We start from the raw sequence: 54,796 nt of genomic DNA on the forward strand, positions 1-54,796 counted from the left end.
GCAGTCACCACCTTCATTATTTTCTTAACCGAATTTACCAGTAACACCGCTTCTGCTGCGTTATTAGTACCTATATTTGCTGCAATTGCAGACCAAATGGGTATTCCGAAAGAAATTTTAGTGGTGATTATTGGTATTGGTGCATCGTGTGCCTTTATGTTACCTGTTGCAACACCGCCAAATGCGATTGTATTTGGTACAGGTCAAATCAAGCAAAGTGAAATGATGAGTGTGGGCATGGTCTTGAACATCATGTGTATATTTATTATTTCGTTATTTGTGTATTGGTTCTTTAGTTAAGTATCAATCAATAAAAATGGGGCATAAAATGCCCCATTTTTTATTCACTTTAGATCAGCTTAAACCGCCAAATCAGCTAAATTACCTTTCTGCTCTAACCATACTTTACGGTCAGCAGAACGTTTTTTTGCCAACAGCTTATCCAGCAAACCAGCAGTGAAATGACTGTCGTCTAAATCCAACTGCACCAAACGGCGTGTATTGGGGTCCATTGTGGTTTCACGCAACTGACTGGCATTCATCTCACCCAAACCTTTAAATCGGGTAATTTGCGGATTTTTGGTCTTGGCTTTTTTCAGGGTGTTTTCCAGCTCATCGTCATCTAACGCATAATGCACATCTTTACCGTCATCAATACGGAATAATGGCGGCATGGCCACATATAAGTGCCCATCTTCCACCAGACTTGGAAAATGCTTCACAAACAGAGCACATAACAAGGTCGCAATATGTAAACCGTCCGAGTCAGCATCGGCCAAAATACAAATTTTGCCATAACGCAATTCAGACAAGTCATCACTACCTGGATCAACCCCAATGGCAATTGCAATATCATGTACTTCCTGCGAGCCTAAAACCTCATCGGAAGAGACTTCCCACGTATTTAAAATTTTCCCACGAATCGGCATGATCGCCTGAAAGTTTTTATCGCGTGCTTGCTTGGCAGAACCACCTGCAGAGTCACCCTCTACAATAAATAGTTCCGATTCTTCACGGGTTTGCCCCACACAATCTGCCAGTTTACCGGGCAAGGCTGGGCCTGAAACGATTTTTTTACGTTCTACTTTTTTAGCCGCTTTTAAACGACGACCTGCTTTAGAAATTGCCATTTCTGCAAGTTGCATGGCAATGTCAGAGTTTTGGTTAAGCCACAAGGCAAAAGCATCTTTGGCAATATTTTGCATAATGCTGGCTGCTTCACGGCTAGATAAACGCTCTTTGGTTTGCCCTGAAAACTGCGGTTCTTGAAACTTTAACGATAAAATATAGTTGACCCCGTCCCAGACATCTTCTGCAGACAGTTTCAAATTACGCGGCAATAAATTACGTAACTCACAAAATTCACGTAAAGCATCGGTCACGCCAGAACGCAAACCATTCACATGCGTACCGCCTTGTGCAGTCGGAATCAGGTTAACGTAGCTTTCCTGAATTTGCTCACCGCCTTCTACATTCCAACAAATGGCAAATTCGGCACTGGCACGCTCTGCCTCACCTGTGGCCACAAAAGCAGGTGCAGGCACAATTTCACGATCTTCCAGCTCATCCATCAAATAGTCGACTAGACCATTTTCAAATTGCCAGACAATTTTTTCATCGTTAATTTCATCAAGGTAATGAATTTCTAAACCTGCCGCCAATACTGCTTTAGCTTTTAAATTGTGTTTTAAAGCTTTTAAGGCAAATTTAGGCGAATCAAAATATTTGGCTTCAGGCCAAAAATGCACCAACGTACCCGAAGCACGTTTTGGTGCTTTGCCTTCCAATACTTCTAAAGGCGCAGCAGCTTCACCCTGATCAAATGCCATTTTATACAGGTTACCCTGACGCTGTACGGTCACTTCTACACGGCTAGATAAGGCATTGACCACGGAAATACCAACGCCGTGCAAACCACCTGAGAACTGATAGTTATCGGTACTGAATTTACCGCCTGCATGCAATTTGGTCAGAATAATTTCAATCCCGCTTTGTCCGTATTCAGGGTGAATATCGACAGGCATGCCACGGCCATTGTCTTCTACTGACAATGAGCCATCTTTATAGACTTTTACCGTAATTTTATTGGCATGTCCCGCAAGCGCTTCGTCTACCGCATTATCAATGACTTCTTGCGCCAAATGGTTTGGACGTGTGGTGTCGGTATACATGCCCGGACGACGACGTACTGGATCTAAACCAGATAAAACTTCAAGAGATTGAGCGGTATATTGAGACACGTTGTACTGTTTCCTTAAGCTAGGGAATCCGATAAAAATTGCAGTAACATCGGAATTTTGTCTGCAAAATCATCCATGGCATGGTTGCCGTGCGCTTCGGTCATCATCATGGCCGAAGGCGAAGCAGCACTATAATAACGCTGCGCTTCACGATAATCCAAAACTTCATCGCCTTGTTGCAATAACACCAATATTTTGTCTGCATCTTGTGCAACTGGCAACGCAATGTCTGCTAAGTCATCCAATTGCTGTGCAGTTAAATGCCAGTTTGGGTGTACGGTGTAAGGCAATACATCGCCAAACAAGTCTTGAAACAACTGCCATGGTCGCATAGCAGGATTGATCACAACAGCAGGCACATGATGCTGTGCGACCAATTGTGTCGCATAAAAACCACCCAAGCTGCTGCCCACCAATGCCACATTGGGTAAGCTTTGAATCAATGCCGCCAGTTGTGCCAAAACCTCTAAAGGCGGTGCATTTAAATCGGGCAAATGCATCTGAATATCTGGGCGATGCTGCTGCACATAGGCATACAATAACTGCCCTTTCATGGACAAAGGGCTACTTTGAAAACCATGTAAATAAATCAAATTCATTGTTGCTATGCCCTTATTTTTTCTCTCGATCTCGTGAAATTTAGCCACTTTTTATGTGTTTTTAATTTATTTTTCATGGAAAAATGCAATTGTTAGACAAAAAGACGCGTGCATCTTGGCAGTCATCGGTATTTTAAAAGCAGATCGAAATAAACACGATAAAATGAAAGCGTACAAGTTTATACCGCGAACTCAAGTAAAAATAAAGCGTTCGGTATATGGGAACACAAGGGGCAACACAGTATGCCAAGTTTAACACCACTGCATGAAACCTATTGTAGATGGGACCGTACACCTCCAAGTCAGGCCGATATTTTAGAAGGCTTGGCACAATTGGTCAGCACACGTCTGAATGCTGTCATGACCGATGTCATTCAAACCATCCAGCGTGAAGTCCTGCTTAGCGTGTTTGGCATGAGCGAACAACGCTCCAAAAAATTCCAAAAAACAGCCACATTTCAAAAGCTGTATAAATTTGCCTTTAATAGTTTGCAACAATACGGCTACCACTTTGTTGCACCAGGCTTACGCCATATTAATGCACAATTCCCCAATTTACATGACAAAGCTCTAACCCCCAGCCTGCACTTTTTAGTAGGTGTACTCAATGGGGTGTTGGGAGATTATTTACTCGAGCAGCAAAATCCGCTCGCGTTGCCTATGGTGCTATACGATCACTATGGTGCAGTTCAACAAGGCGATTTGTCTGGGCGTATTGTGATTTTTGCGCATGGTTTGTGTCGTAACCATTTAGATTGGACATCACATCAAATGGGTGGTTTTGGTGAAAAACTACTGGCGCAACGTGATCACAACACCATGCTGTATCTGAACTACAATACAGGACGCAGAATTTCAGCCAATGGGCGTAGTCTCGCCAATACACTGGAAGACTTAATTCAGCGTCATCCTCAAATTACCAGTATTGATTTAATTGGCCACAGCATGGGCGGCTTGGTGTCACGCAGTGCGCTGTTTTACGGCAAACAAAATATGCATGGCTGGATTCATTTGGTGGAAAATTTGGTATGTCTAGGCTCACCGCACCATGGGGCGGTACTGGAACGTTTTGGATTCCATTTGCAAGACAAATTAGGCCGTTTCCCGATTGTGAAAATTGTCGGACATTTGGTCAATATCCGCAGTAACGGCATTTTAGATTTACGGCATGGCAGTGTGCGTGATGATGACTGGGAACATAATCAGGCTCGGATTGGACAGGTCGATGACAACCGTAAACCTGCGCCCTTACCGACCCATATCAACACCTACTTTGTTGCAGGCAGTATTGAGCGTGAGAAAAAACAAAAGCTGAACCGCAAAGTGATTGGCGATTATCTGGTTAGCGTGAAAAGTGCTTTGGGTGAACATCCCAACCCACGTTTTGAGTTGAAATTGCCCGAATCACATAAAGCGGTGTTTTATGGTTTAAACCATTTTCAGTTGCCTTATCACCCAAGTGTGGCCGAGCAATTGGTGAAGTGGTTTTATCCACCACAAGAAGATGTACCAGAACAGCAAATCCATGAATTTATTGGTGATTGGTCAAGTTTAGAAGGCATTGCCCTGACTTAAAAATTTAAGACTACCCAACTAAAAAATAAAAAAGCGCCATCTCAGTTTTGTAGATGGCGCTTTTTTAAATCCAATACCAGATAGACTGAACTTATTTTTTCTTAATTTTGCCAAATGAAGCAGGCGCAACAAAAGGATAGTTACGCAGTAATTGCCATAAACTGACCAAGGCCAACACACTAAAAAACAGCAATGACCATACTGGTAAAGACTGCCCCAAGAACGTCCAGTCAATTACCGCACATTCACCTGAACCCGACAGCACTTGCTGCAACACAGACTTCATTGGCAAAGCCTCAACCAAGTAATCTAGTCCTGGCCCGCAGCTTGGAACTTGATCGGGTGGCAGGTTTTGCAACCATACATGCCGTGCTGCCACACCCACTGACCATAAAATGCCAATACTGCCCAACAAGGCATATATGCGTTTGACTACATTGGAGCGTGGGTTATGCACAAAAGCTATCAACGACATTACGCCCAAGGCAATTAAACCGACACGTTGAAACACACACAATGGACACGGTGCCAAACCTTGCACCTGCTCCAAATACAATGCAAATGCCATCCCCACGACACTGGCTAAAAATAAAAAACCACTTAGCAGACGATAACTAATTTGCATGCTCGAGCCTCGGAATGATTAGCGATATTTTGCTAAATAGTCTGTAAAACTCAGACTATGTTCTTGTTCAAATTGTTGTTGTTGCTGAATTGATTGTAGCGCAGCAGCATCAAAATAAGCCTGTGTTTCTGGGCTAAGTTGATGCTGCTCATATACATGCGCATGTTGCTGTGCCATATAACTGCCAAAGCCCCACGTTCCGCCATGACGAATAGTATCTGTAATCATATGCGCAGACAGCGTTTCATCCACCTCATGTAAACGCACCATCATGTGTGTTAAGGCATTCGAGTACAATTGGGTGTCATAACTTTGGTCAAGTAAAGCAGCCAAAGGTTGCATGGCGGTGACATAGTGCTGCCCCCACGCTTCAATTGGAGTTTTGACTTCACCTTCCTGAATTTGTGCATTTGGCGCACGACCACGATTGACCACTTCGGCCTGATTTTGCTCAATAATCGTTTGTTCTGCATCAAACAAGGCTGGGCTGTCGCTCAGTAAACAATACAGCGCCAAGACTTCCAAAAAGCCTGCCGTATGTTCATCAATACCAATTGGGCTGTATGGGTTAACATCTACCGCACGTAGTTCCACATAACCAATACCACGATTCGCCAAGGCTTGTGATGGTGTTTCACCATCCTGCGGCACTTGTTTTGGACGTACCAAACTGTAGTACTCATTTTCAATTTGCAGGACATGGTCATTAATTTGAATCGCTTCACCCGTTTCATCATCCAAACCTAAACGGCTAAATGGTAAATACGGCGTTTTCACGGCCTTTTGCAGACCATCCAAATAACCCGTTAAGTCGTTGTAATGGATACCGAGTTTTTTCTGTGCCGAGTTTTGATAACCAAAATTGCCCATACGCAATGCGGTGGCATACGGCAAATACAACGTACCTCGTAACAACGGCAACAAATGGTGTTCACGCCCTGTCATAAAACACTGACATACCGATGGACTCGCACCGAGCAGGAACATCACCAAAGGCGTTAAACGAATAAAATTACGAATTAAACCCAAATAACGATGGCTGCGATAATCCTGCAAACTGAGCGCTTTTAGCTGATCATCGGTTTCGTGTTGTTGAAGGGCTGCAAATAAATGCTCAGGGAAGGATAAATTATAATGCACCCCTGAAATGGTCTGCATACGACGGCCATAGCGCACACCCAAACCACGGCGATACAGGGTTTTAAAACGCCCTATATTGGAGCTGCCATATTGCGCCAGTGGAATGCCTTCATCGGTTTCATCAAGCATACACGGCATAGACAGTGGCCAAAGCTTTTCGCCTTCGCCCAAATGCTGATGCACCACACTGTGAATATCACGCAAATACGCCAAGGCCTGCGGAATACTGCTTTGCGGTGGAGTAATAAACTCCATCAACGCTTCAGAATAATCTGTTGTAATGTGTGGATGTGTCAGTGCCGAACCCAAAGCTTGAGGATGTGCTTGCTGCGACAAAAAGCCGTCACTTTGCATACGCAGACTTTCGCGTTCAATCCCGCGCAACATCCCTTGAAGCAGCGCAGCGTCTACCCAGTTCGGTAAAACATCTTGCGCATTTGGTTCGGGTTGACTCATTACACTCTCGCTTAATCCAATACACTACGAATACGACATAAACCACAAGCTGATTTTGGGTCGGTTGCAATTTTCTTAATCATGGGCATGATCTAAGATAAAACCATAACCTTTCAAGTATAACTTGATTTGGCAGCAGTACATGCGCTTGGGCTGTTTTTTCTAACAAAATGATGATTTTGGGGCAGGCTGACATTTTATAAAGTGGTCAACGTCAATAAATTTTAATTTGGCAATTTTTTATCACAAAGTTGCACTATAAGACACGTTAAATTTGTGATTTTATAATCAAATGAGCAGAGGTAAATAATAAAGCGTATGAATTATCAAGATTTTTTAGATTTTTGGTTTTCTCCAGCTGCAGAAGCAAATTGGTTTGTGAAAACTGCAGAATTCGACGCCTTACTTGCAGAAAAATTTGCAGAAGTGCATCGCCAAGCTGCGCAGGGAGAATTATGGACATGGCGTGAAACACCCGCAGGGCGTTTGGCTGAAATTATCATTTTAGATCAACTATCACGTAATTTGTACCGTAATGACCCACGTGCCTTCGCTCAAGATGGTATGGCCTTGGTCTTGGCGCAGGAAATGATTCATTTAAAACTGGATCAGGACTTAAAGCCAATTGAGCGCCGCTTTTTATATATGCCATTTATGCACAGTGAATCAAAACGCATTCACGAAGTAGCCTTAGGGCTTTTTGAAAGTTTGGATGATCCCACCGTTTTGGGCTATGAACTTAAACACAAAGTGATTATTGACCGTTTTGGACATTATCCGCACCGAAATCAGGTGTTGGGACGTCCATCTAGCGCAGAAGAGCTTGAGTTTTTAACCCAACCCAATAGTAGTTTTTAATTGACTCGGTTGTGATAACGGGTTGAATTGCGCAGGAGAGCTTTCTTATGAAATATTCCCTACTCGGTCTTGCCCTTGCAGGCAGTTTGCTATTTACAGGTTGTGCCACTACACCCTCTAAACCCTTAAGTTTTGAGCAATTGGGACGCTACAGCGCAACGCCACTCAATGCACAGACCTATCGAATTAGTTTTCTGGCGGGTCATAACATGAGTTTTGGTGTAGCTGAAGAAATCACTTTGGTTAAAGCGGCGCAAACCACACTGCAACACGGTTTCCGTTTCTTTAAAGTTTTAGATGACCCAAGTAACCGCAGCCAGAAACCGCCTAGACAAGCGGTGGTCTACCCTGCACCGAGTTATTATCCATACAATTATTCACCGTATGGCTATTATCACCGCCGTGCACCGTTCTGGCCTGACCCGTTTTATGACATGCCACAGGTGGTCAATTTAGATCCAACGCAGGTGTCTTATACCATTCAGTGTTTTAAAGATCAGAAATCTGCTCCTGAAGATGCCTTTGATGCCACATTGATTTTACAGTCTTTAGGCGCTAAATATGGGTTAAGTCCAACAGGACAACCGCTGATTGCGCCTGCTGCCCCTGCGGCACAGTAAGACCGTAATTTGCATCAACCATTGTTATTTGGTCACTCTCGCTTTAAAAGGATGTGTGCATGAATCCAGCACCTGCCAATAGCCCAACTCAGCACTCGGCAAACGTATCTCCAAGTTTGCAACGCAGTAAACGCTTTGCCACCATTGCCTTAGTGATTGCGGTACTGACCTGGCTGGCATTAATGCTGACCGCAAAATTACTGCCTGAATATACCTGGTTGATTCATATTCTGATGCTATCTGCCGAGGCAGGTGTAGTGGGTGGTCTGGCAGACTGGTATGCAATTACTGTGCTGTTTCGCAATCCTTTTGGCAAAATGCCAATTCCCAAGTTTTTACGTGATCACACCGAAATTATTCCGCGCAACAAAGACCGTATTGCCGAGTCGATGGGACGTTTTGTACAGGAAAACTTTTTGTCGCCACAAGTGGTAGAAAAAAGCCTACACAGTACAGACTTGTCTTTAGCCGTGGGTAAATGGTTGGCCAATCCACAAAATAATGCGCAAGTCACGCAAGTCATTCAGCAAACTGTACCGAAAATTTTTGAGTTCGTGGGACAAGAGCAAATTGGGCGCTTTATTCAAAGTAACAGTGTGCAATGGATTCGCAACACTCAGGTAAACCATTTGGCCAGTGAAATGCTGCGTGCCGTTTTAGAAAATGATTTCCACCAAGATGTGCTGCAACGTGGTTTAGACCTAGCCCATGACTGGATGCTAAAACATCCTGAAAAAAGCCGTGAATTGACCCGTCAGTTGTTTAAAGAACTGGGGGTCTGGAAACTGGCCAAAGGTGCCAGCTGGATTGGCATTGATGTACAGCAACGCACCATAGATTCATTGTTGCAACGAGTCGAATCTATGCTGGCAGACCCAGATCATCCTTGGCGCCAAAAAATTGAAGATGCTGGACAACAACTGATGCTGCAACTGGCAGACAACAACAGCAGTGCAAGCCAACGCCTAAATGACACTAAAAATACCTTGTTAGACAGTCCACCCGTCTTGAACTTTATTAGTGGTGCAGTGGTGATTCTCTGCAATGCGATTAAGGAAGATTTGCAAAAGCCTGACTCGGGGATTGCCCAAAACCTGCGTGTCGCAATTCAGCAAGTCGGGGAAAATATCATTGCCAACACGGCGGTGCGTCAGTTATTGAATGAAAAAATGGGCGCTATTGCGGTCAACTTGTCAGATCAATACAGCGAAAAAGTGATTCGTTTTATTAGTGAGCGTATTCATGAATGGGACTCACGCGAAATGATTGGCAAAATTGAAAATGAAGTCGGTGGCGATTTACACATGATTCGGGTCAATGGTGTCATCGTCGGTGCATTTATTGGTTTGGGTTTAGGGATTATTCGGGCGTTGGTCGAGTTGATTTGAGATTTAAATATTTAGGATACTTATTTATAAACTTCAGCTTCATTTAAGGTAGCTATCGATCATTTGAGTTACGGTTTCGGAATAATTTTAACTTCTATACTTGGATCCTCCAAGTTAGACATTATTTCTTTATAAATTTCATAATTTTCAACATCATGGCATACAAACAATACTTTAGAAATAGAGGGACTATATGCTAATGCAGGAAGTATAGTCCCTATGGCTATTTCAGCCGCCTTTCGCTTTGGAAGTTTATAGACCCCTGTCCCTAAATTGGGAAAAGATACTATTTTTGCCTGTACTTCGTTTGCTTTATTGAGTGCATTCCAATATGCATCACATAAAAGCTGTGCTTCATGATGATTACCATCAAGCCAACGTGGTGCAATCGCATGAATAATGTATTTTGCAGGCAAATCTCCAGCCGTTGTGAGTTCAACACTTCCTACAGGACGTATTCCTTTTTCTTTATTTAATTGTATACAAGCCTCTTTCATCAAAGGACCAGCCTTTTTGTGGATGATATAATCCAATCCACCACCACCAAGTAATGACTTATTTGCAGAGTTGACAATAATATCTACTGAAATTGTAGTAATGTCAGCTAAGATTAACTGAACAAGTTTCATATCATTATTCTCCAACATCACAACTCGCCCCAAAAAAGTTATAGCAAAAATATATTGGCTTCAGGGATGACTCAACTAGATAAAAAAGAACAAAATGCATGCTTCATTGTTATAAAAAATCTTTTCCCTAATTGCTCACAAGCTAATGATGTCCTCCCTCAAAAATTAGTTTGTGACAATATTTTTCGGCTTACAACACGATCATGCCACACCGAATATCCATTTGCATTCAACCCTGAAAACGCTACGATGTAAAGCAAACTGCTGCCACCATCAGAACCTTTCTATGCTCAATATTCACGCAAAACTCCCTGCTCAAGGTCTCAGTATTTTTAGCCGTATGTCGGCTTTGGCTCAACAACTCAATGCCTTAAATTTATCGCAGGGTTTTCCAGATTTTCCTGCACCTGCAGCACTACTAGACGCATTAAGCCAAGCCACACACGCAGGTTTCAATCAATATCCTTCAGGTGATGGCTACTTGCCACTGCGTGAACAACTGGCACAGCAATTTTTAAAGCGTGATCAATTACAGCTTGACCCCATCAGTGAAATTACCATCACCCCAGGGGCAACCCTTGCCATTTTTAGCATTATGCAAACCGTGCTGCAAGCAGGCGATGAAGTCATTATTTTTGACCCGAGTTATGACAGCTATGCCCCATGTGCAAAGCTGCTGGGTGCAAAAGCTGTGCACATTCCATTGCAAGCCCCGCATTTTCAAGTGGACTGGAATAGGGTTAAAGATTCGATTCATGCCAAAACCCGCATGATCATCATCAACACACCACACAACCCCACAGGCACGGTATGGTCAGAACAAGAGTGGCAACAATTAATTCACCTGATTCAGGCACATAACATTGTGGTACTGTCCGATGAAGTCTATGAACATTTGGTCTTTGATGATCAGCAACACCATTCTGCACTGTCTTTTCCTGAGCTCAGAGCGCGTAGTTTCGTTGTCGGTTCTTTTGGTAAAACCTTTCATGTCACAGGTTGGAAAACAGGCTACTGTGCAGCTGCACCTGCTTTAATGCAGCTCTTCCGCCAAGCCTATCAGTTTGTGAATTTCTGTGGGGTGATGCCTGTACAAGTGGCATTGGCCAACTATATGCAGCAGCATCCTGAACATATTGCAGAGCTGGCAGGCTTTTATCAGGCCAAACGTGATTTATTTAATCATGGTATTGCTCAGTCACGTTTTCAGTTGAGTCCTGCACAGGGCACGTATTTTCAAAATTTGGATTACAGCAATATCCGTCCTGATTTAAATGCCGTAGACATGTGCCATTTCCTTGCCGAGCAACATGGCATTGTCGGTATTCCTGTGTCTGCGTTTTATCAAAGCCCGCCTGATGACTTACGTTTAATTCGTTTCTGCTTTGCCAAAAAAACCGAGACGCTGTTACGTGCAGCGGAAATTTTATCGGCAGTTTAAGTCAGGAATTGCATCGCTGAGTTACTGAAAAGCTAAGGCTTTTTAGGGGCGAATCATGCTAGGGTGAATAAAACAACCGCAGTTCAAACGCAGGATTTGGCATGGCAAGACCTCAGGCATTGGTCGATCACCCTCAGCTTTGGAAAACCTTTTTGGTGTTTCTATTGCCGTTGATTGCCACCAATATTTTGCAAAATCTCTCAGGCACCATTAATACTGTGTTTGTGGGACAAATGCTCGGGGTCGATGCGATTGCTGCAGTGTCGGTATTTTTTCCGATTATTTTTTGCCTGATGGCCTTTGTGATTGGACTCTCGGCAGGGTCTACCGTGCTGGTCGGACAAGCATGGGGTGCACAAAATGTCGAAAAAGTACGCTGTATTGTGGGTTCAACTTTATTTATGACCCTAATTGGGGGCAGTGTCATTGCCTGCTTGGGCGTAATTTTTGCCAAGCAAATTCTACTATTACTGGGTACTGACCCGAAAGTGATGCATCTTTCAGTACCTTATGTGCAATGGATGCTGGCAGGCAGTCCGCTGCTGTTTGTTTATATTATTTATACTTCTATTTTACGTGGTGTGGGCGACAGTCTAACGCCATTGATTGCATTGAGTTTGACCAGTCTCATGGGCGTCGTGATTACACCTGTACTGATTGCAGGCTATTTTGGCTTTCCACGTTTGGGCATTATTGCACCGGCCATTGCCACCATTTTAGGTTATCTGGCTGTTTTAATTTTCTTGGTGATTTATTTAAATAAAAAAGATCATCCACTCAAACTAGATTGGCACTTGTTTCGCCAAATTCGGCATCAACCCCATTTAAGCAAAGTCATTTTACGCTTAGGCATTCCGACAGGCTTACAAATGGTCACCACGTCTATGGCAGGTTTGGTGATTGTGGGGTTGGTTAATCGGCATGGCGCAGAAGCCACAGCAGCCTATGGTGCGGTCAATCAGGTGTTGAATTATATTCAGTTCCCTGCACTGTCTATTGCCATTGCCGCTTCTATTTTTGCTGCACAAGCGATTGGTGCAGGTAAAGCCGAACTACTGGCCAAAGTGACCCGCACCGCCTTAGGAATGAATCTGGTGATTACCGGTATTTTAGTCAGTTTAGGCTATTTGTTTTCTAAATATCTGATGGCGCTGTTTATTACCGACCCTGCGGTGGTGGTGCTAGGTCAACAACTGTTATTTATTGTGTTGTGGGCCATTGTATTCTTTGGTGCCAGTGCAATTTTTGCCTCAATTATGCGTGCCAGTGGCACAGTCACTGTACCCATGATCATCAATATTTTAGCCATTGTGCTGATTGAAGTGCCATGTGCCTATTTGTTTAGTCAACGCTGGGGCTTGGAAGGTATTTGGTATGCCTATGCCTTGGCATTTGTGAGCCTGTGCATCGGTCAAGGCGCGTATTATCAATTCGTCTGGAAGAAAAAGACCATCCAGGTTTTAGTCTAAATGGTCTTGTTTAGTCTAGATTAGATTAACTACGTTTTTTACCCAGCTTGGTTGCCCATGCTGTGACTTTTTGATAACCCGTTGGAACAATACGCTGAATCAAGTCTAAGCTTTTCGCATCATTACCAATCAATAAACGGCGTTTATCTTTTTGTACCGCTTCTAAAATTTGACGTGCTGCTTCTTCAGGTGGACAACGCAATAATTTATTAAATGCACGTGCCGATTTTTCAGGATTCATACCCAACGTGCGCATGCTGTCATTCATTTTTGCGTTATTGGCAATATTGGTACGAATCCCACCTGGATGTACACTCAATGCACTCACACCGCAGTTTTCCAAGTCCAATTCCTGACGCAAAGACTCTGTAAAACCACGCACCGCAAATTTGGTTGCGTTATAGGCCGACTGAGTCGGTTGTGCGGTTAAACCAAACAAACTTGAAATATTAATAATATGGCCATCGCCCGTTTGTTTAATTAAAGGCAAAAACTCTTTGGTGCCATACACCACGCCCCAAAAGTTAATGCCAACAATCCACTCCAGTTCTTCGTAAGTTGCGCCCTCTACAGTAGAACCCAAAGCCACGCCTGCATTATTAAAAATCATATTCACCGAGCCGTGATCTTGTACAGTTTCTGCCGCCCAAGCACGCATTTGCTCCAGCTGAGACACATCTACCTTTTTAATGGTCACACGCACATTGCTGTTTTTTAACAAGTCTACCGTTTGGGCCAAACCTTGTTCATTCACATCACTAAGCGATAAATGACAGCCTTGCTGTGCCAAAAGCACTGCCAGTTGCTGTCCAATCCCCGAGCCTGCACCTGTAATTGCGGCAACTTTATTTTTAAAATTTTTCATGTGGTTTCCTTGAGTGTGTTGCCTGCACAGTTCAGACCTGCTTGTTTTTCTGTAGGGCTGTGCAGTTATATCGCTTTCAATATAATTTTGACAATAACTATTGTCAATATAAGTCAAAACGAATATCGCAAACAAATATGAAAACATAGGTTTAACAGATAATTATTGCTAATATAAAACCCATTAACGAATTTATTTGGCTCAGGTGAAGATGACAGAACAACTGCCCATCCACGCAGACACACAACAACAGCCCCAAAAACAACAAAAAGAACGTCAGTTTAAAGGTCTGTCTTTAACTGAACGCAAACAGGCACGTCGGGAAAAACTGATTGAAGCGGGTATTCAGGCCTATGGTACGCATGGTTTTTTTGCCGTGACTGTCAAAGATATTTGTACCGAAGCCAAACTGACCGAGCGTTACTTTTACGAATCCTTTAAAAAAAGCGAAGAACTATTTCAGACTATTTTTTTAAAACTGATTGATGAATTGCAGCAAAATGTCATGCAAGCCATTATGCAGGCATCCACCGACCCGAAAAAAATGATTGATGCAGGCCTGACCGCCTTGCTGACCACCCTAAAAAACAACCCACAAATGGCACGTATTATTTATATAGATGCCATGTTGGTACAGGAACTGCATAATCAGGCCACTATTCACGAAACCATGTCACGTTTTGACCGTATGATTCAGGCCTTTGTGATGTTGATGATGCCGCATTTAGACCGCCCTAACCGTGAAATTTCCTTGGTTGCCACAGGCTTAAATGGCTATGTCACCCAAATTGCGATTCGCTGGGTCATGAGTGATTTTAAACAATCGATGGAAGATGTTTTGTCGTCTTGCCGCATTGTATTTTTATCACTGCTTCAAACCTTTTCAGACAAAGAGCAAGTGCTTGATAAAGATTCCAGCAATCTGTCATAAAACTGAAAAATATTCATAATATTTTTTAATTTCATTATTTTACTTTGACTGAATATCTGCAGATATTTCATCAAATCGACACTAGTTTGTCACAAATTATTGCAAAAATAGCCTGTTTACCCCTTTCTGCAATGATACTGTCATAATTAATCTTTGTAATAAGCCTGTCATAAATAAAACGGTCCACCGTTAACATCTATAGGATATTGCGTTGTGAAAGATGACTACATTTTAATCGTCGATGACGAACTCCCAATTCGGGAAATGATCCATACCTCTTTAGATATGGCAGGCTTTCAGTGCTTACAGGCAGAAGATGCAAAACAAGCGCATCAAATGATTGTCGATCAACGTCCAGCGCTTATCTTGCTTGATTGGATGATGCCAGGCGGTGTCAGCGGTGTAGACTTGTGCCGTCGCCTAAAACGTGACGATAACCTTGCAGAAATTCCAGTGATTATGCTGACTGCACGTGGCGAAGAAGACCACAAGGTTCAAGGGCTAGATGCAGGCGCAGATGACTACATGACCAAGCCTTTCTCGACCCGTGAACTGGTGTCGCGTATTAAAGCGGTATTACGTCGTGCCAATGCCCTAAGCGGTGAAAAAACCATTGATGCCAACGGTTTAATTCTAGACCCAGTTAGCCAGCGGGTGAGTTTTGGTGACAATATTTTAGAAATGGGGCCAACTGAATATCGCTTACTTGCGTTCTTTATGACCCATCCTGAACGTGCCTATACCCGTGCACAATTGCTTGACCAAGTCTGGGGCGGCAATGTATATATTGAAGACCGAACTATTGATGTGCATATTCGTCGTTTACGTAAAGTCTTGGAACCGTATGGTGTAGACCGTTTTGTGCAAACGGTACGTGGTACAGGTTATCGCTTCTCGACGCGTGCGGATGTTGCTTTAGGCTAAAATTATTTTATGTACGAACCTTACCCAGTCCCTGAACTCGCCCGTGACCTCAAACAAGTTCGTTACAGCAGTTTATGGACTTTTGCCAAACAAGACTTTCGTTTACTGGCCTTTTTTCTCATTATTGCAAGTTTGATTGGATTTGGGATTGGGTATTTTTGGATTTGTATTAGCATCGCCTTTTTGCTGTTTTTTCTTCAGCAAATGCGCTCTTTATACTTAGTCAACGACTGGATTTCTAATCGTCCCTATGATGTGCCGCCCAATCTGCACGGCATTTGGGGGGCATTGTTATTCAATGTTTATCGCTCACAACGTCAGGAACGTATTGTTCAGGCCGAAATGGTCGGGCTGATTGACCGCGCACAGTCATCTCTAGTGGCATTAGATGAAGCTGTCATGCTGATTGATGAAAATCACCAAATTGAATGGTGGAACCCTGCCGCAGAAAAACTTTTAGGTATTCAGCCCTTAGACCGTGGACGCAATATTCTGACTATTTTGCGCCAACCGAATTTTATTGAATATTTTAACCATATTGACCAAGCACCCGATGGCTTAAAGATGAAATCGACCGTATGCGAAGGGCAATACGTACAGGTTAAAATGACCCAATTTGGTGGAGATAGCCGTTTGTTATTTGCCTACGACATGACCCGTATGCATAACCTTGAGCAAATGCGTAAAGACTTTGTCGATAACATTTCACACGAATTGCGCACCCCGCTGACCGTACTCAGTGGCTATATTGAAACCTTTACCGATCAAGAAGAGATTAACCCACGCTGGAAACGTGCTTTCGAGCAAATGCAGTCACAAACCCGCCGCATGAATGCGTTGGTGAATGACCTGCTTTTATTATCTCGCTTGGAAAATGAAAAAACCATCGCCAAAAATCAAATCATTGAAATGCCAAGTTTAATGAATCAATTATTTGATGATGCGCATGCCTATAATGTCGATTATGGTCATACCCTCAACTTAAATATTGACAGTCATTATGATTTAATCGGTTCAGATGTAGAACTGGCCAGTGCCTTTAGTAACCTGATTACTAATGCCATTAAATACACCCCGAAAGGCGGTACCGTTACCATTGGCTGGCATGATGATGGCAATCAAGGCTATTTTACTGTGGAAGATACAGGCATCGGGATTGATCCTAAACATTTACCACGTCTGACCGAGCGCTTTTACCGTGTAGACAGCGCACGCAGCCGACAAACTGGCGGCACAGGTTTAGGCTTAGCAATTGTGAAGCACGTTTTAATGCAGCACAACGCACACTTAGAAGTAGAATCTAAAGAAAATCAAGGCTCTACCTTTAAAGTCGTATTCCCGAAAGAACGTTTATACCATGTGACTTAAGTTCGAGTTTAAAGACAAAATGCTCATTAGAAGCAAAAAAACGCCAAATCAATTTGGCGTTTTTTTATTTCTCAATACATAAAATTATACTGCGGTAACGGTATGCCCCAAGGCTTTACCCATTTCCACCACCGAATTGGCTTGAAATTCAGCATCCCACTGCATTTTATTTTCTTCAAATAAAACAATTGCTGTTGAACCCAAATAAAAACGTCCCAATTCTGCACCCTTTTCAAGGAACAATTGGTGTTGATTCAGTTCTAAACGCCCCGATGGTTTCACCTTACCTGTAGCTACGGTTTCAATACCCGCTACAATCATCGCACCGACTAAAACCACTGCCATACGGCCAAGTTCGGTATCAAACAAACACACCATACGCTCATTGCGGGCAAATAAACCTGGAATATTTTCTGCTGTGGTTTGGTTCACCGAAAATAGTTCACCTGGCACATAAAGAGTTTCAGTCAGTGTACCTGCAAAAGGCATGTGCACACGGTGATAATCTCTCGGAGATAAATATACGGTGGCAAACTGACCATTTTTAAATGGTTCTGCCAGTTGCGGGTCGGCAATTAAATTTTCAACAGTAAATTGCTGACCTTTGGCCTGAAAAATAGCGCCATCTTCAATTTTACCCAATTGCGAAATTGCACCATCTGCAGGCGATACAATGCTGCTCGGATTGCTGTCAATTTCACGTACGCCCTGCTTTAAAGAACGGGTAAAAAAATCATTAAAAGATTTATATTTCAAGGCATTGCTTTGCTCTGCCAATGACATATCAATGCCATACTGGGCTTTAAATGCCGTAATAACCGCATTTTTCAGTACAGGATGCTCGCTAGCTGCAAGTTTACCTACAACACGTGATAATTGATGTTGTGGCACAACGCGCTGTGCCTGAATGAAAATTTGTTTTTTTAAACGTGATGTGAGGCTCAAGACGGCAACTCTCCAGTAATAACAGGACTGTCAGGGCGGTTGCCCCATTCACTCCACGCACCATCGTAGGCCTGAATTTGCCAACCCAGTAATCTTCCTAAAATATAGGCCAGACCTGAACGGTGATGTGACTGACAATACACCACTACAGGTTCATTGAGATTGAATCCGAGTTGTTCCAGACGCTGTCGTGTGCGTTCTAAGGGGTGCAATTTTAAATGATTTTCACGATTAAGGGCAGTACTCCATTCAAAATGCAATGCCCCAGGTATGTGACCACCGCGTCGTGCAGCCAAACGCAGCCCTGTATATTCGTCTACAGTACGGCAATCCCACAGTTGTACCGACTGGTTTTGGCACTTTTCTAATAGCTCATCATATTGAATACGATACTGATTTTGCGCTACAACAGGAGCAAGTGTACTGACAGGTTTCAATGATTCAACTTCAGAGGTGGTCGGAAAACCTGCGGCCAACCAAGCATGAATACCGCCATTGAGCAAACTGGTATTTTCAAAGCCTAAACAGTGCAAGTTCCAGATCAGACGCCCTGCCCATGCACCGCCTTCATCATCATAAGCCACCACATGATGCTCAGGCGAGATATTCAAATACTGAATCAGCTCCTGCAAGGCTTCAGGTTCTGGCAATAGACCTGAAGTATCTTCATCCTGACGTAACAACATGCTCGGTTTGACCTGTAAGGCATGCGGCAGATGCAATTGCTCATACACTGAATTGCGGCTTAAATCGACAATGCGTAATTTATCATGTCCTAAAACAGGGACTAAATCTTCTGCTTCAATCAGCAGTCCAAAATCGAATGGTGAAGCGTTCATTTTTATGCTGTTCAGTCTGGTTGGCAATCCACTTTAACTTAGTATAGGTCATTTTTGGGCGCATGCTGTTTTTTTCATAACTTTCTCAGAATTTTAACAATCACATGCTTTAATCTAGAAAAAAAACCGAAGATTTTCTTCGGTCTTTTTTCAGTTTTTATAGGTTTGTTGGTCTTTAAACTGGTGCTTGAATATCAAAAACTTGGCGCAAATATGCCAAGAAGGTGTCATTATCGGTCATGGTTTTACCAGGACTATCTGACAATTTCGCCACCGACTGACCATTACACTCGACCAGTTTCAACACAATATTCAGTGCCGTTTGCCCCATATCATTAGTCAAATTGGTACCAATCCCAAAACTGACCTGAAAACGGTCTTTAAAGTACTGATGCAAGGCCCATGCTTTTTCAACATTCAATCCATCACTAAAGGTCAGCATTTTAGTTTTGCTGTCAATTTTCAGCTTTTTATAATGTGCATAGGCTTTATCGCCCCACGCATACGGGTCACCACTATCATGTCGCAAACCATCAAATAACTTGGCAAAATACAGGTCAAAATCACGCAGGAAAGCATCCATTCCCACAACATCGGTCAGGGCAATACCTAAATCACCCCGATATTCCTGCACCCAAGTTTCCAACGCAGCTTTTTGGAAATCGCGCAGACGCACATCCAATGCCTGAAAAGCCTGTAAAAATTCATGTGCCATGGTACCAATAGGCGTAATACCTAATTCTTTGGCCAACAGTACATTACTGGTGCCACGGAATACATCAGGTACGGCTTGATGAAAAGCTGCTACCACATGCTTTTGCCATGCAAAGCTATAACGACGGCGAGTACCAAAATCTGACACTAAAAATGGCGGGTCTTCAGGTTGTTGCTGCTGTTGATAGTCCTGAATCAGGGCAATTTTTTGCTGTAAACGTCGCTCGCCTTCTGCCCAGACCTCATCTGTGCGAATTCGCTGGAAATACAGTTCATTCACAATGGCCAGCACAAAAATTTCAAACATCATGGCTTGTACCATTGGACCTTCCACCCGAATGTCCAAGCGGCCCTGTGCATCAATACTGGCCTGAATAAAACGGCGTTTGAGCTGGAAAAGTTCTAAATAATCGACAAAATCACTTTTAATAAAGCGTAAATTGCGCAAATACTGCAATTCATCTTCTTTAAATTTCAGCTGACACAGGTGATCTAACTGTTCATTTAGTTCATCTAAAATATCGGTCAGTGGATAGGCAGTATCTTCAAGATTACGGCAGCGAAACTGATAAACACTGTGCGTTTGCGGAAACTTATGCAGTACCACCTGTAACATGGTGAATTTATACAAATCTGTATCAAGCAAAGATTGAATAATTGGGGTCATAGTGCTCATCATTTCGCGATCCTTCTTGCATTAAAGCATAATTTTTTCAGCAAAAAAGGGCTTTTATCGACAATCTTGTTACAACTTTGCTGCACCGTACGGCTCCATTCCTGTTTCATTTTCGGTGGGTTTATCGCTTAGTTACTTGGAGTAAGCTGATCTTTAATCACGCCAGCGGGCATGAATTTGTTAGAATCTCGCCATCTCTTCACTTAGATTAATACTGAGTATGCGTGCATTATTACAACGGGTTCTTGAAGCTAAAGTCGTGGTCGATGGCAAAATCACTGGCGAGATTCAACAGGGTATTTTGGTGTTCTTAGGTTTAGGCAAAGACGATAATTTTGAAAAAGGCAAAAAGCTGATTGATAAAATTTTAAAATATCGTTTTTTTGATGACGAACAAGGCAAAATGGGCTGGAATGTCAGTCAGGCCAATGGCGGTGTGTTATTGGTTTCACAATTTACCCTGATGGCACAGACCCAAAAAGGTTTACGTCCTGATTTTGGCCCCGCCATGCCCCCACAAGCCGCTCAAGAGCTCTACGAACAATTGGTGGACTATGCCAAAAGCCAGTTTGATCAAGTAGAAACGGGTATTTTTGCTGCCGATATGAAAGTACATCTGGTAAATGATGGGCCTGTGACTTTCTGTTTAGAAGTAGAATAAAGTGCATTAAAAAACCTCTGTCAAAACTGATCAGAGGTTTTTTCACATCATGGCAACTTATTTGCCTGTTTTTTGTTTAATAAACTGACGTGCTAATTTAATTTTTTCTTTTACAGGTTTTGGCAATTTAGGCGGAATTAATTTCGCTGCTTGGTTAAACCACACTAACAAGCTAAAATCACCTTCCATTTTAATGCTGCCATTTTGCATACCAGTCATAAACGCAGTTGGGTCACCTTTCATCAAGGTTTTCACCCCTTGCTCGCTGTCTGCAAATTGCAAAACAAAATCCGCTTTTTCTGCATCGCCAGCAACCGTATCAATATGACCATTGTTGACAATAATTTGACGCGCCATGCCCAAATCTGTACCAATTTGAATACGGAACTGACGCTCATGCACCAACTCAATAAATTTTGGACTGGTACGTGCCAGCTGTTTCATGCGTAATGCCAAACCTGCCACTAAAAGGTCAAGTGGATCGGTACTGACATCAACTAAAGGAAGTTTGACCACAGGAATTGCAGAAAGTTTCATGACTGTGAAGCCTATTGTAATTGTTGGAGAGTTGATCGCATCATCCTATCACAACTCCTGCTTTTTACCGCAAGGCTTTGTATAACAATCTTAAGCTGGATGTTAAACTTTTGTCGCACACTTTATGGGTGAGTTAACCGTATTTATAAACTAAAAAGATGCAAACCTGTTGCATCTTTTTTAAATCAAGGATCTATTTTAATTAACGGCTTGAGCATTGCTGCTGATCATCTTCATACACTGGGGTATGTTCAATATAGCGGCGTTTTGCCAAAGCACGTTCTGCGCGTCGATCTTCTCGTAATAATAATAAAGTTACCAATGCCATCGCCAAGCAAATTGCAGACAGATAACTATAGGTAATTGGTAGCTCAAACACGCGTTGTACACTGTAGCGCACTACTTCTAACAAGCCCCAAAAAACCATACCTGCCAACATAAAGTTTAACCAGCGACGATAAGGCGAAAAGAAAACAGCAATCAACGCAGCTGCGACTAGGCTTAAGCCAACAATGGTCGCTAAATTCGCTGTTACCATAAAAACCTCCGTCTAAAGATGCAGCCTCATTTTTAAATTGGTCTGCGACTTCAAATACCGTTTAAATAAATAATGGATGTCGATTTAAATTCTATGCATGCATTATGCTGCGTTTTTTCGATAAAAAAAGACTTGTATTTTCATAAAGCGACACACCTTGTCGCAATATTATATTGTCATTACATTTTTTTAATTTGGTAGTTTTCGGGAAGTGAAGCAGGCTCTTTATTCGCGTGTCATTACAAAAAAACACCTTCTATTTTTGCCCTAAAAAAATTTTTTTTGATTCGATCTTGTTGTTGTTTTTATCAGCAGTTTTTCCTTACCGTTTATCGTTATCTGCTGATTATACAAACAAAAAACGCAGCATGACTGCCGCGTTTTTTTCATTGATTTGTCATATTAGGCGCGGTTCAAATCTTTGTCATGCACACCCAATAAGTACAGCACACCATCTAATCCAACACTGGAAATGGCTTGATTGGCATTCTGACGCACCAAAGGTTTGGCACGGAATGCAACCCCTAAACCTGCTATGGAAAGCATTGGCAAGTCGTTGGCACCATCCCCCACAGCAATGGCTTGCTCTAAAGAAATACCCATTTTTTCTGCCAGTTCACGCAGTAATAATGCCTTACGTGCCCCATCGACAATATGGCCTTTAACCTCACCCGTTACCACGCCATTTTCCACATCTAAAATGTTGGCATGTACTTCATCAATCCCTAGTTTTTCCTGTAGGTATTCTGCAAAATACTGGAAACCACCCGACAAAATTGCAGTGCGATAACCCAAGGATTTCAGCGTTGAAATTAAACGCTCGGCACCTTCAGTGACTGTAAGTCGCTCTGCAATTTTAGGTAACACTGCAGCATCTAAGCCTTTCAGCAATGCCACACGGGCACGGAAACTTTGCTGAAAGTCCAACTCACCCTGCATGGCACGTTCGGTAATTTCAGCTACCTGATCGCCTACGCCTGCTTCAATGGCCAACTCATCAATCACTTCCTGCTCAATCAGGGTCGAGTCCATATCAAAACAAACTAAACGGCGGTTACGACGGTAGGCATTGTCTTCTTGAACGGCAACATCCACACTCAGTTCATTCGACAAGCTTAAACACGCAGCACGCATGGCCACAGCATCGAGCATTTGCCCACTTAGACCAAACTGCACACAGGCACGTTTTGGTTCATCTACAGATGCATTGAGCTGCGGACGCCCCGACAAACGTGTCACTGTTTCAATATTAAAACCCTGACTAGACACAATATGCGTAACCGCCTGCAAATGTGAGGCATTTAGCTCGGGTGCCAGTGCCGTTACGATATAACGGGTACGGCCACCTTCGTTTACCCATTGCTCATATTCGGTTGCAGAGATTGGTTTAAAACGCACTGTTAAGCCAATATCATGTGCTAAAATCAGAATCTCCTTCATGGCTAAAGCGGTTGCGGTCTGGTCTTCTGATGCAACAACAATACCTAAAGTCAGTTGATTATGAATAACAGCTTGGCCAACATCTAAGATTTGTAAGGAATGAGCGGACAATACCTGCATTAATCGAGTAAACTGATTAGGTTGGTCAGGTCCTAAAAATGATATAAGAATGATTTCTCGCATGAATTGACTCGGGTCTGAGCTACAACTATTGTGAGAATCATAATCTAAATTGAATATAAATGCCTTGGAAGTTTTACCTTGAATGCGCCTAGACAAGGGCTATTTGCTAGCCTATTGATTGTAAGTTTTGCTTTTCACACCTTTTTATTGGTGCTTGCAACAACACACCAATTGAATGAAAACCGCGCCAATCAGGGGCAGTTAATGACCAGCCAACTGGTCACCGACAGCCTTTCTGAGCTGGAACCTGCCAATACGGTATCGCTGGCCTTGTTGGTGAATCGCTATGCCACCAATCCAAGCATTGCTTCTATTCGCATTTTAGATGCCCACAATCAGGTCTTGGCCACAGGTGGACAATCACGTACCCGTCAGGGCGAAGTTTTTGTGCGTGATGCGCTGATTAATGAAAAGAAAGTCGGCAGCATTGAAATTACGCTGATTCAACCGAGTATTGGTGAAATTTTACGAACACAGTGGCTAGCAACATTATTGTCTTTGATTATTCACGGTTTATTGTGGTTAGCGTATCGAGCGATTGCCCGTCCAAGCCGCAGTGAATATCTGGCACGTATTAACAACGAATCACGCTTAAAACATGAGTTGCAAGCTTTAACGCAGGCACTGGAACAAGAAAAACACCAAACTGCCTTGGCATTGGCACAAGCTCAACAGCAGCCTAAACCGGTATTGCCACCTAAAACCAATAAAGCCATTGAGCCTACGCAACCCGAAAATAATATTGCACTCAATATTCAGTTTTATGATCCAAAACAGTTATTAGACACCGTCAATCAAACTGTTTCTGTACCATATTTTAGTCTGTGCCAAATTTTTCTAAATAAAAGCATTGAATTGTGCGTACAACACTACAAACTAAACCGTTCAGATATTCAAACCGTGCAACCCTTCCATGAAGAAGGTGCAACCCTCAGCATTGCAGCCAATACGCCTAATGCTGTGCCATGTATGGCCATGATTGGTACCGTGTTCCAATTGTTGTCGGAAGTGCTCTATAAGCGCTACCGTGAAGAAAAACGCTTCGTGTTACAAACCCGTAGTGGTTTATCTACTTCAGTCGAAGCCATGCAGCTGTCTGCTGCACAAGCGGCAGAACGTTTGGTCAATCAACTGTCTGCCCGCGAAAATGCCGTACATTTACCCAATGAATTGTTAGACGAGTTATCTGCGCATTATGAGTTGGTAAGTATGCCAAACCCAACCAATGTATTGATGCGACATGCCTTTATGGTCAATGGCATGGACAGTGCTTCGGCTGAACTAGCACAAAGCCTCAGAACTGAAATTTTAAAAGGTAAATCTTCCAAAAGTGCTTAAATAATAAAAGCACGGAGAAGCTCACCAGAAAACAAAAACCTGAGTGGAAATATCACCACTCAGGTTTTTTTATTTTGGGATACTTGCCTGTTTATAGATTCAGTTGCTTTTGTTCCACCAAATGCATTTGTGCACTATAAGCCTCCGATTGACCAACCGCTGCTTTATTCCACTCACCATTGGCCTGAAGTTCCCAAGCATTTTGGTTGTCGTGTAAATAACTCAGCAAGCCATCTTCTACAATACGTTGTTTAATTTTCTCATCCAAAATTGGGAAGCAGGTTTCCACCCGTGAAAATAAATTGCGTCCCATCCAGTCGGCACTGGCACAGTACAATTTTTTCGCCCCGCCATGCTCAAAATAATAAACACGAGTATGTTCCAGAAAACGTCCCACAATCGAACGCACATGAATACGTTCCGACATGCCTTTGACTTGTGGAATCAAACAGCAAATTGAGCGAATAATTAAGTCAACCTGCACCCCTGCCTGCGAAGCACGGTATAAGGCCGTAATCAATTCAGGCTCTGTCAGTGCATTGACTTTAATCATAATTCGGGCAGCTTTGCCTGCTTGCGCAAAGGCAATCTCTTGCTCAATCAGTTTTAACAACTCACTATGCAAGGTAAATGGTGCGTGCAGCAAAGTTTTTAATTTTGCCGATCTGCCCATACCTGTAAGTTCCTGAAACACACGATGCACATCTTCACAAATATCTGGCTGTGTGGTCATTAAGCCATAGTCGGTGTACATGCGTGCATTGCCTGCATGATAGTTCCCCGTACCCAAATGCACATAGCGCACCAATTGGTCTTGCTCACGGCGCACAATCAAAATCATTTTGGCATGGGTTTTATAGCCCACAATACCATACACCACCACAGCACCCGCCTCTTGCAAGACGTTGGCCACCATAATGTTAGATTCTTCATCAAAACGTGCCCGCAGCTCAATCACTGCCGTAACTTCTTTACCATTACGTGCAGCTTCAGCAAGTACCTGTACAATTTCAGAGTCAGGGCCACTGCGGTACAAGGTTTGCTTAATTGCCAACACATTTGGATCTTTCGCCGCTTCTTTAAGTAAATTAATTACAGGCTGAAAAGAGTCAAAAGGATGATGCAGCAACACATCCTGCTTTTTTAGAATTTCAAAAATTGGTTTTTGCTTCCGAAATACTTTGGGAATAACGGGCACAAAAGGTGGATACTTTAATTCAGGACGGTCAAAACTACTGGTCAGACGTGATAGATTGATTGGGCCACTAATCCGATACAGTTGCTGTTCATCTAAATCAAATTCTGTCAGCAAGTAGTCAATAATGTCTTGCGGGCAGTCATCTTCAATTTCCAAACGCACTGCGCGACCAAAACGACGCGATGAAAGTTCATCTTTAAGGGCTACCGCCAAATCATCAACATCTTCTGCCAAAATCAGGTCGGCATTACGCGTCACCCGAAATGCATAGCAGCCTGTAGCCTTCATGCCTGGGAATAAATCATTGATATGCTGTTGGATAATAGCCGTCAAGAAAATGTGTTCTGTCGCACTGCCTGCAACTTCTTTAGGTAAGTTGATTAAACGAGGCAATGAACGTGGCGCAGGTACAATCGCCATTTCAATTTCTCGCCCAAAGGCATCCTTGCCCTGCAAACTAACAATAAAGTTCAGGCTTTTATTGACTAAACGTGGAAATGGATGCGAAGGGTCAAGGCTGATTGGCGTTAAAACAGGTTGTACCTGACGCGCAAAATAGTCGGCAATCCAAGCCTTATGTTTATCTAGAATGTCTTGAAACTGAATAAAATGAATCCCCAAGCTTTGTAACTGCGGCAAAATTGCAAAGTTTAAGGTGTCATATTGCTGTTTGACCGCCTGATGGACTTTATCTGACAGCTCTGCCAACACGTGTTCAGTTGGAATTGCATCTGGGGTACGGGTAATCGCATTCAAATCGAGCTGCTTCATTAGCCCAGCGACTCGAATTTCAAAAAACTCATCTAAATTACGTGAAAAAATAATTAAAAAGTTCAACCGTTCTAAAATAGGTAAATCAGGGTCTAATGCTTGCGCCAAGACCCGACGGTTAAACTCAATTAAGGAAAGTTCACGATTAAAATAAGTATCAGATGAATGGTGAAAGTGTTCCATATCTTCTCTATGCTGTTTTGGGACAGTCTGCTTATTTCGCCTCAGTGCAGGCATGGTAGGTAGAGATTATGACAATCATGTTACACCCACAACCAATTGCAGAACATTTCGTCAGTACAAGGTCAATCTAAAAAATTGATTTTGTTTGTTTTATCTTACATTCAATACATTTTTATAGCAAAACAGCACTTTTAGTGACTTCTTTTATCTTAGACCATGTATCTGACATTAATTTAAAATATCTGCACTTTGAATCCGCTGCACACCATGTGCCAGCATTTGTTGCCATGCCTGCTGCAAAGAACCATTTAGATCAATGGCTTTGGTGGCATCTTCAATCACATAAGTCTGAAAGTCTAACTGGCAAGCATCCATTGCCGTCCATGCCACACAAAAATCGGTGGCAATGCCCACAATATAAACCGTATCAATCCCACGTGCCTTTAAATACGCGGCTAATCCTGTTGTGGTTTTGCGGTCGGCTTCCATAAAGGCAGAATAACTGTCTATTTCAGGGTGGAAACCTTTGCGAATAATCAGTTGTGCTGTTGGTAAATCTAGGTCTGGGTGTAGTTCAGCATCGGACGTACCTTGCACACAATGCACAGGCCAAAGTACCTGCTCACCATAGCTGAGCTGAATCTGTTCATAAGCTTGCTTGCCCGCATGGTTTGCCGCAAAGGATACATGCGTTGCAGGATGCCAGTCTTGCGTAATCACAATATTATGAAACACGCGCCCAAGCGCATTAATGCAGGGAATGATTTGATCGGCGTCGGCAACGGCCAAATTTCCACCCGGACAAAATCCGTTTTGCACATCCACCACAATCAGGGCGCTATTGACCTGCTGCATGCTGTTTCCTTTTCAAAGCTAAACACTGCCATCAGCATAGCTGAAATTTAAACCTGAGTTGTATCACTTTGATAAAAATAAAAAGAACCCTGTTCCACACAATGTTGATAGGCGGGCAGTTGTGACAATAACTGCCGTACAAAACGCGGATAGACTTTGGCTTTACGTGCTGTGGCAGCATGGAAATAAAAATAAGGCAGTGGATGCCGAGTCAAATAATTCACCAAATGTTGTCGGGCTAAAGACATGACCTGAAAGGCATCAATCCCAGCATTGACATCTTCATAAGTGGCTTGATCTGCAAACGCCAGCCATGCGTTTTGTTTCGGGGATGTGCGTGTTGCCTGAAACTTGCGTTTAAGTTCTAAAATAAATTCGTATTCAACCAAATACAGTGAAAACTGCTGTTGGCTGACCTGAAACTCAGCAATCAATTTTTTCTGTTTCATGTCCATCACACTCTTATTTTTTTAACTGTTTTTTTACGTTCTATTATACCCTTTGTGGTGGATATCCCTCGATAAAACAGGCAGCTGTGCGACAGTACTTGTCACACTAAATCAAGCGGTTTGCTCACTCAAATTTTCAATCAAAACAAAAAATAGCCCGCATTGCGGGCTATTTTGACTTCAAGCTGTTCTCATCCTTTTAAACAGTTTGAATACGGCGTACCAATAACAACATGAAGACTGCTGAAATAATAATACAAGGAATGGCTGCTGATACGACCCCTGCCGCACCAAAGCCTGCTGCCAATAACTGACCCGCAATTGCAGGGCCAAGCATTGCCCCCACACGGCCAACAGCAGATGCAACACCCACCCCTGTACCACGTACTTCAGTTGGGTAAACAATACTACCAAAAGCATACAACACGCCCTGACAGCCAATCACGAATGCACCCACCAAGGCCGATGCCATATACATTTGGGTCAGTGAACCTGCTGCATTCAGTGCAAATAAGCCTGCCAAAATGCCACCGTACATCAATAAAATAACGTAGGCTTTTTTCCAGCGGTCGGTCAGCATACCTAAAATTACGGTACCTACAGTTGCACTCACCATAAAGTAGAACTGTGCTGTACTGCCTTCTTTACGTGAGAAACCTAACTCCATAAATAAGGATGGCAACCAGCTCAACATGATGTAAACCACCATTAAGGTAAAGAAGTAGCTCACCCAAATAAATAAGGTACGCATTAAGTTTTGTGAGTTAAATAAATCTTTAAAAGACGCTTTAGGCGCAGCGTTTTGTGCTGCCAAATGATTGCCTGCTGCTTGTGCTTTTAAAAACTCACGTGATTCTGGCAATAACCACATCATCAACGGAATCACAATAAACGGAAGCAAACCGCCCAAATAGAAAATATTTTTCCAGTTTGAACCAAAATCTGTACTGGCCACTAAAGATAAAATGGCTGCACCCACAGGCATACCACAATACATTAAACCTACAGCACGACCACGGTTTTGTGGTGAAACTGCTTCAGAAGCCAAAGTAATCAAAATTGGCATAGCAGCACCTAAGCCCGCCCCCGCCAAGAAACGTACCGCCAATAAACTTTCAAAGCTATTGACCCAAACGGTACACAAAGTAAATAAGGCAAATACCGCAGTTGACCAAATCAGTACTTTTTTACGACCAATACGGTCTGCAAAACGTCCACCAACCAATGCCCCAGGCAATAAACCTAAAATACCCGCACTAAAAAACACCCCAAGTTGTGAGCTGTCTAGTCCAAAATGTTCACGAATACCTGCAGCCGCAATACCCGCTGCCTGAATATCTAGGCCTTCAATGACTGCAATTAAAAAACAGATCGCAACGGTAATCACCGCATGCCGTTGATCTGTATGTTGTGTTGATCTATCCATTGGGTCCCTCTACTAGAATTAGATAGCCATGTGAAAGCCTGCATCTTGCGCAGTTTTAAACAGCAGCAATAGCTATCAATAAGTGTTAGACCAAAGTGATTTTTTGAAGATCAGAAGACAGTACAAATAAATTTTGCGGCAAAAAATATAGCGAAAAAAACAATAATTCAGCTGCGTTACCCTCATTTTTTTAAATAAATACCACTATTTCGCTAGAAAATTCTCACTATTTAAGAAGCCTGCATAAAGCAGAGTAGACTTAAAAGCTATTAATCTGAAAGGCAAAAACCCCATATATTCCGATTAAAATACTCAGATATAAGAGCTATAAACTCTGAATTGAGTGTTTTTTTCTATAATAATCATGGTTTCAGTGACAAATTTCAGCCTGCGGCATTAAAAATGACTCAAGTAGCATGATCTAAAGACCTGCAGAAAATAATTTCAGCTTTGCTGTGGTCGTTTTTGCTTTTTATTGTGAAAACAAATACCTGTTCAATTCATTTTTTACCGAACTTCACAAAGTTTCTGTTTGCTTTGACGAAAGCATATTGTTCTGACACACTGAATCAGTCATAATTTGGCTAAGCATTATTTAATCAAATTGATTAAATTTTGACCCAAATCAAAATACTGCAACCATCCACGTCTTCTTTTCTACACCATTGTGGATGGAAAAATAGGATCTTTTTAAAAAATGACTCAGCAAGCACAGACCATTCAAGGCTCAATTGTCGCAATTGTCACCCCAATGTTAGAAGATGGCAGCGTAGATTGGAAAGGTCTCGAGAAGCTCGTTGAGTGGCACATAGAACAAGGCACCAACAGTATTGTTGCTGTGGGCACAACTGGTGAAGCATCGACCTTAAGTATGGAAGAGCACACCAAAGTGATCGCAGAAATTATTCGCGTCGCAAATAAGCGTATTCCTGTCATTGCTGGTACTGGTGCAAACTCAACGCATGAAGCCATCGAACTGACCAAAGAAGCACAACAACTGGGCGCAGATGCGGCCCTATTGGTAACGCCTTATTATAATAAGCCAACCCAAGAAGGTTTATATCAACACTATAAAGCCATTGCAGAAGCGGTAGATTTACCGATCATTCTATATAACGTACCAGGTCGTACGGGCGTAGACATGTCTAACGAAACTGTCATTCGCTTGGCAGACATCCCTAATATTGTGGGCGTAAAAGACGCAACAGGCGATGTGCCACGTGGTCAGCAGTTATTAGCTGGCTTGAACGGCAAAAACATGGTGGTTTACTCAGGCGATGATGCGACAGCATATCAACTGATGCTACACGGTGCACAAGGCAATATTTCTGTAACTGCCAATGTTGCACCGAAAGCCATGAGCCAAGTTTGCGCGGCCGCGATTGCTGGTGATGCGGCAGGTGCAGAGCAACAGAACAGTACGATTGCAAATTTACACAATATTCTATTTTGTGAATCGAACCCAATTCCTGTGAAATGGGCACTTCATGAAATGGGATTAATTGGTACAGGTATTCGCCTGCCATTAACTCCGCTTGCAGAACAATATCGTGCACCGCTACGCGAAGCCCTTCAGGCTGCGGGTGTCATTCAATAAAAGAGCTTAGTATGATGCAATTACGTTTTGGTTTTATCGCCGCACTTTCAGTATTGAGTTTGGCTGGTTGTAGTTCTCTGGCCATTAACAATGGTTCATTGGACTATAAAGACACCACCACTTTAGCACCACTTCAATATCCTGAAGGTTCTGTGGTTCGACCTGCAACGCCATTGTATCCTGCACCAAGCGTTGACCCGCTTGCAACGGCCAATGCGCCAAAGCTTGAAAATTCACGTGGCAACCGTTTTGCAATGCCACGTCCTGAAGCTGTGCAAGCGAGTCCGACTGTTGAAGACGGTACCCAAATTGGCCGTCCTCAGCCTGTAGTTGATGGAAACCAAAATCCGTTACTCAAAATTGATGGAAATTCTGCTACAATTTGGCAATACACTCTTGCCACCCTCAGCAGTCTGAATTACAGCATTGTTGGTCAAAGTAAGAACCGTTACGAGGCAACCATTAAGGTCGATCAACAGATTTATGTCTTAAGATTGACCTCTGTCGGTTCGAGCAACAACTTAGCCGTGTTCAATGCCGATAACAGCTTTGCAGACCAAGAAAAAGCTGCAGATCTGTTGGCCCAGATTTACCAAAATTGGCCAGCCTAGCCGTACTAGGCATTTTTTTTTGAAAAAGGTTCCCTCATGTTAAAACAAACCTTGCTCTATACTGGTAAAGCGAAATCTGTTTATACCACAGACAGTGCAGACCACCTGATTTTAGTCTTTCGTGATGATGCCTCTGCGTTCAATGGCGAAAAAATCGAACAACTAGATCGTAAAGGTAAGGTGAACAACCGTTTTAACGCCTTTATCATGGAAAAATTGGCTGAAGCGGGTATCGAAACTCACTTTGAAAAGCTACTTACACCAAACGAAGTATTGGTGAAAAAATTAGACATGATTCCTGTAGAATGTGTAATTCGTAACTACGCTGCAGGTTCACTTTGCCGTCGTTTAGGTGTAGAAGAAGGCAAAGAATTAACCCCACCAACATTTGAATTGTTCTTTAAAGACGATGCGCTTGGCGATCCGATGGTCAATGAATCTCAAGCGATTGCTTTAGGTTGGGCCAATGCAGAACAATTGGCAAAAATGAAAGAACTGACTTACCAAGTCAACGATGTATTAAAAGCATTGTTTGATGCAGGTAACATGATTCTGGTCGATTTCAAACTTGAGTTTGGTGTATTCCACGACCGTATCGTATTGGGCGATGAATTCTCTCCAGACGGTTGCCGTTTATGGGACAAAGACACCAAGAAAAAGCTCGACAAAGACCGTTTCCGTCAAGGTTTAGGCGGTGTGGTTGAAGCTTATGAAGAAGTTGCTGCACGTTTAGGCATCGACTTAGACAACATCTAATCTACAGTTGTCTTGAATTCTAAAGGCCGAGCTATTTTGCTCGGCTTTTTCATTTTTACTGTGCCAACAAAGCACAAATTACAAAGCGGATTTGTTCAACATAAATGAATTTAGAAGACATGACCTGATTGCCTTTTTTAAATTAATTTGAATTTAAATTGTGTATTCTGCAATTCCGTGTATGCTTGTACCCATACTAGAAAAATATGAAGTTCGTTTTAATCGTCTAAGTCCGTAGTTTTATTTTGTAATCCTTCGTTTTGTTCAGATTTTAAGTCGCATCTTTTTCCCAGTTATTCCAAATCTTTTTAGATTGCAAAATATTAAAATTCAGCAGGATATTTCCCTATGTCGAATACTACGATGAAAGGCACTGTAAAGTGGTTCAACGAAACTAAAGGTTTTGGCTTTATTCAACCAGAATCAGGTCCAGACGTGTTTGCACACTTCAGCGAAATTGCACACTCAGGCTTCAAGACTTTACATGAAGGTCAACAAGTTGAATTCAGCGTAACTCAAGGTCAAAAAGGCCCGAACGCTGTAAACATCAAACCGCTTTAAGTCTTTGCTTACAGACACCTCTTTGATGTCTGTAAACCAATGCAAAAAAGCTCAAGTGTATGCTTGAGCTTTTTTTATGCCAATTATTTTTATCAGCTGCACTAAATAGCTTATGACTGATTTTGCTGCCAGCGACGTTGCTGTAAACGCTCGCCTTCAACCTCACGCTTATTACGTGCTGACTCATACAGTTTAGTGCCTTTCAATTCAGGTGGCATATATTCCTGCAGCACAAAATGCTCTGGGTAATTGTGTGGATACAAATAATCTACCCCGTAACCCTGTTCTTTCATCAGCTTGGTTGGTGCATTGCGTAAATGCAGTGGCACAGGCAAGTTCGCTGTTTTTTCGGCCAAATCCATCGCTTTGTTAATTGCCAAATAAGTGCTGTTACTTTTGGCACTGGTGGCCAGATACACCGCACATTGTCCTAAAATAATCCGTGCTTCAGGCATACCAATGACTTGTACCGAACGGAAGCACTCGCCTGCCAACAACAAGGCATTCGGGTTAGAATTGCCTATATCTTCTGAAGCTGCAATTAACATACGGCGCGCAATAAAAGTCGGGTCTTCACCACCTTTGAGCATGCGTGCCATCCAATACAATGCTGCATCGGGGTCACTGCCACGAATTGACTTAATAAAGGCAGACACCAAGTCATAATGCTGTTCGCCCGACTTGTCATAACGGGCAATATTTTGTTGTGCGACCTTCACCACAATGGCATTGGTGATGATGTTTTCTACATCTGGTTCAAAGGTACTTGCAACCAAGTCCAGTAAGTTTAAAGCCTTGCGTGCATCGCCTGCGGCAAACTGAATTAGAGCATCAAATTCTTCAATCTGAATATAACGGTCTTTTAAGAACTGATCTTGCTGAATGGCTTGTGTTAGCAAGGTCTGAATTGCATCGGCATCTAGCGCTTTTAAGGTATAGACCTGACAGCGAGATAACAAAGCACTGTTCACTTCAAATGAAGGGTTTTCAGTCGTCGCACCAATTAAGGTGATTTTGCCCTTTTCAACTGCATTCAATAAGGCATCTTGCTGTGACTTATTAAAGCGATGAATTTCATCAATGAAGACCACAGGTGTAAGTAAGTCACCGCCTTCGGCAATAATTTCACGCAGCTCTTTGACCCCAGTATTCAGCGCAGAAAGGCTGATAAAAGGACGATCTACCGCCTGTGCCAACAATAAAGCAATGGTGGTTTTTCCGACCCCTGGTGGTCCCCAAAATATAATTGAAGGCAAATGCCCCTGATCAATCATTTGGCGCAATGGTGCTTGCTCACCCAGTAAATGATCTTGGCCGATAATTTGCGCTAAATCACGTGGGCGCAAGCGCTCAGGCAGCGGAATATGACTTTCTGACATCTTGTTATTTCTATACTTGACTTCACTCTAGTCTACTATGATCTCAGGCTTTGGAGTATTTCTAATCGTGCTGATTTATTCTGAAACTCTAAGCGTGACCTTACATTGAAAATAAATCAACGCACCCAGCGCACCACATAATCTTCAATATCTTCTTCTGCAACATCCAATTCTGAAATACAGCGCCCTGCCGCAGATTTTTTGGCTTTAATCACACTTTGTCGCGAACCTGTATTTAAATAATGCCAAGACGGCAAATTTTTACCTTCTTTTAAACGTCGATAAGCACAACTTGGCGGCAACCAGTGAATTTTTTCCAGTTTTTCTGGGGTAAGTTGAATGCAATCGGGTACGAATTCAAAGCGATTGGCATAATCTGAACAACGCGCTGTGTTGCAATCCAGTAACTTACACGACACTTTGGTATAAGCCACTTCCTGCGTGTCTTCATCTTCTAATTTGACCAAACAGCATAAACCGCAACCATCGCACAAGGCTTCCCATTCCGCTGTAGTTAAGGCATTCAGCGGATAGTTTTTCCAAAATTCAGGTCGTAATTGATCAGACATAGCGCACAAAAAATATATAAACCGCCCCATTATAACAGCCTTCTGGGGACTTGTAGGCTTGCTTTAGTCTTTAAACGAATCAAACACTTAACTTTAATAACTGAACATTTAATACACAAAAACAAAACAGTGCACTGCGCGCACATCCCTATACTGAATTCAGAAGCTATAAAAACACATGGAGAAAAATTATGTTTCGTTGGGCTATTATCTTTGCAGTAATTGCATTAATCGCGAGTCTACTTGGTTTTGGTGGTGTTGCAGGTCTATCTAAAGACTTTGCCATTATCTTATTAGTCATTGCTGTTATTCTGGCAATTGTTGGTTTCTTATCTCGCGGGAAAGTCTAGTCAGACATTCTGCAAAACTTAAATAAAAAAGAAGGATGATTCCTTCTTTTTTTATGCCTGTTTTTAAGTAAATCCATACCCATTCCACGATTTTTTAAAATATTTTCTCACATTTATAAGCAGGTTTTACCCTGTTTTTAAAAATGCGTGCCATATTATTATGCTTTAATCATGGCATTGAAAACGATAAGGAAAGAAGGCATGGCTTTAGCAATCAAAACTCGCGAAATTGAATATACTGCTGCAGATGGAAGCAAACTGATTGGTTATTTTGCAGCACCAGAAACCAGCGAAGCTGTCGCGGGCGTGATTGTCGCACCTGAATGGTGGGGACGCAATGAATACACCGAACAACGTGCCCGAGAGCTGGCTGAACATGGTTTTGCTGCACTGGCAATAGACATGTATGGCGACAAAAAAGTCACCACCACCGCCACTCAAGCCAACGAATGGATGATGCAAACTTTTGAAGATGCAGACACAATTGTGACTCGTGCGTCTGCAGCTTTAGACGCTTTAGCTGCCCAACCTGAAGTAAATCGCGATAAACTCGCTGCAATTGGCTTCTGTTATGGTGGCAAAGTGGTCCTTGATTTGGCGCGTTCTGGTGCTCCTGTGCAAGCCGTCGTGACCTTCCACGCGAACCTAAGCCCGAAAGCCCCTGCACAACAAGGTCAGGTTCAAGCCGAGATTTTGGTATTGCATGGTGAGCTAGACAGCATGGTGACTTTAGAAGATGTAGCAAGTTTCCGTGAAGAAATGCATGCGGCACAAGTTGACCATGAAGTGATTATTTTTGAAGATGCCAAACACGGCTTCAGTAACCCTCAAGCCGATGAGCGTGCTAAAGCCAACGGTGTAGATTTAGGCTACAACGCTTCTGCAGAGCAGCAAGGTTTAGCGGCAATGTATGAAGTGCTAGATCGACATTTGGCCAATTAATCTGCTGTACATATAACGCAGCATATACTCAACGCAAGCCAAAGAAAATTTTAAAGAAGAGGATATAACAATGACTGAGCAATGCCCTTATTGCAATTATGATGATTACGATGTTTTGGCAAAAAATGAATTTGGGGTGATTTTGCCTGAACCGAATGCCCTGTCTAAAGGACATTGCGTAATTATTCCAATACGTCATGTGGGTTCTTTTTTTGAAGTCACCGACAAAGAGCGTAAAAGCCTGTTGTCTTTATTGGAACTGGCGCGCAATGAGTTGCAATTACGTCATCAGCCTGCGGGTTTTCATATTGGCTTTAATGATGGCGATGTATTCGATGCCAAATCTGAGCATTTACACATCCACATTATTCCGCGTTATGAAGGTCAGACCTTAAAACTGGATAACCGTTGGGGCATGAGCGGTCAAATCTAAGCGACTGCTTTTTTCTCTCAACAGGGTCAAGCCCAAATAAAAGAAGATGCTGCGTCATCTTCTTTTTTATGCACCTCATTCCTGCGCCAGTTTGGCTATACTAGGCCGCTACTTTACAAACTGGGTTCGCATGACTGCTTTTTCATTTTCTGATGCTCTCCTCACGTGGTTCGATCAACACGGACGCCATGACTTACCGTGGCAAGTGGCCAATGATCCTTATGCGGTGTGGGTGTCTGAAATTATGCTGCAACAAACTCAGGTCAAAACCGTATTGCAATATTTTGAGCGTTTTATACAGCGCTTCCCTACCGTACAAGACCTAGGCCGTGCCACATGGGATGAAGTTGCCCCTTATTGGGCCGGTTTAGGGTACTACGCCCGCGCCCGTAACTTGCATAAAGCAGCCGCAATTGTGGCACAGCAAGGGCATTTCCCAAGCACCTTGGAACAATGGATGGCCTTGCCTGGCATTGGTCGCTCTACAGGCGGTGCCATGATGTCACTGGGTTTACGTCAATACGGCGTAATTATGGATGGCAATGTAAAGCGCGTATTGGCACGCTTTTTTGCCATTGAAGATGATTTATCCAAACCTGTGCATGAACGTGCCATGTGGCAACTGGCAGAGCAGCTTTGCCCTGTCACACGTAACCATGACTACACCCAAGCTATTATGGACTTAGGCGCCACCATTTGTACCCCGAAAAAACCATTGTGCCTTTATTGTCCTATGCAGCAACACTGCAAAGCCCATCAACAAGGTTTAGAACAAGAGCTACCGTTTAAAAAACCGAAAAAAGCCGTACCTGTAAAATCTGCACAGGTGTTGGTGTTGCAATGTGCTGAACAATGGCTCTGGCAACAGCGTCCCAATACAGGACTGTGGGGCGGGCTATGGTGTCTACCTGTGATTGAAGATAGATTGGCTTTTGAGCAGTTGTGCCAAAGTTTAGGTCTTAAACACGTGCAGCAACGTGCACAAATTTCTCACAGTTTTACCCATTTCACCTGGCAGCTCGAAGCCATTTGTTTTCAGGTCGATGCCGATTTGCAAGAACACCTTGCGATTGAGCTAAATGCACAATGGTTAAGCCCGCAACAAGCCAGTGATTTAGGAATTCCCACTGCCATGAAAAAATTGATCTCGGCAATCAATCTATGACATAGTCAAACATTGTGAACACTCAACGCATTGCATTCACTGCTATTACAAGGATGTTCTATGTTTCGATGGATTGCCATTTTAAGCGTATCGATGCTCATGCTGCTGATAGCCGCCTGTAGTTCTGCCCCGAAAAAACCCAGTACACCCTTACCACCCGACTTGGTACGCAAACTCAATCAAATGCAATTAAAAACCCGCTTGCCCATTCCAGTGCGAGGCATTAAAGCAAATCGACTTAGTGACACTTGGGGTGCTTCACGCAGCAATGGACGCCTGCATGAAGGCATCGACATCATTGCCCCTAAAGGCAGCAAAGTGTATAGCGCCACCGAAGGTTTAATTGCAGATTTACGCGATAATCGCTTAGGTGGTAAAGTGATTTGGATACTCGGCCCCGCAGGCACTTGGCATTATTATGCACACTTAGATGGACATAAGCGTGGACTCAAAGTTGGCGATTATGTCAAAGCTGGGGCACATATTGGCTATGTGGGCAATACAGGCAATGCCCGACATACCGCAGCACATTTGCATTATGGGCTCTATTTAAATGGTAAAGGACGCGGTGCGGTCAATCCTTATCCTTATTTACGTTAATTTTGTTAGGAACATTTCATGTCTGAAGCCCTGATTAATCGACTGGTGGAATTTGCTGAATCTGGCAATCAACAAAAAATTGTATTGGCAGGACAAAGCCATCAAGGTTGGGTCATGGAAATTACCGAAGATGCCTTGCTCATCAGCACAGGCTACTCAGATAAAGTCGGTAAAGATAACTGGATTTCCTTTCAGGACTTAGAACAGGCCGAATTATATTATTGGGATAACCAAAACGACCAATGGGCGCAATTTCAGCTCTAATCTGCCCGATTATTTTATGCCTTAATTGATCAGGAGTACGCACATGACCTTACAACGCTGTGGCTGGTGCTCTGATGATCCGCTCTATATGGCCTATCACGATTTAGAATGGGGACGGCCTGTCTTTGCAGAAGCACATCTGTTTGAAATGCTTTGCCTAGAAGGCCAACAAGCAGGTTTGTCTTGGATTACCGTTCTAAAAAAACGTGAAGCTTATCGCCAGCATTTTTTTCAATACAGCATTGCTGAAATTGCAGCCCTCAGTGATGACGAGATCGCACTTAAATTACAAGATGCAGGCCTGATTCGGCACGCAGGTAAATTAACTGCCATTCGTGACAACGCAATTGCATGGCAAAAATTAAAAGATGATGAGATAGATGTTGTGAAATGGCTCTGGGATTTTGTCGCACAGCAGCCAATTTCTAATGACGTGCCAGACTATCGTCTTGCCCCTGCACAAACCACAACCAGTGTGGCCATGTCTAAAGCCTTAAAGAAAAAAGGGTTTAAATTTGTAGGGCCAACTACCTGTTATGCCTTTATGCAGGCCGTTGGTATGGTCAATGACCATGAAAATCACTGCAACTTTAAAACCCTGACAAAGGTTCAGCATACTAATCCTTAGCCGTAATCACACAGTCAGCCCATGACAAGGACAATGCAATATGAGTAATACCATTCGAGCCTATGCCGCAATGCAAGCGGGTGAACCACTACAAGCCTATGAGTTTGATGCAGGTGAACTGCAGGCACATCAGGTGGAAGTCAAAGTTGAATATTGCGGCTTATGTCATTCCGATCTCTCGGTCATTCAAAATGACTGGCATTCTTCGGTCTATCCTGTAGTGGCAGGACATGAAATTATTGGCACCATTACCCAATTGGGTGCAGAAGCCAAGGGCTTAAAAGTTGGACAACGCGTAGGTATTGGCTGGACAGCAGACAGTTGCCAATACTGCGATGCCTGTATAGCGGGTGAACAAGTACTGTGCAGCAATGGCACTACAGCCACCATTGTTGGGCATGCAGGCGGTTTTGCCGACAAAGTCCGAGCAGGCTGGCAATGGGTCATCCCCTTACCCGATGCGGTCGATCCTGTCAGTGCAGGACCGTTACTCTGCGGCGGTATTACCGTATTTGATCCGATTCTGAAACACCAAATTCAAGCAGTGCATCATGTTGCTGTGATTGGTATTGGTGGCTTAGGCCACATTGCAATCAAACTCTTAAAAGCATGGGGCTGTGAAATTACGGCCTTTAGTACTAACCCCGACAAAACTGCAGAATTGTTGGCCATGGGGGCAGATCATGTGGTGAACAGCCGTGATGCCGCTGCGCTTAAAACCCAACGTGGCAAATTTGACCTGATTTTAAGTACGGTAAATGTGAGCTTGGACTGGAATGCCTATTTAAGCACGCTGGCACCGCATGGCACTATTCACATGCTAGGTTTAGCGCTGGAACCCATGCCTATTAAGGCAGGCAGCTTGATTGGTGGTGCAAAATCAGTGACGGGGTCTTCAACAGGTTCACCCAAAGCTCTGCGTCAATTACTTCAATTTGCAGCACGCAAACAGATTGCCCCGCAAGTCGAAGTTTTTCCAATGTCACAGATCAATCAGGCCATTGAACATTTGCATCAAGGCAAGGCTCGCTATCGGGTGGTGTTAAAGGCCGACTTTGACTGATTTTAAGTTAAATCAGGATAGTCAAATATATTTATGTCTATCTTTATTTAGGTAAAACCGCTTATCTAAAAACCTAGATAACATGAAGATACTCGGAAGTGTCATCCACAACCTGAGCAAAAACAAGCACTGCTTTGTTTGCAGCGCAAGTCAACTGTGGATGAATAGTTCTAATATGGCGAATAAATAAGTGGTAATAGCACAGCATCGCAAGATGGTTTTCTTGCGATGCTTTCAACTTTTCATTTTACCGAATGAGAGTATATTTCGTAAAAGTGGGCCGAACCGAAGGTTAATCCAATTATTGGACGACAAGCCCACAGAACGCTGTCTTAATCATTTTACGATTACAATAAAAATTTTCCTGCAGCTCAAACTAAATCAGAGTTTTCTTAATTTGCTCACAGCGAATCCTGAATTGATAAGATTTATGTATAAAAAATGTTTTAGATATTCAGTCTGTTATAGAATAAACTGCGTAAGCAGCATATATTAAAACGTTGAATCGATACCTGCTTCAACGCAGGTATCAAAATAGAAAAGTCTGTAAAAAAGTCTGCTAAGATGAATGCTGCTTTTTTAACTATAAAATGAATTTGAGAAAACCTATGAGTAAAGCCTTACCCATCGCTGTTGCTGTAATTTTAGGCGGTGCTGCACTTGTTCCTGTTTATTATGCCTCTCAAAACCCTGCGGTTGCGACTTCTAAGGCGTCTGCAAATGCCTCAGCCGTTGAAAAAATCAGCTACGCTTTGGGTTATGAAGTGGCACATCAAACCCCACCAGAGCTGGACATCAACAGCTTTGTAACAGGTGTGCGTGAAGGTCATGCGCGTAAACAACCTGCTTATACTGAAGAAGAACTACAAAAAGCCTATGAACAGTTCCAGCAAGAGTTGCAACAAAAACAAGCGACTCAAGCACAAGCTGCCCAAACTGCCAGTGATTCATTCTTAACTGAAAATGGTAAAAAAGCAGGCGTACAAACCACAGCATCTGGCTTACAGTACCAAGTCGTTAAAGAAGGTACAGGCAAACAGCCAACAGCAAGCTCTGTGGTGAAAGTGCACTACACCGGTAAACTGGTCGATGGCAAAGTATTTGATAGCTCAGTACAACGTGGCGAACCAATTGAATTCCCACTGAACCAAGTGATTCCAGGTTGGACTGAAGGCTTACAACTTATGAAAGAAGGCGGCAAAGCCACGCTGTATATCCCATCACAATTGGGCTACGGTGAACAAGGCGTACCGGGTATGATTCCTGCCAACAGCACCTTAATTTTTGATGTTGAACTGATTGAAGTGAAATAACAACATCGCCCTTTCAGGAGAGCTTGGCTCTCCTGTATTGTCTTAGGACGGAAATAATGAAAAAACACCTCGCCCTTGTGTGTATTGCGCTACTCAGTAGCAGTGGTTTTGCAAAAACAGTAACCAATAAAAGCCCTGTCGCAGATCAGGTGGGTTATAGCTTTGGCTATTTAATGGGGCGAAGCAATGCTGAAACGCTAAAAGACATTGATTTAGAAGCCTTTATGACAGGCTTAAAAATGGCTACCCAAGACCAGCCTGCTAGTCTGAGCGATGAAGAAATGGCGCGGGTTTTAACCCAATTTAGAAAACAAGCCGAAGCCAAGCAACTGATTGAACTGAAAAAAGTAGCCGATGCCAATGCAAAAATTGGGCAAGCCTTTTTAAGTAATAATGCCAAAAAGGCAGGGGTAAAAGTCACTAAGTCTGGCTTGCAATATCAAGTCTTACAAGCGGGTGCAGGTAAATCACCAAAAGCCACCTCGACTGTCAAAGTCCATTATGAAGGTCGCCTAATTGATGGTACGGTATTTGACAGCTCCATTGCTCGTGATCAGGCTGCTGAATTTCAGGTGAGTCAAGTCATTCAGGGCTGGACAGAAGGTTTACAACTAATGAAAGTCGGTGCCAAATACCGCTTCTTCATTCCTGCTGCATTGGCCTACGGTCAAATTGGCTCAGGTGATGCCATTGAGCCAAACAGTACACTTATTTTTGATGTGGAACTCTTAGAGATTTTAAAATAATCACCGCTCACACTTTTGATCAAGCGCTGAGAGAAAAATACCGCAATTTAAATTGCGGTATTTTTTTACTTTGATGTTTGGGATGCATTCAACAGCGATTTCTGTATTTATGGTTTTAAATGACGTGGTCTAAAACCTGTTGCCAATAAACCAATCGCATACGCCAGTACCCCTACCACACATAGTGCAGTCACTTCAGCGACACGCATCCACTGTGATACATCACCGTTATACCAAGTTAAGGCGTACCACAACGCAGCAATCATCACCGCATTGGCAACGGAAAATTGCAGAATAAGTTTTTTCCAGTGAGCACCAAAACGGAAAATCTTGCGCTGATGCAAATAAAAATACAGCATGCCAGCATTGACCAAAGCCGAACCTGAAGATGCCAACGCCAATGCCATGTGCTCAGCTTCCCAATCAATCAGTTTAAAGAAGCCAATGAACACCACGTTTAAAATGGCATTGGCTGCTACGGCCATTAAACCAACACGTACTGGGGTTTTGGTGTCTTGCTGCGCATAAAAGCCTGGTGCAAAGACCTTAATCAGCATGAATGAAATTACCCCTGCACTCATACATTGCAAGGCCAAAGCCGTCATTTGTGTGTCTTGAAAGGTAAACTGACCACGCTCAAACAAGGCCTGAATAATCGGGGTAGACAGCATAAACAGTGCAATACTGGCAGGTACACCCACCAAAATAATTACCCGTGCCGCCCAGTCCATCATGCCACGGAATTTGTCCATATTCTGTTCTGCATGACGTGCAGACAGTGACGGTAAAATAACTGTACCAATCGCCACACCAATTAAACCTAGCGGCAACTCTGTCATACGTTCTGCACTATACAACCAAGATACCGAACCATCCTGCATAAAAGAGGCCCAAATGGTATTGAGTAACAGGTTAATTTGCGTAACCGACACCCCAAACAAAGCAGGCAGCATCAGCTTCATAATCCGATCCACACCTTCGTGTTTAAAATCAACCTTGGGTGGAATCAGCAGTTTTTTACGCCACAATTCAGGAATTTGAATTGCAAGTTGTAAAGCACCCGCAATAATCACCGCCCAGCCCAGTGCCATAATTGGCTCTGCCATGTACGGCGTGAGCCATAATGCCCCTGCAATCATTGCCAGATTCAGCAATACAGGTGCAAAGGCAGGCGTAGTAAATGAGCCGTAGCTGTTTAAAATACTGCTGGCAAATGCCGTTAACGACATAAACAACAAATAAGGAATGGTCAGGCGGAACATATCTGTCGCCAAAGCGAACTTGGCTGGGTCGCTATGGAAGCCTGGTGCGTAGATATACATTACTGCAGGTGCAGCCACCATGGCAACAAAGGTTAGCCCTGTCATTACTGTCATTAGACAGCCAAAAACCCGACTAATCAGAATTTGCACTTCGGCATGGGTACGACTGGTTTTGTATTCGGTCAGTACCGGAATAAAGGCCTGCGAAAATGCCCCTTCGGCAAACAAGCGCCTGAAAAAGTTGGGAATACGAAACGCCACCACAAAGGTATCGAAATCTTTACCTGCACCAAATACATTCAGCAACACCACGTCACGGACTAATCCAAGTACCCGTGACAGCATGGTCATTGCACTGACAATAAAGGTCGATCGCCAAAGCGCCATCGTTACCACCCAATTAAAAATTTAGTCGCTATTGTAATCAAAGCATCAACAAAGTTTTGTTATTGATTGATCAATTTTTTCTGTAATGTTTAGCTTGAGATAACTGTTCACGAAAACGCTGCCAGTCAAAAAACGGCCCAGGGTCAGTTTTACGACCAGGGGCAATATCGGAATGCCCTGCAATATGCTGCTGAATACGTGGATACGCCTGTTGCAAGGCCTGCACCACTTGTACCAAACGTGCATACTGTACCTCTTCAAAAGGTAAATCATCACTGCCTTCCAGCTCAATACCTATCGAATAATCATTACATTCAGGCTGTGCCATATAACTAGAACGCCCTGCATGCCAAGCCCGATCTGCAAAATTGACAAATTGTAGCACTTCGCCTGTTCTTAAAATCAGCAAATGTGCCGACACTTGCATGCCCTGAATAGTCTGAAAATAAGGATGCTGCGACCAATCCAGCTGATTCTGAAAAAACTGCTCGATGTAGCCCCCGCCAAATTGTGACGGCGGCAAACTAATATTGTGGATGACCAGCAATTGAATCTCTTGGTCTGTCGGACGGGCGTTGAAATTTGGAGATGGGACTTGTCTTGCCCCCTGTAATTGTCCTTCAACCACCTGAAACGACGGCTCATGCTGCATAAGGCAACCCTCAAGCAATTAGAAAAGAAAAATAGAAGTCTATTTTCAGTTTAATGCCAAGCCATGGCAATGAACATCTTAAATTACACCCGAACGTGGCTAAAAAATACATCCAGACGCAGAACAATGCTAATATAACGCGCAATTTTCATGGGCAAAACCGACACGGAAAATCTTATGAGCATCTCTCCATCTTTGCTTGAACACTCTATCCAAATCAATATTCAGCAAGCGCTGCAAGAAGATATTGGCGATGGTGATATTACCGCATTATTGACCCCTGAAGATGAGCAGGCCACTGCGACCATTATCAGCCGCGAAGATATGATTCTGGCAGGTCAGCCGTGGGTGAATGCACTGATTCAAGCTTACGATGCCAATGTTCAAGTGACTTGGTTAAAAAATGATGGAGATCGAGTTGCTGCTAACGAAGCCTTTTTAAAATTGGCAGGTTCAGCTCGCAGCCTATTAACCGTAGAGCGTCCTGCATTGAATTTTGTGCAAACCTTGTCTGCGGTTGCCACCAAAACTGCGGCTTATGTGCAACAGCTTGAAGGCTTAAACACCAAATTATTAGATACCCGTAAAACCTTACCGGGTTTGCGTATTGCACAAAAATATGCCGTGACTGTTGGTGGTGGTCAAAACCATCGTTTAGGCTTGTTTGATGCCTTTTTAATTAAAGAAAACCACATTATGGCAGCGGGTGGCATTACTCAGGCAATTGCCAAAGCACATGCCATTGCTCCGGGTAAGCCTGTAGAAGTTGAAGTGGAAACTTGGGATGAACTCAATCAAGCCCTCGATGCCAAAGCCGATATTGTGATGCTCGATAACTTTAGCCAGCAACAGATGATTGATGCTGTTCAGCATGTGGCGGGGCGTTGCAAACTGGAAGCTTCAGGCAACATCACCATTGAAAATTTACGTGAAGTGGCCAGCACAGGCGTTGATTATATTTCGATGGGTGTCTTGACCAAAGATGTGAAAGCTATTGATTTATCGATGCGTTTCAATGCTTAAACTTAGATAAGTTGAAATTCAGGAGGCAAGCTTGCCTCCTTTTTTATGCCTGAATTACTACTCAATCATCATCTTCGTTGTCGTTGTCGTTGTCGTTGTCGTTGTCGTTGTCGTTGTCGTTGTCGTTGTCGTTGTCAGAAGCTTGACCGAGTACACTACGATTGTCTTCATTTTCACGTTCCGAACGTGAATCACATGCGGTCAGTAGCAACATCATTGCAGACATTAAAATAATCAGTAATTTCATGGGCATCTTCCTGTTTTAAACATTTTTGATCATCTTAAAAGAATCCACACATCGGTATTGTATAATTTTGATTCAGCCCTCCTGACATGATTCAAGCGCATCCATAAAAAAACGCATCCGAAGATGCGTTTTGAACAGCGGTACAATCTTAGAAAACTTGGTTTACCAGCCTAAAGCCTGTTGCTGTTTTTTCACCAATTCCTGAATACCTTTTTCTGCCATTTCCAACATGGCATTGCACTGCACGCGAGTAAACGGCTTGTCTTCTGCAGTACCCTGAATTTCAATAAATTCACCTGCTTGGGTCATGACTACGTTTAAATCGGTCTGGCAGTTTGAATCTTCTTCATAGCATAAATCCAGTAATACCTCATCTTGGTACATGCCTACAGAAATTGCAGCTACCAAACCTTTTAATGGGTCATGCTTAATTTTTTTCTTTTCTAGCAATACATTCATGGCATCAATTAATGCCACTGCCGCGCCTGTAATGGCTGCAGTACGGGTACCGCCATCTGCCTGAATCACATCACAGTCAATGGTAATGGTATTTTCACCCAGTTTTTTTAAATCGACCATGGCACGTAAACTGCGACCAATCAAACGCTGAATTTCCTGTGTACGCCCGCTTTGTTTGCCACGTGCTGCTTCACGGTCACTACGGGTATGCGTTGAACGTGGCAACATGCCATATTCTGCTGTCACCCAGCCCTGCCCCTGACCTTTTAAAAAGCGGGGTACAGAGTTATCAATACTGGCCGTACACAAAACTTTGGTATGACCAAACTCAACCAAAACTGAACCTTCAGCATAGCGAGTATAGTTACGGGTAATTTTTACCTCACGTAATTGGTCTAAGGCTCGTTGGTCAATACGCATAATGGGTCCTTATTTTTGGCTCAAATCAATTGCCCGCAAGTATAACAGATGCCACAGCGAAGGTCGCTTTTCTAGGCTGTTCCCTGTGCAGTTTCGCTCACTTCTGCCACAATAACCACAACATCGCTTCATTCATCTTTTAGTATTACTCTGCAATTCAGGTTTTTGTTAGACTGCGCAGCACTGGCAGAATCAGGAAATAAAATGTCGATTCGAGAAGAACGAAAACAACAAAGTCGTCAGGCCATTATAGATGCTGTACTACAACTGAGTGCTTCTGGACGTGCCTTTAGCAGCATCAGCTTAAGAGAAATTTCACGACAGATTGGGTTCGTGCCCACCGCGTTTTATCGGCATTTTCAAGATATGGATGCTTTAGCACTCGATTTGGTCGATCAAGTTGCCCTACACATTAAAGGGATTTTGCATCAATTGGGGCAAGGCTATTTGTACCAACCCGATGCACAGACAGAAACGGCATTGACCCTGTTTTTTAAATCAGTCGATCAACGCCCACAACAATGGATTTTTTTAATTGCCGAACGCTGGGGCGGTTCTGCCGTTTTACGCCAAGCCATTGCCCGTGAAATTGATTTTTTAATTGAAGATTTAGCCAATGATTTGCAACGGGTAGAAAGTGTGCAGCATTTTCAACATGCCGAAGACTTACACGTCCTGGCCAATATTTTAATTAATTTGTCTTTAAACTGGGCAATGAACTGGATCAGTTTGGGACAGCAATTTGAAGCAGAAAAATTGCAGCAACAACAGCAACACTTCATACAACAAAGCATTACCCAAGTCCATTTGCTATTTCGTGGTATTTGCCACTGGCAGCGTCCGCAGCCTATTTAAAGTTATCTGCTAAACACTTTAGCCATAAAAAACCGCAATGATCTTTCAATCATTGCGGTTTTAGACACAAGGTGATTTCACCACAGCATCGTAGTTTTATTTCTTGGCTTTACGCTCTTGATCGACCAAGTAATTCACCACCTGAATCACTTTGCCGTTATCGCCCTGCACGATGTATTTACCATTGACAACCACGGCAGGTACACCCGTCAATTGATACTGACGCGCCAATTGCTTAGCTTGTGAAATTTTAGAAGTGATCGCAAACGAGTTAAACATGCTGTTAAATTTCGCTTCAGGCACGCCATATTTTACAAAGAATTTGGCTTGAGACTGTTGGTCAAAAATTTGCTGACCTTTGTCATGAATAGCATGGAACAATGGCAAGTGAGTTTTCTTACGTACGCCCAATGCTTCAGACACATAATAGCCACGCGCATTCATTTCCCATACAGGGTTCATGGCAGCTGGAGTACGCACAAAATTCACATCTTTAGGCAATTTGCGTAACCAAGTCTGCATATATGGCTCTAGGGTAAAGCAGTGGCCACAGCCGTACCAAAAGAACTCACGTACTTCAATTTTACCTGGGACATCCACTTTCCCTGGGTTAGCAACAACGCTGTAATCTTTACCTGCAACAAAATTTGCCGCCATTGCACTACCAGAAATAGCAAAGATGGCTGTTGCCAAACTACCTAAAAGGAATTTTTTCATTGCGTTTATAGTCCTCTAAATCATTCTGTTTAGTTTATGGCAACACTATAAATCAAATATGCCGATTTCGTTTTCCTTCTGTGAACTTTTTTACAGCTTTTATCGCTTTTTTTAGAATTAACGCTACACTAGGGTTTATACATATTTTTACCATCATCACGATTAAATTGAGGTGACACCCATGTCGCAACTGAATGTTGATCCACAAGAAATTGCCAAATTTGAAGCATTTGCAGCCATATGGTGGGATCAGCATTCCGAGTTCCGTCCCCTGCACATGATTAACCCACTGCGCCTGAACTGGATTGATGAACATGCAGGCGGTTTAGCAGGCAAAAAAGTGCTAGATGTCGGTTGCGGCGGCGGGATTTTGGCAGAAAGCATGGCACGTCGTGGTGCCAATGTACTTGGCATTGATATGGGCGAAGCACCTTTAAATGTGGCGCGTATCCATGCTGAGCAAGAAGGCGTAAATAATATTGAGTATCGCCAAATTCCTGTTGAACAACTGGCAGAACAACAAGCTGGTCAGTACGATGTCGTGACCTGTATGGAAATGTTAGAGCACGTACCCGACCCAGCCTCTATTATTCAAGCCTGCCAAAAACTGGTCAAACCAGGTGGTCATGTATTTTTCTCCACCATTAACCGCAATCCAAAATCATACTTATTTGCCATTATTGGTGCAGAATACGTGCTGCGTATGCTGGCCAAAGGTACGCACGATTATCATAAATTTATTAAACCATCTGAATTGGCACATGATATTCGCCAAGCGGGTTTAAAACTCAAAGATATGACGGGTTTACACTACAACCCACTAACTAAACGCTATTGGTTGGCACCTAATGTTGATGTGAACTACATGGTTTACACGGTCAATGAGGCAACAGAATGAAAGCCGTTTTATTCGACCTCGATGGCACCTTAATTGATACCGCTGCTGATTTTATTCGCATCATTCAAGACATGTGCCGTGACAAAGGCTGTGAGATTGTGGCAGCAGATGCCATTCGTACACAGGTGTCTGAAGGTGCACGGGCAATGGTAAAACTGGTCTATCCAGAACTTGAGGTAGATGACCCTGTATTTCTTGCGCATCGACAACGCTTTTTAGACCTGTACGGCGCAGATATTGCGGTAGAAACTGATCTGTTCGAGGGCATGTATCCACTGCTCGAAGCTTTGGAACAGCGTCAAATTCCGTGGGGTATTGTTACCAATAAACCGCGCTGGCTCAGTGAAGCTTTACTCAAGGCACTGAATTTAACTGACCGCTGTGCGGTTTTGGTCTGCCCTGAGGATGTCAGCCATACCAAGCCAGACCCAGAACCTATGTATTTGGCAGCCAAACAGATTGAAATTGCCCCAGAAGATTGTATTTATGTGGGTGACCATCCACGTGATATTGATGCAGGCCGCAATGCCAATATGTACACCATTCTGGCCGCTTACGGTTATTTACCGTTGCAACACAAAGATGACTTAACAGTGTGGCAAGCAGATTGTATAGTGGATTCAGTCGCTGAATTACATACGGTTTTAGACAAATTGGTGCTGCAAGCCGCAACATCATCAAACAGCCTGAATGCCAATGCCTGAGTTGGTTCTATTACACCTGCCAAAGCACAAATATTACCTTTAAAATATGCCCAATAAAAAATCAATATAGGAGGGATGACCATGAAATATTCAGAATATCAACCTCGCCCCGATCTGTTAAAAGATCGCATTATCCTCATTACCGGTGCGGGAGATGGTATTGGACGTGCCGCTGCCCTCAGTTATGCCCTGCATGGGGCCACCGTGGTACTGCATGGTCGTACCCTCAATAAACTTGAAGTCATTTATGATGAAATTGAAAGTTTAGGTGCACCACAACCTGCTATTTTACCCCTGCAACTGTCTAGCGCTTCGCCACGTGACTATGAGTTACTGGTCGATACCCTAGAGAAACAATTCGGACGTTTAGATGGTATTTTGCACAACGCAGGCATTTTAGGTGAACGCACCGAGTTAGCAAATTACCCTGCAGATGTCTGGGATGATGTCATGGCGGTAAATTTACGTGCACCTTTTGTCTTGACTCAGGAATTATTACCGCTCTTGGCAAAATCAGAACATGCCTCGGTGGTCTTTGCTAGTTCAGGGGTTGGCCGTGAAGCACGTGAATGCTGGGGGGCTTATTCAGTTTCTAAAATTGCGATTGAAGCGGTCAGCCAATTATTTGCCAAAGAGCAAGTTCACCCGAATATTCGCTACAACTGCATTAATCCGGGCGCAACCCGTACAGCCATGCGCGCCAAAGCCTATCCAGATGAAGATCCAAAAACCTTACCAACACCCGATGCAATCATGCCTGCCTATTTATATTTAATGGGCGATGACAGCTTACACATGAATGGTCAAAGTATTGATGCACAGGATTAATCCTGTGCGTCTGCTTCCCGCTTTTTAATAGCATGCTTGTGCAAAAAATCTTCATCTTCTAGCTTTTTAAAATTACTTGAATACGCATCACTTTTTTATATATACGCCATCTATAAACGAAAAACCTTATTTAGATAAAATATAAATATAAATTTTAATAACTTATGCTTCAGTTTTTAGCCCCAATCTATGCCTATAGTGCATATCTATAAATGAGATAACTTTACAGCTTTTGCTTATTTTACAGTGCACAGCCCAATCATGATTAATAGCGACATTCCAAATTAATTTATTTTTAGGTTGTTCAGCACATGTCATATTCTCAGCAAAAACCGCTCAATATTGTTGCCATTTCCGGGGGGCTCAATGCACCTTCTAAAACAGAAGCGCTGTTACAGACCCTGGTAGAGCGTTTGGCCAAAGCCATCCCGATTCAGGTACATTTCATTAAATTTAGTGAAATTGCGCCACTTTTAGGTGGTGCAATTTACCGCAATCAATTGCCTCAACAAGTGCAAGACCATTTAGCTGCTGTAGAAAATGCAGATGCACTGATTGTAGGAACACCTGTCTATCGGGCGTCATTTACTGGTTTATTTAAACATTTTTTTGATTTTGTTGAACAAAATGCACTGATTGATGTGCCAATATTATTGGCTGCATCTGGTGGCAGCGAGCGACATGCACTGGTTTTAGAACATCAATTGCGCCCTTTATTCAGTTTTTTCCAAGCACAAACCTTGCCTATTGGTGTCTATGCCACAGACCGAGATTTTAGCCCTGAATACACCGTACAAAGTGAATTGCTTAATGAGCGAATCAATTTGGCCATTACCCGTGCAGTTCCAGTTTTGCAATGGGAGGCAGCCAAATCACAGTACGCTATAGCCCAAACACAAGTGGCTTAATGACCACCACACATAGCACAGCTTGATCACAGCGCACCCTCACGGGATAGATATATGAAATACATATCTATCCCACGCATGACTTAGCCTTCATGTTGCCAGTGCTGCAGCAAATTCAGATCAGCTTTCTTTTTTATGCAGGTTACGTAGCATACTGTCAGTTTTCAGACCTTCATCTTGTGTAAAATAAGCACTTAAAGGCCACCGCAGTAATTGTCTGTGTCTATCTTGCATAAACAGAATTCACTCGCTACGCTTCTGCCTTTCTATCCCACTCTTACGCTGCAGAGAACAACATGACTGAATTAAATAACATCACCGTAACCCCGCTAGAAGATGGCATGGTGTCTTTACTGATTGATGGTCAGCCTATTTCTGAAAAATACGGCATGAAGTTTGAAGCCAGCATCGTGGATGATATTCAAGCGCTCGACAACAGCCAAAAAATCAAATTGTTTGATCAGTTTGTGTTTTCACATACCGATCTCAATTTTGAACATGCTTACCACTATGTCACTGGCATTGAAAAGTTGGATGATCGCTATCACGTGGTCAAAAACTTTGTCTATCGTATTAAAATTGAAGGGCAACCTGAAATTGAACACGTGATTACCAAACAAGGTGCACCAATGACAACTGAAGATGTGCGTGAATTTATTAATGCACATATTCAAAAATCACTCACCGACTATACCGACTTAAACTACGCTTACTAAAAGCCAGTGAAGCTACCAAACTCAGGGTCAAGACATTAATCGTTTTATTGGATTGAAACAATAAAATTAAACTGTTTTTCAAATTAATATAAATCCTCTATTCTAAATCCATCTTCAACAGTATTGAGGTAGATTGCGATGACGGATATGAAACGAAAAACAGCCGTGATTCAAAGTATTGAAACTTTACAACTGAGCCAACATTTGATTGTTGCCTTAGATGACAAAGAAAAAGCCGAATGTGTAGCGAGCGCAGTGCAGTCTTTACAAGGTTTGGCAGATCAGTGGAACTGATGTATCCCATAGCAGCTCGCTGCTATGGTCATGCTCGATCTAAAATAAAATACCCCAACCCCTTCCTCTCTATTTTCTGCACGCACATACATTCAAAATGCTTTTTTTGTCACATAATAGAATAGACTCTATACTGTAGCATCAGGCTTTATTTAAAAAATTCATGTGCTTTCTTCACAGTTTCTCTGCATTTAATGGCTAAAGTATGAACTGTGAAATAGAGATGAGAAATGAGGGGTTTACATGAAAAAGATTTTGACAGTTCTGGCAATGTCTTTCAGTGCTTTACTTGGCAGTAATTTAGCGACTGCTGCTCCTCAATTTGATCGGGATCATGCGGAACACCCGCGTTATCAGGCACAAAATAAACGTGAATTTCGTGCCAATATGGAAGAGCGCGTACAAGACAAGCGTCGTATGCGTGAAGAACGTGGTGTAAAACGCTTGCAGCAACATAAGTGGCAAACGGGCTATGTCATGCCGCAGCACTATCGTAGCAATGGCTATAAGGTCGATTATCAAGATCACGACCTGCCTAGACCTGAACGCAAACAACAATGGTATAAAATTAATCAGGACTATATTTTAGTCGATTTGGAAAACCATCATATCTTGCGTATTGCAGGTTCATAAACACGCCTGAATGTGTAATTGAATTTTATCGAGAAGCCCAATCTAGAGTTTGGGCTTTTTTATGGACACTCATTCCCACGAAAAAGTAAACTGATATTCCTAACTTACTTGGACGCTTTAAAAAGCATCCAAAGATTATGATTTGATTACATTTATCAGTAAGACCTATCAAAACTGTCTAAAAACTGACTTGTTTCAAAATTGGATTTTTCTTGATTTTATAATCATGATTTATTATTAAGATATTGATTATTATAAATAATATTCACTTGTGTTGCGTATCACCACCATTCTTTTAGATGGGGTTGGATCTGTGAGGTATTTGACCTTATCTACTACAGCCCCAAAAATTTTTTGTTATGCTCAATACTTAGATAAAAATAATATGTGAAATTAACAAATGATAAGTACAATTTGCCTGCATGAATTGCCAGCAGAACAATTAAAAAAAATGTCTCCAGAAAATATTGATCAAACTTTAAAGGATGAACAACCATATTTTCAGCATCACCCAAAAACAACAGATTCCCTTGCTATCAATGGATCTAAAACTAAACAGGATGGTCTCGTGAAAGCCAGTGCGACACCAAGAAAAATTGGTGGTCTATCGGTTGTACTTGTTGGCGAGAATGTGATTTATACAGAATTATTTACACCCTCAAATAATCAGCCCATACGAAATCTCAATTTACCCCATATTACTCAATATCTTAGAAAACCATAAAGCCCAAATAATATACCTGAGCTTTATGGATTCTTTACTTTCCACGGTAATCCCTTCAAAAGAATAGATAACCAAGCACATCTTGGTTTCTCATCTTGCAAAGCGGTACATCCATTCTGTTCCTTAAAATGTAGTCAAACATACTCAAGGACTAATTCGCACTCTGTTAATGTCTTGTTGCCAAGCGTGTAACTAGAGCCTGAGTCGGTCA

At 42.8% G+C, this 54,796-nt stretch carries 58 protein-coding genes and 1 pseudogene (1 of these 59 running past the window's edge); 36 read left to right on the plus strand and 23 right to left on the minus strand.

Features of this window, described 5'->3' with window-relative positions:
* Positions 1 to 300, plus strand: partial view of an SLC13 family permease gene (locus HHA43_RS02790; RefSeq protein ID WP_168417677.1) — the 3' portion only. It extends 1,116 nt beyond the left edge of the window; the window shows 300 of its 1,416 coding nt (coding positions 1,117–1,416); its start codon lies off the left edge, out of view; it ends in the stop codon at positions 298 to 300.
* A gap of 59 nt (positions 301 to 359) precedes the next feature.
* On the opposite strand, the gene parE is transcribed toward HHA43_RS02790, so the two are convergent.
* Together parE and HHA43_RS02800 are read right to left on the minus strand one after the other, a co-directional pair.
* Complete coding sequence (parE, locus tag HHA43_RS02795) at positions 360 to 2,240, minus strand: DNA topoisomerase IV subunit B (RefSeq protein ID WP_168417676.1); 1,881 nt, start codon at positions 2,238 to 2,240, stop codon at positions 360 to 362.
* 14 nt (positions 2,241 to 2,254) lie between these two features.
* A complete protein-coding gene (locus HHA43_RS02800; protein ID WP_168541673.1) occupies positions 2,255 to 2,839 on the minus strand; it encodes a YqiA/YcfP family alpha/beta fold hydrolase in 585 nt (194 codons plus the stop codon).
* A gap of 243 nt (positions 2,840 to 3,082) precedes the next feature.
* On the opposite strand from HHA43_RS02800, the gene HHA43_RS02805 reads away from it, so the two are divergent.
* Positions 3,083 to 4,414: an alpha/beta fold hydrolase gene (locus tag HHA43_RS02805; protein WP_168417674.1), complete on the plus strand. Its 1,332-nt coding sequence runs from the start codon at positions 3,083 to 3,085 to the stop codon at positions 4,412 to 4,414.
* A gap of 91 nt (positions 4,415 to 4,505) precedes the next feature.
* Here HHA43_RS02805 and HHA43_RS02810 read toward each other — a convergent pair whose 3' ends face one another.
* Positions 4,506 to 5,039, minus strand: coding sequence for a disulfide bond formation protein B (locus HHA43_RS02810; RefSeq protein ID WP_168417673.1), 534 nt, complete (start codon positions 5,037 to 5,039; stop codon positions 4,506 to 4,508).
* Positions 5,040 to 5,057: 18 nt separating this feature from the next.
* The gene (gene gshA / locus HHA43_RS02815) at positions 5,058 to 6,635 is read right to left on the minus strand and encodes a glutamate--cysteine ligase (RefSeq protein WP_168541675.1); all 1,578 of its coding nucleotides are present in this window, start codon (positions 6,633 to 6,635) and stop codon (positions 5,058 to 5,060) included.
* 318 nt (positions 6,636 to 6,953) lie between these two features.
* On the opposite strand from gshA, the gene HHA43_RS02820 reads away from it, so the two are divergent.
* Genes HHA43_RS02820 through HHA43_RS02830 form a run of 3 tightly spaced genes read left to right on the plus strand, consistent with a single transcriptional unit; the run spans position 6,954 to position 9,501 of the window.
* Positions 6,954 to 7,493 carry a DUF924 family protein gene (locus HHA43_RS02820; protein WP_168417671.1) on the plus strand — a complete coding sequence of 180 codons (540 nt, stop codon included), beginning with the start codon at positions 6,954 to 6,956 and terminating at the stop codon, positions 7,491 to 7,493.
* Between the two features lie 47 nt (positions 7,494 to 7,540).
* Positions 7,541 to 8,113, plus strand: coding sequence for a CC0125/CC1285 family lipoprotein (locus tag HHA43_RS02825; protein WP_168417670.1), 573 nt, complete (start codon positions 7,541 to 7,543; stop codon positions 8,111 to 8,113).
* Positions 8,114 to 8,172: 59 nt separating this feature from the next.
* Positions 8,173 to 9,501 carry a DUF445 domain-containing protein gene (locus HHA43_RS02830; RefSeq protein WP_168417669.1) on the plus strand — a complete coding sequence of 443 codons (1,329 nt, stop codon included), beginning with the start codon at positions 8,173 to 8,175 and terminating at the stop codon, positions 9,499 to 9,501.
* A gap of 68 nt (positions 9,502 to 9,569) precedes the next feature.
* Here HHA43_RS02830 and HHA43_RS02835 read toward each other — a convergent pair whose 3' ends face one another.
* A complete protein-coding gene (locus HHA43_RS02835; RefSeq protein WP_168417668.1) occupies positions 9,570 to 10,130 on the minus strand; it encodes a macro domain-containing protein in 561 nt (186 codons plus the stop codon).
* A gap of 286 nt (positions 10,131 to 10,416) precedes the next feature.
* Between HHA43_RS02835 and HHA43_RS02840 the strand changes: the two genes are divergently transcribed.
* Both HHA43_RS02840 and HHA43_RS02845 read left to right on the plus strand, forming a co-directional pair.
* The gene (locus tag HHA43_RS02840) at positions 10,417 to 11,571 is read left to right on the plus strand and encodes a methionine aminotransferase (protein ID WP_168417667.1); all 1,155 of its coding nucleotides are present in this window, start codon (positions 10,417 to 10,419) and stop codon (positions 11,569 to 11,571) included.
* A gap of 101 nt (positions 11,572 to 11,672) precedes the next feature.
* Positions 11,673 to 13,040 (plus strand): MATE family efflux transporter, encoded by a 1,368-nt coding sequence (locus HHA43_RS02845; protein ID WP_168417666.1) that lies wholly within the window; start codon positions 11,673 to 11,675, stop codon positions 13,038 to 13,040.
* 25 nt (positions 13,041 to 13,065) lie between these two features.
* Here the strand turns inward: HHA43_RS02845 and HHA43_RS02850 are convergent, their stop codons facing one another.
* On the minus strand, positions 13,066 to 13,905 hold the full coding sequence (locus HHA43_RS02850; RefSeq protein WP_168417665.1) for an SDR family NAD(P)-dependent oxidoreductase: 840 nt from the start codon (positions 13,903 to 13,905) through the stop codon (positions 13,066 to 13,068).
* Between the two features lie 211 nt (positions 13,906 to 14,116).
* Between HHA43_RS02850 and HHA43_RS02855 the strand changes: the two genes are divergently transcribed.
* The 3 genes from HHA43_RS02855 to phoR all read left to right on the plus strand — a co-directional run bounded on the left by HHA43_RS02855 (position 14,117) and on the right by phoR (position 17,128).
* The gene (locus HHA43_RS02855; RefSeq protein ID WP_168417664.1) at positions 14,117 to 14,836 is read left to right on the plus strand and encodes a TetR/AcrR family transcriptional regulator; all 720 of its coding nucleotides are present in this window, start codon (positions 14,117 to 14,119) and stop codon (positions 14,834 to 14,836) included.
* A 213-nt stretch (positions 14,837 to 15,049) separates the two neighbouring features.
* The gene (gene phoB, locus HHA43_RS02860) at positions 15,050 to 15,760 is read left to right on the plus strand and encodes a phosphate regulon transcriptional regulator PhoB (RefSeq protein ID WP_004974162.1); all 711 of its coding nucleotides are present in this window, start codon (positions 15,050 to 15,052) and stop codon (positions 15,758 to 15,760) included.
* A 9-nt stretch (positions 15,761 to 15,769) separates the two neighbouring features.
* Entirely contained in the window at positions 15,770 to 17,128 is a 1,359-nt protein-coding gene (phoR, locus tag HHA43_RS02865) for a phosphate regulon sensor histidine kinase PhoR (RefSeq protein WP_168417663.1), read from the plus strand.
* An 84-nt stretch (positions 17,129 to 17,212) separates the two neighbouring features.
* Here the strand turns inward: phoR and asd are convergent, their stop codons facing one another.
* The 3 genes from asd to pncB all read right to left on the minus strand — a co-directional run bounded on the left by asd (position 17,213) and on the right by pncB (position 20,293).
* Positions 17,213 to 18,073, minus strand: coding sequence for an archaetidylserine decarboxylase (gene asd, locus HHA43_RS02870; protein ID WP_168417662.1), 861 nt, complete (start codon positions 18,071 to 18,073; stop codon positions 17,213 to 17,215).
* Positions 18,070 to 18,912, minus strand: a complete 843-nt coding sequence (locus HHA43_RS02875; RefSeq protein ID WP_168417661.1) for a sulfurtransferase — start codon at positions 18,910 to 18,912, stop codon at positions 18,070 to 18,072. The genes asd and HHA43_RS02875 overlap by 4 nt, the downstream gene beginning before the upstream one ends.
* 175 nt (positions 18,913 to 19,087) lie before the next feature.
* Positions 19,088 to 20,293, minus strand: a complete 1,206-nt coding sequence (pncB, locus tag HHA43_RS02880) for a nicotinate phosphoribosyltransferase (protein ID WP_168417727.1) — start codon at positions 20,291 to 20,293, stop codon at positions 19,088 to 19,090.
* Positions 20,294 to 20,522: 229 nt separating this feature from the next.
* On the opposite strand from pncB, the gene dtd reads away from it, so the two are divergent.
* Positions 20,523 to 20,963 (plus strand): D-aminoacyl-tRNA deacylase, encoded by a 441-nt coding sequence (gene dtd, locus HHA43_RS02885; protein WP_168417660.1) that lies wholly within the window; start codon positions 20,523 to 20,525, stop codon positions 20,961 to 20,963.
* Positions 20,964 to 21,020: 57 nt separating this feature from the next.
* Here dtd and HHA43_RS02890 read toward each other — a convergent pair whose 3' ends face one another.
* The 3 genes from HHA43_RS02890 to serB form a co-directional block, all read right to left on the minus strand.
* Entirely contained in the window at positions 21,021 to 21,500 is a 480-nt protein-coding gene (locus HHA43_RS02890) for an SCP-2 sterol transfer family protein (RefSeq protein ID WP_168417659.1), read from the minus strand.
* A gap of 202 nt (positions 21,501 to 21,702) precedes the next feature.
* Complete coding sequence (gene aciT, locus HHA43_RS02895; protein ID WP_019838067.1) at positions 21,703 to 22,038, minus strand: ciprofloxacin tolerance protein AciT; 336 nt, start codon at positions 22,036 to 22,038, stop codon at positions 21,703 to 21,705.
* A gap of 402 nt (positions 22,039 to 22,440) precedes the next feature.
* Positions 22,441 to 23,661, minus strand: a complete 1,221-nt coding sequence (serB, locus tag HHA43_RS02900; RefSeq protein WP_168417658.1) for a phosphoserine phosphatase SerB — start codon at positions 23,659 to 23,661, stop codon at positions 22,441 to 22,443.
* A 78-nt stretch (positions 23,662 to 23,739) separates the two neighbouring features.
* Between serB and HHA43_RS02905 the strand changes: the two genes are divergently transcribed.
* Entirely contained in the window at positions 23,740 to 24,999 is a 1,260-nt protein-coding gene (locus HHA43_RS02905; RefSeq protein ID WP_168417657.1) for a hypothetical protein, read from the plus strand.
* Positions 25,000 to 25,090: 91 nt separating this feature from the next.
* On the opposite strand, the gene ppk1 is transcribed toward HHA43_RS02905, so the two are convergent.
* The 4 genes from ppk1 to mhpT form a co-directional block, all read right to left on the minus strand.
* A complete protein-coding gene (ppk1, locus tag HHA43_RS02910; protein ID WP_168417656.1) occupies positions 25,091 to 27,205 on the minus strand; it encodes a polyphosphate kinase 1 in 2,115 nt (704 codons plus the stop codon).
* Between the two features lie 174 nt (positions 27,206 to 27,379).
* Entirely contained in the window at positions 27,380 to 28,006 is a 627-nt protein-coding gene (gene pncA, locus HHA43_RS02915; protein ID WP_168417655.1) for a bifunctional nicotinamidase/pyrazinamidase, read from the minus strand.
* A 47-nt stretch (positions 28,007 to 28,053) separates the two neighbouring features.
* Positions 28,054 to 28,455, minus strand: coding sequence for a hypothetical protein (locus HHA43_RS02920; protein ID WP_168417654.1), 402 nt, complete (start codon positions 28,453 to 28,455; stop codon positions 28,054 to 28,056).
* Between the two features lie 199 nt (positions 28,456 to 28,654).
* Positions 28,655 to 29,881: a 3-(3-hydroxy-phenyl)propionate transporter MhpT gene (gene mhpT / locus HHA43_RS02925; protein ID WP_004974130.1), complete on the minus strand. Its 1,227-nt coding sequence runs from the start codon at positions 29,879 to 29,881 to the stop codon at positions 28,655 to 28,657.
* Between the two features lie 697 nt (positions 29,882 to 30,578).
* On the opposite strand from mhpT, the gene dapA reads away from it, so the two are divergent.
* From dapA to HHA43_RS02945, 4 genes are all read left to right on the plus strand, one after another.
* Entirely contained in the window at positions 30,579 to 31,478 is a 900-nt protein-coding gene (gene dapA, locus HHA43_RS02930; protein ID WP_168417653.1) for a 4-hydroxy-tetrahydrodipicolinate synthase, read from the plus strand.
* 14 nt (positions 31,479 to 31,492) lie between these two features.
* On the plus strand, positions 31,493 to 32,089 hold the full coding sequence (locus HHA43_RS02935) for a lipoprotein-34 precursor (NlpB) (protein ID WP_168417726.1): 597 nt from the start codon (positions 31,493 to 31,495) through the stop codon (positions 32,087 to 32,089).
* 36 nt (positions 32,090 to 32,125) lie between these two features.
* Positions 32,126 to 32,845 (plus strand): phosphoribosylaminoimidazolesuccinocarboxamide synthase, encoded by a 720-nt coding sequence (gene purC / locus HHA43_RS02940; protein ID WP_004974116.1) that lies wholly within the window; start codon positions 32,126 to 32,128, stop codon positions 32,843 to 32,845.
* Between the two features lie 348 nt (positions 32,846 to 33,193).
* Positions 33,194 to 33,406, plus strand: coding sequence for a cold-shock protein (locus HHA43_RS02945; protein ID WP_168417652.1), 213 nt, complete (start codon positions 33,194 to 33,196; stop codon positions 33,404 to 33,406).
* 110 nt (positions 33,407 to 33,516) lie between these two features.
* On the opposite strand, the gene HHA43_RS02950 is transcribed toward HHA43_RS02945, so the two are convergent.
* Together HHA43_RS02950 and HHA43_RS02955 are read right to left on the minus strand one after the other, a co-directional pair.
* On the minus strand, positions 33,517 to 34,785 hold the full coding sequence (locus HHA43_RS02950; RefSeq protein ID WP_168417651.1) for a replication-associated recombination protein A: 1,269 nt from the start codon (positions 34,783 to 34,785) through the stop codon (positions 33,517 to 33,519).
* A gap of 116 nt (positions 34,786 to 34,901) precedes the next feature.
* Complete coding sequence (locus tag HHA43_RS02955; protein WP_168417650.1) at positions 34,902 to 35,354, minus strand: YcgN family cysteine cluster protein; 453 nt, start codon at positions 35,352 to 35,354, stop codon at positions 34,902 to 34,904.
* Between the two features lie 191 nt (positions 35,355 to 35,545).
* Between HHA43_RS02955 and HHA43_RS02960 the strand changes: the two genes are divergently transcribed.
* The 10 genes from HHA43_RS02960 (at position 35,546) to HHA43_RS03005 (ending at position 42,858) form a co-directional block, all read left to right on the plus strand.
* Positions 35,546 to 35,704, plus strand: coding sequence for a DUF1328 domain-containing protein (locus tag HHA43_RS02960; protein ID WP_004647174.1), 159 nt, complete (start codon positions 35,546 to 35,548; stop codon positions 35,702 to 35,704).
* Positions 35,705 to 35,905: 201 nt separating this feature from the next.
* Positions 35,906 to 36,646: a dienelactone hydrolase family protein gene (locus HHA43_RS02965; RefSeq protein ID WP_168541684.1), complete on the plus strand. Its 741-nt coding sequence runs from the start codon at positions 35,906 to 35,908 to the stop codon at positions 36,644 to 36,646.
* A 70-nt stretch (positions 36,647 to 36,716) separates the two neighbouring features.
* Positions 36,717 to 37,079: an HIT family protein gene (locus HHA43_RS02970; RefSeq protein ID WP_004974104.1), complete on the plus strand. Its 363-nt coding sequence runs from the start codon at positions 36,717 to 36,719 to the stop codon at positions 37,077 to 37,079.
* Between the two features lie 130 nt (positions 37,080 to 37,209).
* The gene (mutY, locus tag HHA43_RS02975; RefSeq protein WP_168417648.1) at positions 37,210 to 38,244 is read left to right on the plus strand and encodes an A/G-specific adenine glycosylase; all 1,035 of its coding nucleotides are present in this window, start codon (positions 37,210 to 37,212) and stop codon (positions 38,242 to 38,244) included.
* 60 nt (positions 38,245 to 38,304) lie between these two features.
* Positions 38,305 to 38,844 carry a M23 family metallopeptidase gene (locus HHA43_RS02980; protein WP_168417647.1) on the plus strand — a complete coding sequence of 180 codons (540 nt, stop codon included), beginning with the start codon at positions 38,305 to 38,307 and terminating at the stop codon, positions 38,842 to 38,844.
* 18 nt (positions 38,845 to 38,862) lie between these two features.
* The gene (locus HHA43_RS02985; protein WP_168417646.1) at positions 38,863 to 39,108 is read left to right on the plus strand and encodes a hypothetical protein; all 246 of its coding nucleotides are present in this window, start codon (positions 38,863 to 38,865) and stop codon (positions 39,106 to 39,108) included.
* Between the two features lie 43 nt (positions 39,109 to 39,151).
* A complete protein-coding gene (locus HHA43_RS02990) occupies positions 39,152 to 39,736 on the plus strand; it encodes a DNA-3-methyladenine glycosylase I (protein ID WP_168460468.1) in 585 nt (194 codons plus the stop codon).
* Between the two features lie 40 nt (positions 39,737 to 39,776).
* Complete coding sequence (ahr, locus tag HHA43_RS02995; RefSeq protein WP_168460466.1) at positions 39,777 to 40,799, plus strand: NADPH-dependent aldehyde reductase Ahr; 1,023 nt, start codon at positions 39,777 to 39,779, stop codon at positions 40,797 to 40,799.
* Between the two features lie 608 nt (positions 40,800 to 41,407).
* Positions 41,408 to 42,112, plus strand: a complete 705-nt coding sequence (locus HHA43_RS03000; protein WP_168460465.1) for an FKBP-type peptidyl-prolyl cis-trans isomerase — start codon at positions 41,408 to 41,410, stop codon at positions 42,110 to 42,112.
* Positions 42,113 to 42,168: 56 nt separating this feature from the next.
* A complete protein-coding gene (locus HHA43_RS03005; RefSeq protein WP_168417642.1) occupies positions 42,169 to 42,858 on the plus strand; it encodes an FKBP-type peptidyl-prolyl cis-trans isomerase in 690 nt (229 codons plus the stop codon).
* A 107-nt stretch (positions 42,859 to 42,965) separates the two neighbouring features.
* Here HHA43_RS03005 and murJ read toward each other — a convergent pair whose 3' ends face one another.
* Both murJ and ampD read right to left on the minus strand, forming a co-directional pair.
* Entirely contained in the window at positions 42,966 to 44,516 is a 1,551-nt protein-coding gene (murJ, locus tag HHA43_RS03010) for a murein biosynthesis integral membrane protein MurJ (protein WP_171525557.1), read from the minus strand.
* 61 nt (positions 44,517 to 44,577) lie between these two features.
* On the minus strand, positions 44,578 to 45,159 hold the full coding sequence (gene ampD / locus HHA43_RS03015; protein WP_168417640.1) for a 1,6-anhydro-N-acetylmuramyl-L-alanine amidase AmpD: 582 nt from the start codon (positions 45,157 to 45,159) through the stop codon (positions 44,578 to 44,580).
* A 177-nt stretch (positions 45,160 to 45,336) separates the two neighbouring features.
* Here ampD and nadC point away from each other — a divergent pair, with 177 nt between their 5' ends.
* Positions 45,337 to 46,182, plus strand: a complete 846-nt coding sequence (gene nadC, locus HHA43_RS03020) for a carboxylating nicotinate-nucleotide diphosphorylase (RefSeq protein ID WP_168417639.1) — start codon at positions 45,337 to 45,339, stop codon at positions 46,180 to 46,182.
* A 61-nt stretch (positions 46,183 to 46,243) separates the two neighbouring features.
* Here the strand turns inward: nadC and HHA43_RS03025 are convergent, their stop codons facing one another.
* Both HHA43_RS03025 and rph read right to left on the minus strand, forming a co-directional pair.
* Positions 46,244 to 46,429, minus strand: a complete 186-nt coding sequence (locus HHA43_RS03025; protein ID WP_168541686.1) for a hypothetical protein — start codon at positions 46,427 to 46,429, stop codon at positions 46,244 to 46,246.
* Between the two features lie 162 nt (positions 46,430 to 46,591).
* The gene (gene rph / locus HHA43_RS03030; RefSeq protein ID WP_096902471.1) at positions 46,592 to 47,308 is read right to left on the minus strand and encodes a ribonuclease PH; all 717 of its coding nucleotides are present in this window, start codon (positions 47,306 to 47,308) and stop codon (positions 46,592 to 46,594) included.
* A gap of 204 nt (positions 47,309 to 47,512) precedes the next feature.
* Between rph and HHA43_RS03035 the strand changes: the two genes are divergently transcribed.
* A complete protein-coding gene (locus HHA43_RS03035; RefSeq protein WP_168525266.1) occupies positions 47,513 to 48,163 on the plus strand; it encodes a TetR family transcriptional regulator in 651 nt (216 codons plus the stop codon).
* A 96-nt stretch (positions 48,164 to 48,259) separates the two neighbouring features.
* Here the strand turns inward: HHA43_RS03035 and HHA43_RS03040 are convergent, their stop codons facing one another.
* The gene (locus HHA43_RS03040; protein ID WP_168460463.1) at positions 48,260 to 48,880 is read right to left on the minus strand and encodes a thiol:disulfide interchange protein DsbA/DsbL; all 621 of its coding nucleotides are present in this window, start codon (positions 48,878 to 48,880) and stop codon (positions 48,260 to 48,262) included.
* Positions 48,881 to 49,061: 181 nt separating this feature from the next.
* Here HHA43_RS03040 and ubiG point away from each other — a divergent pair, with 181 nt between their 5' ends.
* From ubiG to HHA43_RS03080, 8 genes and pseudogenes are all read left to right on the plus strand, one after another.
* Positions 49,062 to 49,778 carry a bifunctional 2-polyprenyl-6-hydroxyphenol methylase/3-demethylubiquinol 3-O-methyltransferase UbiG gene (gene ubiG, locus HHA43_RS03045; RefSeq protein ID WP_168417636.1) on the plus strand — a complete coding sequence of 239 codons (717 nt, stop codon included), beginning with the start codon at positions 49,062 to 49,064 and terminating at the stop codon, positions 49,776 to 49,778.
* Positions 49,775 to 50,482 (plus strand): HAD family hydrolase, encoded by a 708-nt coding sequence (locus HHA43_RS03050; RefSeq protein ID WP_168525264.1) that lies wholly within the window; start codon positions 49,775 to 49,777, stop codon positions 50,480 to 50,482. Before ubiG ends, HHA43_RS03050 begins: the two co-directional genes overlap by 4 nt.
* Before the next feature lie 81 nt (positions 50,483 to 50,563).
* On the plus strand, positions 50,564 to 51,310 hold the full coding sequence (locus tag HHA43_RS03055) for a YciK family oxidoreductase (protein WP_168525262.1): 747 nt from the start codon (positions 50,564 to 50,566) through the stop codon (positions 51,308 to 51,310).
* A gap of 311 nt (positions 51,311 to 51,621) precedes the next feature.
* Positions 51,622 to 52,194 (plus strand): annotated as a pseudogene (msuE, locus tag HHA43_RS03060) (FMN reductase); the annotation flags it as partial.
* 320 nt (positions 52,195 to 52,514) lie between these two features.
* The gene (locus HHA43_RS03065) at positions 52,515 to 52,934 is read left to right on the plus strand and encodes a hypothetical protein (protein WP_168460459.1); all 420 of its coding nucleotides are present in this window, start codon (positions 52,515 to 52,517) and stop codon (positions 52,932 to 52,934) included.
* Between the two features lie 138 nt (positions 52,935 to 53,072).
* Positions 53,073 to 53,228: a hypothetical protein gene (locus HHA43_RS03070; RefSeq protein ID WP_165492522.1), complete on the plus strand. Its 156-nt coding sequence runs from the start codon at positions 53,073 to 53,075 to the stop codon at positions 53,226 to 53,228.
* A 243-nt stretch (positions 53,229 to 53,471) separates the two neighbouring features.
* Positions 53,472 to 53,861 (plus strand): RcnB family protein, encoded by a 390-nt coding sequence (locus tag HHA43_RS03075; RefSeq protein ID WP_168525258.1) that lies wholly within the window; start codon positions 53,472 to 53,474, stop codon positions 53,859 to 53,861.
* Positions 53,862 to 54,261: 400 nt separating this feature from the next.
* Positions 54,262 to 54,585 carry a hypothetical protein gene (locus tag HHA43_RS03080; RefSeq protein ID WP_168417630.1) on the plus strand — a complete coding sequence of 108 codons (324 nt, stop codon included), beginning with the start codon at positions 54,262 to 54,264 and terminating at the stop codon, positions 54,583 to 54,585.
* The last annotated feature ends 211 nt before the right edge of the window (positions 54,586 to 54,796 follow it).

This window comes from Acinetobacter sp. A2 (assembly GCF_012371325.1).
In the GTDB taxonomy this organism is placed as follows: Bacteria; Pseudomonadota; Gammaproteobacteria; order Pseudomonadales; family Moraxellaceae; genus Acinetobacter.

What these genes read in the sequence shown, in the direction of transcription:
- HHA43_RS02800 (WP_168541673.1), bottom strand. Translation starts at nt 2,839, where the DNA reads ATGAATTTGATTTATTTACATGGTTTTCAAAGTAGCCCTTTGTCCATG.
- HHA43_RS02805 (WP_168417674.1), top strand. Translation starts at nt 3,083, where the DNA reads ATGCCAAGTTTAACACCACTGCATGAAACCTATTGTAGATGGGACCGT.
- HHA43_RS02810 (WP_168417673.1), bottom strand. Translation starts at nt 5,039, where the DNA reads ATGCAAATTAGTTATCGTCTGCTAAGTGGTTTTTTATTTTTAGCCAGT.
- gshA (WP_168541675.1), bottom strand. Translation starts at nt 6,635, where the DNA reads ATGAGTCAACCCGAACCAAATGCGCAAGATGTTTTACCGAACTGGGTA.
- HHA43_RS02820 (WP_168417671.1), top strand. Translation starts at nt 6,954, where the DNA reads ATGAATTATCAAGATTTTTTAGATTTTTGGTTTTCTCCAGCTGCAGAA.
- HHA43_RS02825 (WP_168417670.1), top strand. Translation starts at nt 7,541, where the DNA reads ATGAAATATTCCCTACTCGGTCTTGCCCTTGCAGGCAGTTTGCTATTT.
- HHA43_RS02830 (WP_168417669.1), top strand. Translation starts at nt 8,173, where the DNA reads ATGAATCCAGCACCTGCCAATAGCCCAACTCAGCACTCGGCAAACGTA.
- HHA43_RS02835 (WP_168417668.1), bottom strand. Translation starts at nt 10,130, where the DNA reads ATGAAACTTGTTCAGTTAATCTTAGCTGACATTACTACAATTTCAGTA.
- HHA43_RS02840 (WP_168417667.1), top strand. Translation starts at nt 10,417, where the DNA reads ATGCTCAATATTCACGCAAAACTCCCTGCTCAAGGTCTCAGTATTTTT.
- HHA43_RS02845 (WP_168417666.1), top strand. Translation starts at nt 11,673, where the DNA reads ATGGCAAGACCTCAGGCATTGGTCGATCACCCTCAGCTTTGGAAAACC.
- HHA43_RS02850 (WP_168417665.1), bottom strand. Translation starts at nt 13,905, where the DNA reads ATGAAAAATTTTAAAAATAAAGTTGCCGCAATTACAGGTGCAGGCTCG.
- HHA43_RS02855 (WP_168417664.1), top strand. Translation starts at nt 14,117, where the DNA reads ATGACAGAACAACTGCCCATCCACGCAGACACACAACAACAGCCCCAA.
- phoR (WP_168417663.1), top strand. Translation starts at nt 15,770, where the DNA reads ATGTACGAACCTTACCCAGTCCCTGAACTCGCCCGTGACCTCAAACAA.
- HHA43_RS02875 (WP_168417661.1), bottom strand. Translation starts at nt 18,912, where the DNA reads ATGAACGCTTCACCATTCGATTTTGGACTGCTGATTGAAGCAGAAGAT.
- pncB (WP_168417727.1), bottom strand. Translation starts at nt 20,293, where the DNA reads ATGACCCCAATTATTCAATCTTTGCTTGATACAGATTTGTATAAATTC.
- dtd (WP_168417660.1), top strand. Translation starts at nt 20,523, where the DNA reads ATGCGTGCATTATTACAACGGGTTCTTGAAGCTAAAGTCGTGGTCGAT.
- HHA43_RS02890 (WP_168417659.1), bottom strand. Translation starts at nt 21,500, where the DNA reads ATGAAACTTTCTGCAATTCCTGTGGTCAAACTTCCTTTAGTTGATGTC.
- aciT (WP_019838067.1), bottom strand. Translation starts at nt 22,038, where the DNA reads ATGGTAACAGCGAATTTAGCGACCATTGTTGGCTTAAGCCTAGTCGCA.
- serB (WP_168417658.1), bottom strand. Translation starts at nt 23,661, where the DNA reads ATGCGAGAAATCATTCTTATATCATTTTTAGGACCTGACCAACCTAAT.
- ppk1 (WP_168417656.1), bottom strand. Translation starts at nt 27,205, where the DNA reads ATGCCTGCACTGAGGCGAAATAAGCAGACTGTCCCAAAACAGCATAGA.
- pncA (WP_168417655.1), bottom strand. Translation starts at nt 28,006, where the DNA reads ATGCAGCAGGTCAATAGCGCCCTGATTGTGGTGGATGTGCAAAACGGA.
- HHA43_RS02920 (WP_168417654.1), bottom strand. Translation starts at nt 28,455, where the DNA reads ATGAAACAGAAAAAATTGATTGCTGAGTTTCAGGTCAGCCAACAGCAG.
- mhpT (WP_004974130.1), bottom strand. Translation starts at nt 29,881, where the DNA reads ATGGATAGATCAACACAACATACAGATCAACGGCATGCGGTGATTACC.
- dapA (WP_168417653.1), top strand. Translation starts at nt 30,579, where the DNA reads ATGACTCAGCAAGCACAGACCATTCAAGGCTCAATTGTCGCAATTGTC.
- HHA43_RS02935 (WP_168417726.1), top strand. Translation starts at nt 31,493, where the DNA reads ATGCAATTACGTTTTGGTTTTATCGCCGCACTTTCAGTATTGAGTTTG.
- purC (WP_004974116.1), top strand. Translation starts at nt 32,126, where the DNA reads ATGTTAAAACAAACCTTGCTCTATACTGGTAAAGCGAAATCTGTTTAT.
- HHA43_RS02945 (WP_168417652.1), top strand. Translation starts at nt 33,194, where the DNA reads ATGTCGAATACTACGATGAAAGGCACTGTAAAGTGGTTCAACGAAACT.
- HHA43_RS02950 (WP_168417651.1), bottom strand. Translation starts at nt 34,785, where the DNA reads ATGTCAGAAAGTCATATTCCGCTGCCTGAGCGCTTGCGCCCACGTGAT.
- HHA43_RS02955 (WP_168417650.1), bottom strand. Translation starts at nt 35,354, where the DNA reads ATGTCTGATCAATTACGACCTGAATTTTGGAAAAACTATCCGCTGAAT.
- HHA43_RS02960 (WP_004647174.1), top strand. Translation starts at nt 35,546, where the DNA reads ATGTTTCGTTGGGCTATTATCTTTGCAGTAATTGCATTAATCGCGAGT.
- HHA43_RS02965 (WP_168541684.1), top strand. Translation starts at nt 35,906, where the DNA reads ATGGCTTTAGCAATCAAAACTCGCGAAATTGAATATACTGCTGCAGAT.
- HHA43_RS02970 (WP_004974104.1), top strand. Translation starts at nt 36,717, where the DNA reads ATGACTGAGCAATGCCCTTATTGCAATTATGATGATTACGATGTTTTG.
- mutY (WP_168417648.1), top strand. Translation starts at nt 37,210, where the DNA reads ATGACTGCTTTTTCATTTTCTGATGCTCTCCTCACGTGGTTCGATCAA.
- HHA43_RS02980 (WP_168417647.1), top strand. Translation starts at nt 38,305, where the DNA reads ATGTTTCGATGGATTGCCATTTTAAGCGTATCGATGCTCATGCTGCTG.
- HHA43_RS02985 (WP_168417646.1), top strand. Translation starts at nt 38,863, where the DNA reads ATGTCTGAAGCCCTGATTAATCGACTGGTGGAATTTGCTGAATCTGGC.
- HHA43_RS02990 (WP_168460468.1), top strand. Translation starts at nt 39,152, where the DNA reads ATGACCTTACAACGCTGTGGCTGGTGCTCTGATGATCCGCTCTATATG.
- ahr (WP_168460466.1), top strand. Translation starts at nt 39,777, where the DNA reads ATGAGTAATACCATTCGAGCCTATGCCGCAATGCAAGCGGGTGAACCA.
- HHA43_RS03000 (WP_168460465.1), top strand. Translation starts at nt 41,408, where the DNA reads ATGAGTAAAGCCTTACCCATCGCTGTTGCTGTAATTTTAGGCGGTGCT.
- HHA43_RS03005 (WP_168417642.1), top strand. Translation starts at nt 42,169, where the DNA reads ATGAAAAAACACCTCGCCCTTGTGTGTATTGCGCTACTCAGTAGCAGT.
- ampD (WP_168417640.1), bottom strand. Translation starts at nt 45,159, where the DNA reads ATGCAGCATGAGCCGTCGTTTCAGGTGGTTGAAGGACAATTACAGGGG.
- nadC (WP_168417639.1), top strand. Translation starts at nt 45,337, where the DNA reads ATGAGCATCTCTCCATCTTTGCTTGAACACTCTATCCAAATCAATATT.
- HHA43_RS03025 (WP_168541686.1), bottom strand. Translation starts at nt 46,429, where the DNA reads ATGAAATTACTGATTATTTTAATGTCTGCAATGATGTTGCTACTGACC.
- rph (WP_096902471.1), bottom strand. Translation starts at nt 47,308, where the DNA reads ATGCGTATTGACCAACGAGCCTTAGACCAATTACGTGAGGTAAAAATT.
- HHA43_RS03035 (WP_168525266.1), top strand. Translation starts at nt 47,513, where the DNA reads ATGTCGATTCGAGAAGAACGAAAACAACAAAGTCGTCAGGCCATTATA.
- HHA43_RS03040 (WP_168460463.1), bottom strand. Translation starts at nt 48,880, where the DNA reads ATGAAAAAATTCCTTTTAGGTAGTTTGGCAACAGCCATCTTTGCTATT.
- ubiG (WP_168417636.1), top strand. Translation starts at nt 49,062, where the DNA reads ATGTCGCAACTGAATGTTGATCCACAAGAAATTGCCAAATTTGAAGCA.
- HHA43_RS03050 (WP_168525264.1), top strand. Translation starts at nt 49,775, where the DNA reads ATGAAAGCCGTTTTATTCGACCTCGATGGCACCTTAATTGATACCGCT.
- HHA43_RS03055 (WP_168525262.1), top strand. Translation starts at nt 50,564, where the DNA reads ATGAAATATTCAGAATATCAACCTCGCCCCGATCTGTTAAAAGATCGC.
- HHA43_RS03065 (WP_168460459.1), top strand. Translation starts at nt 52,515, where the DNA reads ATGACTGAATTAAATAACATCACCGTAACCCCGCTAGAAGATGGCATG.
- HHA43_RS03070 (WP_165492522.1), top strand. Translation starts at nt 53,073, where the DNA reads ATGACGGATATGAAACGAAAAACAGCCGTGATTCAAAGTATTGAAACT.
- HHA43_RS03075 (WP_168525258.1), top strand. Translation starts at nt 53,472, where the DNA reads ATGAAAAAGATTTTGACAGTTCTGGCAATGTCTTTCAGTGCTTTACTT.
- HHA43_RS03080 (WP_168417630.1), top strand. Translation starts at nt 54,262, where the DNA reads ATGATAAGTACAATTTGCCTGCATGAATTGCCAGCAGAACAATTAAAA.